The organism is Chthonobacter rhizosphaerae (assembly GCF_013839525.1).
Classification (GTDB): Bacteria; Pseudomonadota; Alphaproteobacteria; order Rhizobiales; family Pleomorphomonadaceae; genus Chthonobacter; species Chthonobacter rhizosphaerae.
This window is the reverse complement of the sequence record NZ_JACDIS010000018.1, coordinates 1-56,693: the sequence shown is the minus strand read 5'-3', so window position 1 is coordinate 56,693 and position 56,693 is coordinate 1. Positions and strand designations below refer to the sequence as shown.

At 68.0% G+C, this 56,693-nt stretch carries 49 protein-coding genes, 2 tRNA genes, 1 pseudogene and 1 riboswitch (1 of these 53 running past the window's edge); of the genes and pseudogenes, 25 read left to right on the top strand and 27 right to left on the bottom strand.

The window, feature by feature from the left end:
• Positions 1-466, bottom strand: partial view of an ArnT family glycosyltransferase gene (locus HND91_RS21140; RefSeq protein WP_181708593.1) — the 5' end (the start) only. 992 nt of this gene lie to the left of the window's left edge; 466 of the gene's 1,458 nt are visible here — the first part of the coding sequence; its start codon is at positions 464-466; its stop codon lies beyond the left edge, outside the window.
• 159 nt (positions 467-625) lie between these two features.
• On the opposite strand from HND91_RS21140, the gene HND91_RS21135 reads away from it, so the two are divergent.
• Together HND91_RS21135 and HND91_RS21130 are read left to right on the top strand one after the other, a co-directional pair.
• Positions 626-702, top strand: a tRNA-Met gene (locus HND91_RS21135).
• A 237-nt stretch (positions 703-939) separates the two neighbouring features.
• Entirely contained in the window at positions 940-1,233 is a 294-nt protein-coding gene (locus HND91_RS21130) for a Dabb family protein (protein ID WP_181708592.1), read from the top strand.
• A 10-nt stretch (positions 1,234-1,243) separates the two neighbouring features.
• On the opposite strand, the gene HND91_RS21125 is transcribed toward HND91_RS21130, so the two are convergent.
• The gene (locus HND91_RS21125; RefSeq protein ID WP_181708591.1) at positions 1,244-2,089 is read right to left on the bottom strand and encodes a ChaN family lipoprotein; all 846 of its coding nucleotides are present in this window, start codon (positions 2,087-2,089) and stop codon (positions 1,244-1,246) included.
• A gap of 213 nt (positions 2,090-2,302) precedes the next feature.
• Here HND91_RS21125 and HND91_RS21120 point away from each other — a divergent pair, with 213 nt between their 5' ends.
• Positions 2,303-4,555 (top strand): putative bifunctional diguanylate cyclase/phosphodiesterase, encoded by a 2,253-nt coding sequence (locus HND91_RS21120; RefSeq protein ID WP_181708590.1) that lies wholly within the window; start codon positions 2,303-2,305, stop codon positions 4,553-4,555.
• A gap of 246 nt (positions 4,556-4,801) precedes the next feature.
• Here HND91_RS21120 and eda read toward each other — a convergent pair whose 3' ends face one another.
• The 7 genes from eda to HND91_RS21085 all read right to left on the bottom strand — a co-directional run bounded on the left by eda (position 4,802) and on the right by HND91_RS21085 (position 11,897).
• Entirely contained in the window at positions 4,802-5,434 is a 633-nt protein-coding gene (gene eda / locus HND91_RS21115) for a bifunctional 4-hydroxy-2-oxoglutarate aldolase/2-dehydro-3-deoxy-phosphogluconate aldolase (protein ID WP_181708589.1), read from the bottom strand.
• Between the two features lie 260 nt (positions 5,435-5,694).
• On the bottom strand, positions 5,695-7,062 hold the full coding sequence (locus tag HND91_RS21110) for an alpha,alpha-trehalose-phosphate synthase (UDP-forming) (protein WP_181708588.1): 1,368 nt from the start codon (positions 7,060-7,062) through the stop codon (positions 5,695-5,697).
• A gap of 19 nt (positions 7,063-7,081) precedes the next feature.
• Entirely contained in the window at positions 7,082-7,813 is a 732-nt protein-coding gene (gene otsB / locus HND91_RS21105) for a trehalose-phosphatase (protein ID WP_181708587.1), read from the bottom strand.
• Between the two features lie 82 nt (positions 7,814-7,895).
• Positions 7,896-8,867: a 2-hydroxyacid dehydrogenase gene (locus tag HND91_RS21100; protein WP_181708586.1), complete on the bottom strand. Its 972-nt coding sequence runs from the start codon at positions 8,865-8,867 to the stop codon at positions 7,896-7,898.
• A gap of 172 nt (positions 8,868-9,039) precedes the next feature.
• Positions 9,040-10,026, bottom strand: coding sequence for a LacI family DNA-binding transcriptional regulator (locus HND91_RS21095; protein ID WP_210272824.1), 987 nt, complete (start codon positions 10,024-10,026; stop codon positions 9,040-9,042).
• Positions 10,027-10,206: 180 nt separating this feature from the next.
• Complete coding sequence (locus HND91_RS21090; RefSeq protein WP_181708584.1) at positions 10,207-11,172, bottom strand: DMT family transporter; 966 nt, start codon at positions 11,170-11,172, stop codon at positions 10,207-10,209.
• A gap of 197 nt (positions 11,173-11,369) precedes the next feature.
• Positions 11,370-11,897: a MarR family winged helix-turn-helix transcriptional regulator gene (locus tag HND91_RS21085; RefSeq protein ID WP_181708583.1), complete on the bottom strand. Its 528-nt coding sequence runs from the start codon at positions 11,895-11,897 to the stop codon at positions 11,370-11,372.
• Between the two features lie 248 nt (positions 11,898-12,145).
• Here HND91_RS21085 and HND91_RS21080 point away from each other — a divergent pair, with 248 nt between their 5' ends.
• The 3 genes from HND91_RS21080 to HND91_RS21070 are packed head-to-tail and all read left to right on the top strand — an operon-like array spanning position 12,146 to position 15,429.
• Complete coding sequence (locus HND91_RS21080) at positions 12,146-13,225, top strand: CobW family GTP-binding protein (RefSeq protein ID WP_181708582.1); 1,080 nt, start codon at positions 12,146-12,148, stop codon at positions 13,223-13,225.
• Between the two features lie 57 nt (positions 13,226-13,282).
• Positions 13,283-14,251, top strand: coding sequence for a WD40 repeat domain-containing protein (locus tag HND91_RS21075; protein ID WP_181708581.1), 969 nt, complete (start codon positions 13,283-13,285; stop codon positions 14,249-14,251).
• A 29-nt stretch (positions 14,252-14,280) separates the two neighbouring features.
• A complete protein-coding gene (locus tag HND91_RS21070; RefSeq protein ID WP_181708580.1) occupies positions 14,281-15,429 on the top strand; it encodes a radical SAM protein in 1,149 nt (382 codons plus the stop codon).
• Here HND91_RS21070 and HND91_RS21065 read toward each other — a convergent pair.
• Positions 15,392-15,805, bottom strand: a complete 414-nt coding sequence (locus HND91_RS21065; protein ID WP_181708579.1) for a hypothetical protein — start codon at positions 15,803-15,805, stop codon at positions 15,392-15,394. The two genes, HND91_RS21070 and HND91_RS21065, sit on opposite strands and share 38 nt — an antisense overlap.
• Before the next feature lie 212 nt (positions 15,806-16,017).
• Complete coding sequence (locus tag HND91_RS21060) at positions 16,018-17,448, bottom strand: homospermidine synthase (RefSeq protein WP_181708578.1); 1,431 nt, start codon at positions 17,446-17,448, stop codon at positions 16,018-16,020.
• A 375-nt stretch (positions 17,449-17,823) separates the two neighbouring features.
• Here HND91_RS21060 and HND91_RS21055 point away from each other — a divergent pair, with 375 nt between their 5' ends.
• Complete coding sequence (locus tag HND91_RS21055) at positions 17,824-18,999, top strand: phosphoserine transaminase (protein ID WP_181708577.1); 1,176 nt, start codon at positions 17,824-17,826, stop codon at positions 18,997-18,999.
• 479 nt (positions 19,000-19,478) lie between these two features.
• Positions 19,479-21,065: a phosphoglycerate dehydrogenase gene (gene serA / locus HND91_RS21050; protein ID WP_181708576.1), complete on the top strand. Its 1,587-nt coding sequence runs from the start codon at positions 19,479-19,481 to the stop codon at positions 21,063-21,065.
• A gap of 671 nt (positions 21,066-21,736) precedes the next feature.
• Here serA and HND91_RS21045 read toward each other — a convergent pair.
• Both HND91_RS21045 and HND91_RS21040 read right to left on the bottom strand, forming a co-directional pair.
• Positions 21,737-22,636, bottom strand: a complete 900-nt coding sequence (locus HND91_RS21045; protein ID WP_343057447.1) for a DMT family transporter — start codon at positions 22,634-22,636, stop codon at positions 21,737-21,739.
• A 173-nt stretch (positions 22,637-22,809) separates the two neighbouring features.
• Positions 22,810-23,745 (bottom strand): DMT family transporter, encoded by a 936-nt coding sequence (locus HND91_RS21040; RefSeq protein ID WP_181708574.1) that lies wholly within the window; start codon positions 23,743-23,745, stop codon positions 22,810-22,812.
• A 154-nt stretch (positions 23,746-23,899) separates the two neighbouring features.
• Between HND91_RS21040 and HND91_RS21035 the strand changes: the two genes are divergently transcribed.
• The 3 genes from HND91_RS21035 to HND91_RS21025 all read left to right on the top strand — a co-directional run bounded on the left by HND91_RS21035 (position 23,900) and on the right by HND91_RS21025 (position 27,564).
• Positions 23,900-24,349: a hypothetical protein gene (locus tag HND91_RS21035; protein ID WP_181708573.1), complete on the top strand. Its 450-nt coding sequence runs from the start codon at positions 23,900-23,902 to the stop codon at positions 24,347-24,349.
• Between the two features lie 192 nt (positions 24,350-24,541).
• Positions 24,542-25,831: an adenylosuccinate synthase gene (locus HND91_RS21030; RefSeq protein WP_181708572.1), complete on the top strand. Its 1,290-nt coding sequence runs from the start codon at positions 24,542-24,544 to the stop codon at positions 25,829-25,831.
• A gap of 35 nt (positions 25,832-25,866) precedes the next feature.
• Positions 25,867-27,564 carry a hypothetical protein gene (locus HND91_RS21025; RefSeq protein ID WP_181708571.1) on the top strand — a complete coding sequence of 566 codons (1,698 nt, stop codon included), beginning with the start codon at positions 25,867-25,869 and terminating at the stop codon, positions 27,562-27,564.
• A 121-nt stretch (positions 27,565-27,685) separates the two neighbouring features.
• Here HND91_RS21025 and HND91_RS21020 read toward each other — a convergent pair whose 3' ends face one another.
• Positions 27,686-28,039, bottom strand: a complete 354-nt coding sequence (locus HND91_RS21020) for a hypothetical protein (RefSeq protein WP_181708570.1) — start codon at positions 28,037-28,039, stop codon at positions 27,686-27,688.
• A 132-nt stretch (positions 28,040-28,171) separates the two neighbouring features.
• Here HND91_RS21020 and HND91_RS21015 point away from each other — a divergent pair, with 132 nt between their 5' ends.
• The 3 genes from HND91_RS21015 to HND91_RS21005 all read left to right on the top strand — a co-directional run bounded on the left by HND91_RS21015 (position 28,172) and on the right by HND91_RS21005 (position 31,091).
• On the top strand, positions 28,172-29,224 hold the full coding sequence (locus tag HND91_RS21015; RefSeq protein ID WP_181708603.1) for an RluA family pseudouridine synthase: 1,053 nt from the start codon (positions 28,172-28,174) through the stop codon (positions 29,222-29,224).
• A gap of 186 nt (positions 29,225-29,410) precedes the next feature.
• Positions 29,411-30,322, top strand: coding sequence for an RNA polymerase sigma factor RpoH (gene rpoH, locus HND91_RS21010; RefSeq protein WP_181708569.1), 912 nt, complete (start codon positions 29,411-29,413; stop codon positions 30,320-30,322).
• A 202-nt stretch (positions 30,323-30,524) separates the two neighbouring features.
• Positions 30,525-31,091: a redoxin domain-containing protein gene (locus tag HND91_RS21005; RefSeq protein WP_181708568.1), complete on the top strand. Its 567-nt coding sequence runs from the start codon at positions 30,525-30,527 to the stop codon at positions 31,089-31,091.
• A 19-nt stretch (positions 31,092-31,110) separates the two neighbouring features.
• Here HND91_RS21005 and HND91_RS21000 read toward each other — a convergent pair whose 3' ends face one another.
• Together HND91_RS21000 and HND91_RS20995 are read right to left on the bottom strand one after the other, a co-directional pair.
• The gene (locus HND91_RS21000) at positions 31,111-32,055 is read right to left on the bottom strand and encodes an ABC transporter substrate-binding protein (protein WP_181708567.1); all 945 of its coding nucleotides are present in this window, start codon (positions 32,053-32,055) and stop codon (positions 31,111-31,113) included.
• A gap of 51 nt (positions 32,056-32,106) precedes the next feature.
• Positions 32,107-32,856 (bottom strand): ABC transporter permease, encoded by a 750-nt coding sequence (locus HND91_RS20995; RefSeq protein ID WP_181708566.1) that lies wholly within the window; start codon positions 32,854-32,856, stop codon positions 32,107-32,109.
• Positions 32,857-33,272: 416 nt separating this feature from the next.
• A riboswitch (TPP riboswitch) is annotated at positions 33,273-33,380 on the bottom strand.
• 117 nt (positions 33,381-33,497) lie between these two features.
• Between HND91_RS20995 and HND91_RS20990 the strand changes: the two genes are divergently transcribed.
• A tRNA-Glu gene (locus HND91_RS20990) sits at positions 33,498-33,573 on the top strand.
• A gap of 1,071 nt (positions 33,574-34,644) precedes the next feature.
• On the opposite strand, the gene HND91_RS23380 is transcribed toward HND91_RS20990, so the two are convergent.
• The 7 genes from HND91_RS23380 to HND91_RS20955 form a co-directional block, all read right to left on the bottom strand.
• Positions 34,645-35,217, bottom strand: a complete 573-nt coding sequence (locus tag HND91_RS23380; RefSeq protein ID WP_425485515.1) for a tyrosine-type recombinase/integrase — start codon at positions 35,215-35,217, stop codon at positions 34,645-34,647.
• A gap of 486 nt (positions 35,218-35,703) precedes the next feature.
• Positions 35,704-37,089 (bottom strand): tyrosine-type recombinase/integrase, encoded by a 1,386-nt coding sequence (locus tag HND91_RS20980; RefSeq protein WP_181708564.1) that lies wholly within the window; start codon positions 37,087-37,089, stop codon positions 35,704-35,706.
• A 592-nt stretch (positions 37,090-37,681) separates the two neighbouring features.
• Entirely contained in the window at positions 37,682-37,942 is a 261-nt protein-coding gene (locus tag HND91_RS23270) for a helix-turn-helix domain-containing protein (protein WP_181708602.1), read from the bottom strand.
• Positions 37,943-38,055: 113 nt separating this feature from the next.
• Entirely contained in the window at positions 38,056-38,247 is a 192-nt protein-coding gene (locus tag HND91_RS23375) for a helix-turn-helix domain-containing protein (protein ID WP_210272822.1), read from the bottom strand.
• Positions 38,248-38,293: 46 nt separating this feature from the next.
• A complete protein-coding gene (locus HND91_RS20965; RefSeq protein WP_181708562.1) occupies positions 38,294-38,833 on the bottom strand; it encodes a hypothetical protein in 540 nt (179 codons plus the stop codon).
• A gap of 134 nt (positions 38,834-38,967) precedes the next feature.
• Positions 38,968-40,158, bottom strand: a complete 1,191-nt coding sequence (locus tag HND91_RS20960; RefSeq protein ID WP_181708561.1) for a phage integrase central domain-containing protein — start codon at positions 40,156-40,158, stop codon at positions 38,968-38,970.
• Between the two features lie 292 nt (positions 40,159-40,450).
• Positions 40,451-40,696, bottom strand: a complete 246-nt coding sequence (locus HND91_RS20955) for a hypothetical protein (RefSeq protein WP_181708560.1) — start codon at positions 40,694-40,696, stop codon at positions 40,451-40,453.
• A 34-nt stretch (positions 40,697-40,730) separates the two neighbouring features.
• On the opposite strand from HND91_RS20955, the gene HND91_RS20950 reads away from it, so the two are divergent.
• Genes HND91_RS20950 through HND91_RS20940 form a run of 3 tightly spaced genes read left to right on the top strand, consistent with a single transcriptional unit; the run spans position 40,731 to position 45,041 of the window.
• The gene (locus tag HND91_RS20950; protein WP_181708559.1) at positions 40,731-41,936 is read left to right on the top strand and encodes an HlyD family secretion protein; all 1,206 of its coding nucleotides are present in this window, start codon (positions 40,731-40,733) and stop codon (positions 41,934-41,936) included.
• Positions 41,936-43,906 carry a glycosyltransferase family 2 protein gene (locus tag HND91_RS20945; protein WP_181708558.1) on the top strand — a complete coding sequence of 657 codons (1,971 nt, stop codon included), beginning with the start codon at positions 41,936-41,938 and terminating at the stop codon, positions 43,904-43,906. Before HND91_RS20950 ends, HND91_RS20945 begins: the two co-directional genes overlap by 1 nt.
• Positions 43,907-43,916: 10 nt before the next feature.
• Positions 43,917-45,041 carry a cache domain-containing protein gene (locus tag HND91_RS20940; protein ID WP_181708557.1) on the top strand — a complete coding sequence of 375 codons (1,125 nt, stop codon included), beginning with the start codon at positions 43,917-43,919 and terminating at the stop codon, positions 45,039-45,041.
• A 232-nt stretch (positions 45,042-45,273) separates the two neighbouring features.
• On the opposite strand, the gene HND91_RS20935 is transcribed toward HND91_RS20940, so the two are convergent.
• The 4 genes from HND91_RS20935 to HND91_RS20920 form a co-directional block, all read right to left on the bottom strand.
• Positions 45,274-46,095, bottom strand: coding sequence for an alpha/beta hydrolase fold domain-containing protein (locus HND91_RS20935; RefSeq protein ID WP_181708556.1), 822 nt, complete (start codon positions 46,093-46,095; stop codon positions 45,274-45,276).
• A 24-nt stretch (positions 46,096-46,119) separates the two neighbouring features.
• The gene (locus HND91_RS20930) at positions 46,120-47,586 is read right to left on the bottom strand and encodes an NAD-dependent succinate-semialdehyde dehydrogenase (protein ID WP_181708601.1); all 1,467 of its coding nucleotides are present in this window, start codon (positions 47,584-47,586) and stop codon (positions 46,120-46,122) included.
• A 68-nt stretch (positions 47,587-47,654) separates the two neighbouring features.
• Entirely contained in the window at positions 47,655-48,881 is a 1,227-nt protein-coding gene (locus HND91_RS20925) for an iron-containing alcohol dehydrogenase (RefSeq protein WP_181708555.1), read from the bottom strand.
• Positions 48,878-49,915 carry an Ldh family oxidoreductase gene (locus HND91_RS20920; protein WP_181708554.1) on the bottom strand — a complete coding sequence of 346 codons (1,038 nt, stop codon included), beginning with the start codon at positions 49,913-49,915 and terminating at the stop codon, positions 48,878-48,880. The genes HND91_RS20925 and HND91_RS20920 overlap by 4 nt, the downstream gene beginning before the upstream one ends.
• Before the next feature lie 86 nt (positions 49,916-50,001).
• Here HND91_RS20920 and HND91_RS20915 point away from each other — a divergent pair, with 86 nt between their 5' ends.
• The 7 genes and pseudogenes from HND91_RS20915 to HND91_RS22970 all read left to right on the top strand — a co-directional run.
• Positions 50,002-50,712, top strand: a complete 711-nt coding sequence (locus HND91_RS20915) for a GntR family transcriptional regulator (protein ID WP_181708553.1) — start codon at positions 50,002-50,004, stop codon at positions 50,710-50,712.
• Positions 50,713-51,023: 311 nt separating this feature from the next.
• Complete coding sequence (locus HND91_RS20910; RefSeq protein ID WP_425485514.1) at positions 51,024-51,926, top strand: substrate-binding domain-containing protein; 903 nt, start codon at positions 51,024-51,026, stop codon at positions 51,924-51,926.
• Between the two features lie 79 nt (positions 51,927-52,005).
• A complete protein-coding gene (locus tag HND91_RS20905) occupies positions 52,006-52,593 on the top strand; it encodes a DJ-1/PfpI family protein (protein ID WP_181708551.1) in 588 nt (195 codons plus the stop codon).
• Between the two features lie 95 nt (positions 52,594-52,688).
• Positions 52,689-54,197, top strand: coding sequence for a sugar ABC transporter ATP-binding protein (locus HND91_RS20900; RefSeq protein ID WP_181708550.1), 1,509 nt, complete (start codon positions 52,689-52,691; stop codon positions 54,195-54,197).
• Positions 54,198-54,207: 10 nt separating this feature from the next.
• Complete coding sequence (locus tag HND91_RS20895; RefSeq protein ID WP_181708549.1) at positions 54,208-55,215, top strand: ABC transporter permease; 1,008 nt, start codon at positions 54,208-54,210, stop codon at positions 55,213-55,215.
• Positions 55,216-55,319: 104 nt separating this feature from the next.
• On the top strand, positions 55,320-56,261 hold the full coding sequence (locus HND91_RS20890) for an ABC transporter substrate-binding protein (RefSeq protein ID WP_181708548.1): 942 nt from the start codon (positions 55,320-55,322) through the stop codon (positions 56,259-56,261).
• A 304-nt stretch (positions 56,262-56,565) separates the two neighbouring features.
• Positions 56,566-56,693 (top strand): annotated as a pseudogene (locus HND91_RS22970) (sugar phosphate isomerase/epimerase); the annotation flags it as partial.

Sequence of the window (56,693 nt, the reverse complement as noted above, 5' to 3'; positions counted from 1 at the left end):
CCCTGTCGATCAGCCGCACCGCCGCCACCAGCCCCGTCGCCCAGAAGAGGAGCAGCGGCACGTCGGTGGACACCAGCGTCGCCGACAGGGACACCGCCGGCAGGGTCGCGAAGGTGAGGGCGCTCCAGGCGCCCACCAGGGGCCCGTGGAGCCGGCTGCCCAGGTGATGGAGCGTCAGCGCCGTCAGGGTGTGCAGGATCGGGCTCGACAGCCGCACCGCCCATTCGGCGTCGCCGAAGAGGTTGGTGGTGATCCGGATCAGGAGCGCGATCAGGGGCGGCTTGGAATAATAGCCCCAGTCCAGCGCCTGCGACCACGTCCAGTACTGCGCCTCGTCGAAGTAGAGGTCGGTCCGGTTGACGAGCAGCGCCGCCACCCGGAGCGCGCCGATCGCCACCACGGCGAGGAGCAGCGCCCGCGCCAGATCGGGGCGGTCGGTCGGGGCGGCGGGGCGGGCAAGGTCCATGGTGTCTCCGCGGGCGGACGGTGAAGCCGCCCACCGGCGTCCCACGGTCCGGACATCCCATGCAAGTGCGTCATGACAAAAAAATGTCGCCGGGGGGTTTCCATGTCGATCAGCAGAAGCTATATGAGCCTCGTCGCCGCGAAACACCGGCGACTGTGACGCGGGGTGGAGCAGCCCGGTAGCTCGTCAGGCTCATAACCTGAAGGTCGTAGGTTCAAATCCTGCCCCCGCAACCATCGCTTCTTTGAAGCCGAAGATCCCGGGAAACCGGGATCTTTTCGTTTCTGGCGATCACTTCTCCTTTACAGTCGCGGATCCCCGGCTCGTCTCGGCCCCTGCGCCGAGGCGCGGCCGTTGCTGGCCGCTCGTCTTCCCGACCGGCGAACCGAGCCCGACGGCTTGACCGAGGGCGCCGCCTTGCCGTACCTGCGGCGGGACCTGCGCTCCCTCGTGTCCCCGTCCGGAGGCCGCCGTTGATCCGTCACATCGTCTTCTTCACAGCCCGCGACCCGGCGGACGTGGGACGGATCGTCGACGGCCTGTCGATCCTCTGCGCCATCCCCCACGCCCGCCTGCTGGAGGTGGTGGAGAACGGCCGCAAGGACCAGATCGCCAACGAGGTGGACGTGGTGGTCTACGGCGAGTTCGACGACGAGGCCGCGCTCGCCGCCTACAAGGCCCATCCGCTCTACGACGAGGCGATCCGCCGGGTCCGGCCGCTGCGCGACCTGCGCTTCGCCGCCGACTACGAGGCTCCCGCCGGCTGACCGGGCAGCCTCACCGGAAGGCGAGGCACGGGTCCTCCCGCGCCGGCTCCGGCCCGGTCGGCACCACCGCGTCGAACGGTTCGCCGCCACCGCTCCCACCGTCTCCGCCCCGCAAGGCGACCGCGTGCACCGCCAGCCCCGGCGCGGAGCGGGCCAGCACGGCCGGCACGCCCCAGTCCCGCCGGGCGTGGCCCTGGCCGGCGATCAGCACCACCGGTCCCCGGCTCGCCGCTTCCCGGATCACCGCCGCCATGGAGCCGTCGCGGGCCCGCTGCACCAGGATCATGGGCTCGATCGCCGTCTCCGGCAGCATGCCGCAGTGGGAGGCGCGCAGGGTCTCGGCAAGGTCGGCCCGCGCGTCCGGGGCAAGGTCCGCGTCGAGGCCGAGCACGGCCAGGCGCTCCGGGTCCAGGGGGTCCGCCCCGGCGCTCAGCCGGCGCTTCTCGGCCGCGGGCAGGTCGCCGCCCCGGATCGGCAGGCCGTTCGCCACCGCCGCGGCGAACACCGGCTCGTAGATTGCGAAGTCGCCCCAGCCCCGGTCCGACCACGAGACGGCCGGGCCGATTCCCGCCACGTCGCCGGGCTTCTCCGCCAGGTGCCGGTCGAGCGCGTCTTGGAGGTCGGTCGGGATCATCTCGAACACCACCGTCGGCCGCCGGCCGAGGTCCACCATCCGGCGAATGGCCTTCGCCTGGATCTCGTGATGGCGGGGGTCGTCGTGCACCTCCCCGAGGATGACGAGGTCCGCCGACCGGAGCGCGTCGTCCATGGCGTCCAGCGCCCCCGGCGCGCTGCGGACGGGCGAAAGGCCGAGCGTCAGCAGCGCGGCGGTCAGCAGCAGGGGGCGCACAGGCATGGGAGTTCACTCTCCGTCGAACCTCGTGTGGCCGATATGCGCCCCTTCGGCCGGCCGTCAAGGCGTCGTCGGCCCCGGTGCTTCCGGACGGAGCGTCTCGTCCGCCCCGCGTGCATAATGAATATGTGCTATTTTATGTTGCAAATCCGGCGCGTCTGAACCGATTTTTTACAAGGGTCCGCTTATAAGTAGTCCGAAAGAGGACCGACCGTCATGCGCTTCGACCCGGCCGACGAACACCAGCGCCTGAAGGAACTGCACCGCTACCGGATTCTGGACACCCGCCGGGACGCGGCATTCGACGACCTGTGCGAACTCGCCCGCGCGGCGCTCGACATGCCGATGGCCGGCATCGGCTTCGTGGACAAGGACCGGATCTGGTTCAAATCGGCGATCGGCCTGACCGCTCCGTCCTTCTCCCGGCAGGGCACGCTCGTCGGCGCGGCGGTGGACCATGGCGGCCACCTGGAGGTCGCGGACGCCTGCGCCGATCCGCGCTTCGTCGACCATCCGCTCGTGGTGGGGCCGCCCCATCTGCGCTTCTTCGCCAGCGTGCCCATCACGGTCCGGGACGGGCTGGTGATCGGGGTCCTCTGCGTCGGCGGCACTGAGCCGCGCCGGCTCGCCGACAACCAGCGCTTCGTCATGGAGCGCATTGCCCATTCGGTGGTCGACAGGCTTCGCCTCCATCGTCTCGGCCTGGAACGGGCCCGGGACAACATGCGCACGCGCGCCCGCAACGCCAAGATCGCAGCCCAGCAGTCGGAGATCGGCAAGCAGCGCCTGCTTCTGGAGCAGACGACCCGGATCGCCCGGATCGGCGGTTGGGAATATGACGTCAAGGCGCGGCGGCTGGTCTGGTCCGACCAGATCTTCCGCATCCTGGACATGCCGGTGGGTTCGCCGCCCCCGTTCGAGACCGTCACCCGCTTCTATGCGGACGGCGACCGCGACATGGTGCACGCCCACATGAAGGCGGCCCTCACCCAGGGCATCCCGTTCGAGGCGGAGTTCAAGGTGATCACCGAGCAGGGCCGACGGCGCTGGGTGCGCTGCGTCTGCGAGGCGGAGCGCACCAAGACGGGCGTCTCGCGCCTGATCGGCACCATCCAGGACGTGACGGACCAGCGGGCCGCCGAGGAGGAGGTCCAGTATGTCGCCACCCACGACGTGCTCACGGGCCTCCCCAACCGGCGGGTGTTCCAGGACAGGCTCGAGGCCGGCCTCGCGGTCGGCGGCAGGGACGCGCGCCACGGCCTGCTCATGATCGACATCGACCACTTCAAGGAGGTGAACGACGGCCTCGGCCATCACGCCGGCGACGCGCTCCTCGCCGAAGTCGCGCTCCGCCTGCGGCGGTCGGCCGGCGAAGGGGCGATCGTGGCGCGGCTCGGGGGCGACGAGTTCGCCGTGCTGATCCTCAACCTGCCGAACCTTGCCAACCTGGACCGGGTGGCCGGCCTGGTGGCCGACAGCCTGAGCGAGAGCGTCCGCTACGGGGACGAGTCGATCCCGGTGACGGCCAGCATCGGCGTGGTGATCGGCCGCACCGGCGACGGCGCCGACCAGCTTCTCAAGGACGCCGACATCGCCCTCTACGAGGCCAAGACCGCCGGCCGGAACCGGGTGGTGCGGTTCCACCGCGCCATGCGCGAGGAGATGGAGCTCAAGCAGTCGATCCTGCGGTCCATGCGGCAGGCGGTCGCCAACCCGGGCAATCTCCTCCTCTACTATCAGCCGAAGACCTGCCTGCGCACCGGCGGCCTGCTCGGCTTCGAGGCGCTCGTTCGCTGGCGCCGGCCGGACGGCGCGGTGGTCGGGCCGAGCCTCTTCATGCCCGCCCTGGAGGATCCGCAGCTCAGCCAGATCATCGGCGACCTGGTGCTCGATCAGGCGCTCAGGCAGGCCCAGGACTGGCGGACCCGGGGGCTGGCCTTCGGGACGATCGCGATCAACGTCGCCACCAGCCAGTTCCGCCGCGGCGATCTGGCCGGCCTGATCCTGACCGGTCTCAAGTCGCACGGGCTGCCGCCGGAGGCGCTCACGGTCGAGGTCACCGAGAACGTCCTCCTCGCCAAGGACATCCGCAACGTGGCGGAGACCCTGAACGCCCTCTCGCGCGCCGGCGTGCGGATCTCCCTCGACGACTTCGGAACGGGTTATGCGTCGCTCACGCACCTGAAGGACTTTCCGGTCGACATGCTGAAGATCGACCGCTCGTTCGTCAGCAACCTGGTCACCAGCCCGGAGAGCCACGCCATCGTACGGGCGATGATCGGGCTCGCCCACGACCTCGGGGTCCAGGTGGTCTGCGAGGGGGTCGAGACGGAGCAGCAGCGCGACATCCTGGTCGCGCTCGGGTCCGACTTCGCTCAGGGATATCTGTTCGCCCGCCCCATGCCGGCCGACCTGGTCGAGCAGTCCTGCTTCACCGCCACCGGGGACAAGCGCATCCAGGTCGCCTGATCGCGGGCGGCCGAAGGGGCGCTTGTCCGCCATCCGGCCCTCTCGGGCGACATCGGCCGACAGCAGGGCGGATGTGGCCCGACGTGGCCGCCGGATGCCGACGACACCCCGGCATCGATGCGCCGGTCGCCCGGCGAGGGCGACCGCGGCATTCAGGCTTCAAGAGCAACGGTCCGCCGCCGGCGGAGCCGCCTCCGGTGTGGGTCCGAGACGCCACGGGCCGGCCACGACACCGCCGACGTCGGATCAGGCCTTCAGGGCCGCCGCGTCCCGGGCCAGCGCCTCGATCCGGCCCCAGTCGCCGGCCTTCACGGCGTCCGCCGGGGCCACCCAGGAGCCGCCGACGCAGACCACGTTCGGCAACTTCAGGTAGTCGCGGGCGTTCTCGGCGGTCACGCCGCCGGTCGGGCAGAAGAGCACGTCGGCGATCGGAGACGCCAACGACTTCAGGTAGTTGGGGCCGCCGGCCGGGCCGGCGGGGAAGAATTTCAGGATCTTGAAGCCGCGCTCGCGGGCCATCAGGGCCTCCGACGCGGTTGCGACGCCGGGCAGGATCGGCACGCCGAGGTCCAGGGCGGCGTCCAGGATCGCCGGGGTCGTGCCCGGGCTCACCAGGAACTTGGCGCCGGCCGCCACCGCCTCCCGGGCCTGGGCGGGGTCCAGGATGGTCCCGGCCCCGACGACGCCCCCCTCGATGGCGCTCATGGCCTCGATCGCCTGGAGCGCGCAATCGGTCCGGAGCGTCACCTCCAGTGCCGGCAAGCCCCCGGAAACCAAGGCTTTTCCGAGCGGCTCGGCGTCCTCCAGGCGGTCCACGATGAGCACCGGCACCACGGGGGCGCGGCGGAGAACGGCGAGAAGGGCCTGCGTGTCGATCATGACGGTCGCCTCGTCGGGCTGTTGCCATGCGCCAGATGCATCGATCGGCGCGGCATGCGGAGGGACAAGGCACGCCTAGAGCGCTTTCCGACCTGACGGAATCGTCAGGTCGACAAGAAAACGCTCCAGATTCAATAAGCTGGAGCATTCTCCCGGCGATCAAGTCGTGCAACTTGATCGGAGAATGCTCTAGCGCCCTCAGACTTTCGGCGCAAGGCCGTTTCGTCGCACCGCCGCGAGATCTCCTCGTCGACAAGCGGTCATCGATCGAGCATGCTGAGGAAGGAGTTGGCCCAGTGCTTGGCGTCGCCTTCCACGAGGCGCGTGTAGAGGGCATGGTGTCTGGCCCGGCGCTCGTCGAGTGGCATGTCGAGGGCCGCCTTGATGGCGCTCGCCACCTCGTCGGCGGCGTAGGGATTGACGATCAGGGCCTCGCCCATGCTCTCCGCCGCGCCGGCGAAGCGCGACAGGAGAAGGACGCCCGGGTCCTGGTGGTCCTGCGCGGCCACATATTCCTTGGCGACGAGGTTCATGCCGTCGCGCAGCGGCGTCACCAGCGCCATCCGGCTCGCCCGGTAGACGCCGGACAGCGCCCGGCGGGGAAATCCCCGCGTGATGAAGCGGATGGGCGTCCAGTCCACGTCCGCGAAACGGCCGTTGATATGCCCGGCCAGGTGTTCCAGCTCCCGCCGGATCTCCGCGTAGGCATCCACTTCCGAGCGCGACGGCGGCGCCACCTGAAGCAGGCTGACCTTGCCCCGGTGCTCCGGATAATCGTCGAAGAAGCGCTCCACCGCCCGGAAGCGGTGGGGGATTCCTTTCGAATAATCAATGCGGTCCACCCCCACGATCTGCCGGCGGCCGTTGAGGTGGCGCTCCAGGCGGAGGCGCTCGCGCCGGCCTTCCGGGCCGTCGGCGAACTCGTGGAAGCCCTCGGTGTCGATGCCGATCGGGAAGGCCGCCACCCGGGCGATCCGGCCCCAGGCCTCCACCCGGCCGTCGCCGAGGTCCACGCCGCCGGCCTCCTCCCGGAGGTAGTCGACGAAATGGCGCCGGTCCCGGTCGGTCTGGAGCCCGATCAGGTCGTAGGCGAGCAGCGAGCGGACGAGGTCCCGGTGGCGCGGCAGGGCGCTCAGCATGTCCGGCGGCGGGAAGGGGATGTGCAGGAAGAAGCCGATCCGGTTCTCCACGCCCATCCGGCGGAGCTCGGCGCCGAGATGGAAGAAGTGGTAGTCGTGCACCCAGATCTGGTCGTCCGAGCGCAGGAGCGGCAGGAGGCGGGCGGCGAACCGCTCGTTCACCCGGCGGTAGCCGGCTTCGAAGACGGGCGAGAACTCCGCGATGTCGAGGCGGTAGTGGAGGACCGGCCAGAGCGTCCGGTTGGCGTAGCCGGCGTAGAACTCCGCGTTGTCGGTGGCGTCGATGTCGATGGTGCAGAGCTCCACCGTTTTGCTGCGCTCGCGCCGGAGCTCGGAGAACGTGCCGACGTCGCTGATCTCGCCGGACCAGCCGAACCAGACGCCGCCGCGCTCGCGCAGCATGTCCACCAGCGCAACCGCGAGGCCGCCGGCCTTGCCCGTGTCCTTCAGCGGTCCAACCCGGTTGGACACCACCACGAGCCGCTTCATCGACGCCGATCCCCCTCGGTCATGCCGACCCCGCGAGGCGGTCCAGCCAGGCATGGACGTCCGCCGGGCTGCCGAGCCGGTGCGGCGCCACGCTCGGCCCCTCGCCGATCTTCACCGCCGTGCCGCCGCGCTCCAGAGCGGCCTTCATGCCGTCCTCGTCGGTGATGTCGTCGCCCACGAACACGGGCCGGCGTCCCTTGAAACCCGGCAGGACGAGCGCTCGCTCCACAGCGGTCGCCTTGGAGGTGCCGAACGGCTTGACCTCCACCACCATCTTGCCGGCGAGCACGCTGAGATCCGCGTGAGGCGCCGCAAGGTCGTGGAGGAGGGTGCAGATGGCGTCGTGCTGGTCCGGCGCGTTGCGATAGTGGACGGCGATCGTGAGGCCCTTGTCCTCGACGAGAACGCCGGGCGTCTCGCCGATCCCGCTCTCCGAGAGCCCGCTGCGGATCCAGTCCAGCGCGGCGGGCGGCTTCACCCGGATCACCGGCGCATAGGGGGCGTCGCGACCCTCGAGGCCATGGAGACCATGGGCGACCGACGAAAAGGGAGTGAGGAAGCTGTCCAGATCGGCGATCGGCCGGCCGCTGACAAGCGACACCGCGCCCCCGAACCGGGTCTGGAGCCGCGACAGCAGGGCCGGCAGGCGCGGCGCGACGACCACGTCCTCCGGCCGGGGCGCCAGGTCCACCAGCGTCCCGTCGAAGTCCAGGAACAGCGCAGTCTCGTCAGGCTCGAGGTCAAGCAGCATCCCACCCGGAACGCCGCACGAGCGCCGCGGTTCCGCCGGAATCGACGAAAAGTTTCAGAAAAGGACCCTGCTGTCCGCCCTGTCAGCCGCGACCCGCGGGCACGGGCGTCTCGGGCACCGGCGTCAGCGGGGGCTTGCCGTCGAACCAGGCCGCGAGATTGTCCACCTGCACCTGGCCCATGGCCTGCCGGGTCGGGATGGAGGCGGAGCCCACGTGCGGCAGCAGCACCACGTCGTCGCGGGTCATCAGGCCGGGGTGCACACGCGGCTCCGCCTCGAAGACGTCGAGCCCGGCGCCGAGGAGGGCGCCCCGCTCCAGGGCCGCCACCAGCGCGGCCTCGTCCACCACGCTGCCGCGGCCGACGTTGACGAGCACGCCGTCCGGCCCGAGGGCCTCGAGCACCGCGGCGTTCACGGCGTGGCGGGTGCCCGGACCGCCCGGCGCGACCACCATCAGCGTGTCCACCGCCGCCGCCAGGCCGACGAGCGTGTCGTGATACGGATAGGCGACGTCGGCCACCGGACGGCGGTTGTGATAGGCGATCGACAGGCCGAACGCCTCGGCCCGGCGGGCGATGGCCTTGCCGATCCGGCCGAGGCCGAAGATGCCAAGGCGGCGGCCCGTGAGCGAGCCGCGCGTCAACCGGTAGGCGCCCTTGGTCTCCCAGTTCCCCGCCCGGACCCAGCGCTCCGCCGCCGAGAGCTCCCGCACCGTCATCAGGAGAAGCCCCATGGCGGTGTCCGCCACCTCGTCGGTGAGGACGTCCGGCGTGTTGGTGACGACGACGCCCGCGGAGGCCGCATGGCCCACGTCCACCGGGTCGTAGCCGACGCCGAAGTGGGCGACGATCTCCAGGTTCGGCAGGCGGCGCATCAGGTCCGCGCCGACGCCGGCGCTCCCCGCCGTGGCGACGGCCCGGATCGTCGGGCCGACCGCATCCAGCAGGGCGTCCTTGTCCTCGGCGGCATGCAGGTCGTGGATCTCGAACCGGGCGTCCAGCTGGTCGCGCACGAACGCCATGGACGGCCCGGTGAGGAGCAGGGGAACAGCCATCGGTCATGCCTTTCGAGAACAGGAGCCCGGGTCATGCCTCGGACGATGACGCCAGGCCTTCGAGGGGGAGTGGACGCCGCGCGGCTTTCGCCGGGTGTGGAGAGACGGTCGTCGGCGGCGAAGCGGCTGCGCCCGCCCGGAGGGCCGGCCGCCGGCAAAGGCGGCCGGGCGGTCAGCCGCCGGTGCTGGACGCGCGCACTTCCAGGCGCGGCGGGATGAGGAGGCGCTGGAACGGCGGCTCCTCGCCCTCGATCAGGGCCTTGATCGCCCGCGCGGCCTGGATGCCGATCTCGTCCGAGCCGTTCTTCACGGTGGTCAGAGAGGGCGCCCAGCTGGCCGATCCGTCCACGTCGTCATAGCCCGTGACGGCCACGTCGACGCCCGGCCGGAGACCCGCCTTGGTGAGGCCGGACATGACCCCGAAGGCGATCAGGTCGTTGAAGCACACGATGGCGGTCGGCCGCGTCTCCAGGGCGAGCAGCCGGTCCACCACGTTGCGCCCGTCTGTGAGCGTCATGAGTTCCGGAATGTCGGCCACCGGCGTCAGCCCGGCTTCCCGCATGGCGGCGAGGAAGCCGCCGTGCCGGTCGCGCCCGGCGGAGGTCATCCGTCGTCCGCCCACGATCGCGAGCGAGCGATGGCCCTGGCCGATCAGGTGCGTGGTGATCTCGTACATGCCGAGGAAGTCGTCGCCGCGCACGCTCGGCGCGGTGGCGCCGTCCACGTCGCGGCAGATCACCGTGACCGGCGTGCCGGACCGGACGATGGCGTCGATGTCGGCCGAGGTGGTGCCGAGAGACGGGCAGATCACCAGACCGTCCGCGTTCTGCTGCTGCAGGACCTGGACGAAATTGCGCTGCCGGTGGATCTCGTCGCGGTGATTGCAGATGAGGATGGTGAAGCCCTGGGCTTCAAGCTCCGCCTCCACGGCGCGGAACACCTCGGCGAAATAAGGATTGAGCACGTCGTGAACCACCACGCCCACGATATCCGTGCGCGAGGTTCTGAGGCTTGCCGCCTGCCGGTTGTAGATATAGCCGAGTTCCTGCGCGAGCGCCTGAACCTTCTTCCTCGTCTCGAGCGACACGGCAGGGTTGTCGCGCAACGCGAGCGACACCGTCGCGGTGGACACGTCGAGCTGAGCGGCGAGTTGGCTCAACGTGATGCGCCGGCGGCGTGATCTCCGGACGTCGTCCGGACTGGGGGCCACCATGGTCCGTCCCTTGTTGGGATTGTTTGGACCGTGATGGCAGGGAACGCAGGTCCGCGTCAAGATAAACGGGGCCGAGGCCGGTGGAAGACGCCGCGCCGCGCCGTTCCGCGCGGCGCCGACGGGCGGTCAGGCCGCCCGGCCGGTTTCGGACGCCGGGGACCGGCGCACACGTTCCCGGTGCAGAAGGTAGAGGCCGGAGGCCACCACGATGCCGGCGCCGATGAGCGTGGGGGCGGTGGGCACGTCGCCGAAGACCAGATAGCCGGACAGGACCATGTAGACGATCTGGATGTAGTTGAAGGGCGCGAGCACCGACGCGGTGGCGTAGCGGTGGGCGAGGATCACGAAGAAGTGGCCGAGGCCGCCGGTGACGCCCATGACCAGCATCAGGACCAGGAGGAGCGGGTCTTCGGGCCAGACCCAGACCGCGGGCATGAGCGGCGCGAGGATCAGCGTCGGCACGCCGGCGAGCACCAGGATCATGCTGCCGGGAGACTCCGTGCCCGCCAGCGAGCGGGTCATCAGCGCATAGACGGAGTAGCTCATCACGGAGAGAAGCGCGATCAGCATGGCGGGGTGGAAGCCGGCGAGCCCCGGCTGGGTGACGACCAGGATGCCGCCGAACCCGACCAGGATGGCGGCGAGACGCCGGGGACCCACCTTCTCGCCGAACAGGATGAAGGAGAGGCCCGCGATGAAGAGCGGCCCGAGGAAGGAGATGGTCACCGTCTGGGCGAGCTGCAGATATTGCAGGGCGATGAAGTTGAATGCCGTGCAGGCGGTGAGCGCGAGGGCGCGGACCACCTGGAGGATCGGCTTGCGGGTGCGCCAGGACGCCGGCGACGTGACCGGGTTGAGGATGAGGGCGGCCAGGACGAAGTGGACGCCGTAGCGGACGAACACCACCTCCAGCACCGGTATGCCCATGGTGGACACCACCTTGGCGGACGTGTCGAGGACCGTGAACAGAAGCGACGACAGCAGGATGAGGCCGATGCCCTTCATGCGGGCGCCCGCGTCGGCATCGCGAAGAAGCGTCTGCCGCCGCCCGCCGGCCGCCCCGCCCGCCGAAGCCGATCCGTCATCGTCCATGGAAGTCTTCACGTCGTCGGCCCTCGCGGCACGCCCCGTCCGGCATTCGTTCGGTTCCCTTATGAACCAGGACGGCGCGAGCCTGTAGGCCGTGGGGTCCGATGACGGCGCGGATCTGCCATGCAGCTCGCGCATGGCCGCTTGCCGGACGGCGCTGCGGGGGCGCGATGCCGGGTCGGACCAGGCCTTCTCCGACGTCAGGCCTCGACCGGCTCGGGCGCTGTCGCGGCGGCCGGGGCGGGGACCGGCTCGGCGTCGAGATCCTCGTCGTCGGCCACTTCGACGTCGTCGGCGGCTCCCGGCGAGAGGTTGCGCTCGATGGCCCGCAGGAGCTTGCGCAGACGCTTCTTGTCCTTGTCCTCGAACCCGGCGAGCGCCTCCTTCTCCACGCGCTTCCAGGCGGCATCCACGGCGGCGAGCCGTTCGCGGCCGAGGTCGGTGAGGAAGACGCGGGCGAGGCGGCCATCGGAGGCCGAAACCTGGCGGGTCACAAGCCCCTGGGCGCCGAGGCGGGCGATCATCTTGGTGACGGTGGGCGGCTGCACGCCGAGGGCCCCGGCGAGTTCGGACATGGACTGGCCGTCCTGCTGCTCCAGGGCCTTCAGCACGGATTCCTGCCCGGGGTGCAGGCCGATCCGGCCGAGATGGACACCGGACCGGGTGCGATGAGCTCGAGCGGCCTGGGCCAGTCGGAAGGTCACGCTCTTGCGATGGTTGAAGCTCATCGATTCCCCTCGTGCGCCATGAATGACGGCACTCTTCTCGCACGTCTCCATGTCACTTATTTAGGTGGTGAACCGCATCGCTGTCGAGGCGACGACGCGCGACCGCGACTGCCGTGGCGAGCGCCGGTCCGTCGTGCTAAGTCGATCCGAACGATCGGCGGCGGCCAGATGCGCATGAACCCGCACGTCCGCTGCACGCTCCATCCGCCCACGCGCCCGCCGCGCGAGCCATCCGAAGGTGTTCAGACATGACCGTTCAGACCTCCGCCGGCGCCCAGGTGCCGGTCACCGTCCTCACCGGCTATCTCGGCGCCGGCAAGACCACGCTCCTCAACCGGATCCTCACCGAGGACCACGGCAAGCGCTATGCCGTCATCGTCAACGAGTTCGGCGAGATCGGCATCGACAACGACCTCATCGTGGACACCGACGAGGAGGTGTTCGAGATGAACAACGGGTGCATCTGCTGCACCGTGCGCGGCGACCTGATCCGCGTGGTGGAAAACCTCGCCAAGCGCAAGGGCAGCTTCGACGCCATCATCGTGGAGACCACCGGCCTTGCCGATCCGGCGCCGGTGGCCCAGACCTTCTTCATGGACGAGGAGGTGCGCAAGATGTCGCGCCTCGACGCGGTGGTGACCGTGGTGGACGCCAAGCACCTGATGGCCCGGCTCGCCGACGCGCCGGAGGCGGAGGACCAGGTGGCCTTCGCCGACGTGATCCTCCTCAACAAGACCGACCTCGTCTCGCCGGAGGAACTGGCCGAGGTGGAGGCCACGCTGCGCCAGCTCAACCCCTATGCGCGGATCCACAAGACGCAGCGCTCGGCGGTGCCGCTCGACGCGATCCTGGACAAGGGCGCCTTCGACCTCGACCGCATCCTCAGCCTCGACCCGCATTTCCTGGACGGCGAGGCGCACGACCACGACCACGACCATGTGTGCGGGCCGGACTGCGACCACGACCATCATCACCACGACCATGCCCACCACGACCATGACCATGGCCATCACGGGCACCATCACCACCACGACACCGAGGTGGCCTCCATCTCGCTGAAGGGCGGCGAGGTGGATCCGGATCGCTTCATCCGGTGGGTCGGCGAGGTGACCCAGGCGGAAGGGCCGAACATCCTGCGCCTGAAGGGCATCATGGCGTTCAAGGACGAGCCGAAGCGCTACGTGGTCCAGGGCGTCCACATGCTGGTCGAGGGCGACCTGCAGCGCGATTGGCGCGACGACGAACCGCGCGAGAGCCGACTGGTGTTCATCGGCCGCAAGCTCGACCGGGCCGCGCTGGAGAAGAGCTTCCGCGAGTGCCTCGTCTGAGCGTGCCCGCCGGCTCCTCGCCTTCACCCTGACAGCATCATCGATCCGGACCGCGCCTTGCCCACCGTCACGCCCGTCACCGCTCCCGGCTATGTGGTTTTCGCCGGTTTCCTTGGCGATACGCCGGTCTTCGCCAGCGGCGAAGGCACCGTCACGTTCGGCACCGCCGGCCGGACCGAGAAGCCGCACGGGGGCATCCTGGCCGCCGTGCGGGACCTCGACGGCCGGACGCTGGTGACGGGCGGCGACGACGGCCGGGTGCTGCGCATCACCGAGGACGGCACAGTGACGCCGCTCGCCGAGAAGGGCCGGAAGTGGATCGACCAGCTGGCCACCGGCCCGGGCGGCGCGGTGGCCTTCGCGTCCGGCCGAACCGTCTGGGTGCGGGAAGCGTCCGGCAAGGAGCACGAACTCACCCGGCCGCGCGCCGTCGGCGGGCTGGCCTTCTTCCCGAAGGGGCTCCGGGTCGCGATCGCCGGCTACAACGGCGTCGGCCTCTGGTTTCCGGGCACGACCGCGGCGCCCCAGGAGCTGGAGTGGAAGGGCTCGCACATCGCGGTGACGCTGTCGCCCGACGGCGCCAACGTGGTGACGTCCATGCAGGAGAACGCGCTGCACGGCTGGCGCCTGAAGGATGGCCAGCACATGCGCATGTCCGGCTATCCGGTGAAGGTGAAGTCGCTGTCCTGGTCGGCGAAGGGCCGCTTCCTCGCCAGTTCCGGCGCCGGCGCCTCGGTCTGCTGGCCCTTCCACTTCAAGGACGGCCCCATGGGCAAGCGCCCGCTGGAGCTCGGCCCGCGCCAGGAACTGGTGACGCAGGTGGCCTGCCACCCGTCGGAGGAGATCGCCGCCATCGGCTATGACGACGGCATGATCCTGCTCGTCCGCTTCGGCGACGGCGAGGAGGTTCTGCTGCGCCGGCCCGGAGACGGGCCGATCTCGGCGCTGGGCTGGAACCGCACCGGGCTGGAGCTCGCGTTCGGCACCGAGACGGGCGCCGCCGGCGTCGTGGACCTCGCCGGCTGAGGCCGGCGCACGCCCGATCGGAACACGCGATGTCCGCACTTCCCCATGGTCCGGCCGACGTTTCGCGGACGACGCCCGCCGAGCAGGCGGCGCTCGACGCCCGCTACGACGCGCTCGCCCGGGCGGAGCGGCTGCTGCCGATCAAGATCACCGGCTTCTACCGGCGCAAGCTCGACGAGGAGATCGCGGCGCTCGGCCATACGGACGGACCGCTGAACCGGGCCGCGCGCCCGCCCCGGGAGCGGTTCGGCGTCTCGGCGGGCCACGAGGTGGCCGACTGGGTGGACGACCGCACCAACATGCCGGTGCCGGGATCGACGGCGATCATCCACAAGTACGCCGACCGGGTGCTCTTCATGCCCACGTCGGTCTGCGCCGGCCACTGCCAGTACTGCTTCCGGCAGGACGTGCTGACGGACCAGCACGAGGCGGGTCGGACCCGCGTGGCGGCCGAGCTCGAGGCCCTGGTGGCCTATCTGGCGAGGACGCCGCTGGTGCGCGAGGTCATCCTGTCGGGCGGCGATCCGATGACGCTGCCGACGCGGGAGCTGGCGCTGATCCTGAGGACGCTGAAGGGGCTGCCGCGGCCCCCGGCGATCCGCATGCACACGCGTACGCTCGCCTTCGCCCCGAAGGTGTTCGCCGATCCGGAGCGCGTGGCGCTTCTGGCCGAGGCGGACGCGCGGATCGTCTTCCACTTCATCCACCCGTACGAGGTCTGCGAGGAGGTGGAGGCGGCGCTGGCCGGGCTGCGCCGGGCCGACATCCGCCTCTACAACCACTTCCCGCTCCTGCGCGGCGTCAACGACGACCCGGATCTCCTGATCGATCTCGTCACGCGTCTGGACGATCTCCGGGTGCGGACGCTGTCGGTCTACGTGCCGGAGCCGATCCGCTTTTCGGCGCCCTACAGGATCGGGCTGAAACGCCTGTTCGCCCTGCAGGACGCCTTCGTGACTCGCTCGCCGAGCTGGGTGAACGCGGTGCGGTTCACGCTCGACAGCCCGCTCGGCAAGGTGCGGCGCGAGCATGTCGCGAGCTGGGACGAGGCGAACGGCCTCGTCACCTTCCGGCGCGACGGGCGGAGCTTCGTCTATCCGGATTTCCCCGCCCATCTGGATGTGCCCGGCGACCCCGCCGTCATGCTGTGGAGGCGACCCGGCCGACCGGCTGCGTGACGGTGGCGCGGGCCGGCCTGAACACCACGAAGGCGAACAGGAGCGCCGCCACGAAGGCGACGATGGACGACACGGCCACCACGGGCTCGAGGGCGGCATTGCCGAGGAGCATGAGGCTGAGCGTCGGGAACATCACCACCACCGCCAGGGTGTGCAGGCCCCAGATCGCGCGCGGCAGCAGGCCGTTCGCCTTGGCGGGCGACAGCGCGAAATAGGTGCCGTAGGCCACCGAGAGCACGAAGCCCAGAAGGTTCAGGTGCGCGTGCGCCGGCGCGATGGTGTGGTCGTGGCTGGCCGCCATGCCGATGCCGGCCCCCAGGCCGACAAGCAGAAACAGCACTCCCGACTTGAAGAACAAGCTGGCTGTCGAATTCATGATCGTAATCCCCGAAGTCGGCCCCGTCGCCGACGGCGGAATTCTACCACGTACTTGAACCGGCAGTGATGTCGTCAGTTCGAGCCGCTGCACCGTCATGTCGGGCAGCTTTCGGCAGCAGTTATCGCCGGGAAAACCGGACATATGATACACAATAAAAAGGGCCGACCCGGTCGGGTCGGCCCTGACGATAAAGTGCCTTTGCGCTGCCCTCAGCGGACGAGGATGTTGCGGAAGCTCCAAGGCTCGTCGAGGTCCAGATCCTCCGGGAAGAAGCCCGGCCGGTCGGCGAGCGGCGTCCAGTCGGTGTAGATGCCCTCCACGGAGCCGAGGTAGGGCTTCTGCACCTCCAGGCACCGCGCGTGGTCCATCTCGTCGGCTTCGACGATCCCGGCGTTCGGGTTCTCCAGCGCCCACACGATGCCGGCGAGGACGGCCGAGGACACCTGCAGGCCGGTGGCGTTCTGGTAGGGGGCGAGGGCGCGCGCCTCCTCGATGGTCAGGCGCGAGCCGTACCAGAAGGCGTTGCGGGAGTGACCGAACAGGAGCACGCCGAGTTCGTCGCGCCCGTCCACGATCTCGTGCTCGTCGAGCACGTGTTGCACGGGCTGCGCCTTGCCGGCCTTGCCGAACATCTCGTGCAGCGACAGCACCGCGTCGTTGGACGGATGGTAGGCGTAGTGGCAGGTGGGGCGGTAGGCCGGATCGGCGCCCTGGCCGACCGTGTAGTAGTCGGAAATCGAGATCGCCTCGTTGTGGGTGACGAGGAAGCCGAATTGCGGGCCGGGCGTCGGGCACCAGGTGCGCACGCGCGTGTCGGCGCCGGGGCGCATCAGGTAGATGGCGGCCTGGCAGCCCTTCTCATGGCGGCGGCCGATCTCCGGCATCCAGGTCTCGTGGCTGCCCCAGCCGAGCTCGGCCGGCTGCAGGCCCTCCGAAATGAAGCCTTCCACCGACCAGGTGTTCCAGAAGGTGTCGAGCGGCTTCGGCGCGCGGGTGCGCTGGGTGTCGCGCTCGGCGATGTGGATGCCCTTCACGCCGACGGTCTGCATGAGCGAGGCCCAACCGTCGCGGGTGGTGGGCGTCTCCACCGTCAGGCCGGTGTCGCGGGCGACCGTCAGCAGCGCCTCCTTGACGAACCAGGACACCATGCCCGGGTTGGCGCCGCAGCAGGACACGGCCGTCGTGCCGCCCGGATTGGCGCGCTTCTCCGCCAGCACGGTTTCGCGCAGGGCGTAGTTGGAGCGCGCCTCGGGACCGGCTGACTTGTCGAAGTAGAAGCCGGCCCACGGCTCGGTCACGGTGTCGATGTAGAGGACGCCGAGGTCCCGGCAGAGCTTCATGATGTCGAGGGACGAGGTGTCCACCGACAGGTTGATGCAGAAGCCCTGGCCGTCGCCTTCGGTGAGCAGGCCGGACAGGAGTGTGCGGTAGTTCTCCCGCGTGACCGCCTCCTTCAGGAAGGCGATGCCGCGCTCGTCGAGCAGCGACCGGTCGGTGTCGACCGGGTCGATCACCGTCATTCGAGATTTGTCGAATTCGATATGTCGCTCCAGGAGCGGCAGGATGCCGCGGCCGATGGACCCGAAACCAATGAGCACCACAGGGCCGGAAATCGTGCCATGCACGAGCGATGAATTCATTCAAACCTCTCCTATCGTTCGGATCTCTCCGGTCGGTATTGGGGATTGGCGCAAGCTCTTAGGGCGGAACCGTATCGTCAGGCTCCAGCGCGCCGCAGCGGACGGCCTCGATCAACAAGGCCTAAGCGGCGGGCACCATAGACGAAACGGGGTGCGAAGGAAACGGAAGTTTTGTGACAGTTCCGCCGGGGTGCGGACCGAACCGACGGTCGCGACCGCCGGCCGGATCTGGTACGAGCGCCGGCTTCGGCGGTGCCGTGGTCGCAGGACTGCGTAGAGGCTCGATCCGAGATTGACGGCGCGAAGGACTTGGCCTAATCCCGACGGCGGGACACCCCTCCCCACCGAGGGGCGCCTATCTGAAAGGATAGCATCATGACAGCGACCGCCCGCCCGGCTGAAAAGCCGGCCATGCCGCATTTTTCCTCCGGCCCCTGCGCCAAGCGCCCAGGCTGGTCCGTCGAGGCCCTGAAGGGAGCGGCTGTCGGCCGGTCCCACCGCGCCAAGGTCGGCAAGACCAAGCTCGCCCAGGCGATCGACCTCACCCGCGACGTCCTCCAGGTTCCCGCCGACTGGCGCATCGGCATCGTGCCGGCCTCCGACACCGGCGCGGTGGAAATGGCCATGTGGTCGCTGCTCGGCGAACGTCCGCTGGACCTCCTCGCCTGGGAATCGTTCGGCTCCGGCTGGGTGACCGACGCCCTGAAGCAGCTGAAGCTGAAGGACGCCCGCGAGATCAAGGCGGGCTACGGCAAGCTGCCGGACCTTTCCGCCGTGAACTTCGACCATGACGTGGTGTTCACCTGGAACGGCACCACATCCGGCGTCCGCGTGCCGAACGGCGACTTCATTCCGGCGGACCGCGAGGGCCTGACGATCTGCGACGCCACCTCGGCGGCCTTCGCCCAGCGGCTCCCCTTCGACAAGCTCGACGTGGTGACCTTCTCCTGGCAGAAGGTGCTCGGCGGCGAAGCGGCCCACGGCATGCTGATCCTCTCCCCGCGCGCGGTGGAGCGGCTGGAGACCTACAAGCCCGCCTGGCCGCTGCCGAAGATCTTCCGCCTCACCTCCGGCGGCAAGCTGATCGAGGGCATCTTCAAGGGCGAGACGATCAACACGCCGTCCATGCTGGCGGTGGAGGACTACATCGACGCGCTCCAGTGGGCGAAGTCGGTCGGCGGTCTCGACGGCCTCGTGGCCCGCGCCGACGCCAACACCAAGGCAATCGCCGACTTCGTGGCCAAGGTCGACTTCCTGGATTTCCTGGCCGAGGTGCCGGAAACCCGCTCCAACACCTCCGTCTGCCTCACCTTCAAGGACCCGGCCGTCGCCAGCCTGGACGACGCCGGCCAGCAGGCGTTCGTGAAGGCCTTCACCGGCTTCCTGGAAAAGGAAGGCGTCGCCTACGACATCGCCGGCTATCGCGATGCACCTCCGGGTCTGCGGATCTGGTGCGGCGCGACGGTGGAGACCGCCGACGTGGAGGCCCTGATGCCCTGGCTGGCCTTCGCGTTCGAGAAGACCAAGACGGAGATGGCCCAGGCGGCGTGAGGGAGCGCGGGGGCGGGAGGTTCGTGGGGTCGGCGGCTGTTTCCTGCCTGACGGCCACGCGGTTTCCCGGTTCCTGATCCCGCGGAGGTTTCCCCTTACCGGCTTCCGCGGAGGTTCACGGTTTCCGGCTTCCGCGGAGGTTCACGGTTTCCTGATCCCGCGGAGGTTCACGCCTTCCTGATTCCGCGGAGGTTCCCCCCTCTCCCCAACCCTCCCCCTCAAGGGGGGAGGGGGCCCGTCGCGGATGAAGGATAGGGCGCTCCCCTCTCCCCGCACCACCGCACCCCCTCTCCCCTTGAGGGAGAGGGTTGGGGAGAGGGGGTGAACCACCACCCGTAGCCGATAACTCGCCTCCGCCGCCCCCGACGCCTCGCCTTCTTCGCTGCCAGCCGACACGCGACCTGTCCGCCCTCACAAGCCCGATACCACCCCCCGTTCACCCCCGGCGCCCGCGCGCCCCTCGCAAGGACACCACCGCCATGGCCCCTCGCGTCCTCATCTCCGACAAGCTTTCCCCGACCGCCGTCCAGATCTTCAAGGACCGCGGCGTCGAGGTCGACTATCAGCCGGATCTCGGCAAGGACAAGGACAAGCTCCTGGAGATCATCGGCAACTACGACGGTCTCGCCATCCGCTCCGCCACCAAGGTCACCGAGAAGGTGATCGCCGCGGCGCCCCGCCTGAAGGTGATCGGCCGGGCCGGCATCGGCGTCGACAACGTCGACGTGCCGGCCGCGACCGCCAAGGGCGTGATCGTCATGAACACGCCGTTCGGCAACTCCATCACCACCGCCGAGCACGCGATCGCCATGATGTTCGCCCTCGCCCGCCAGATCCCGGAGGCGAACGCGTCCACTCATGCGGGCAAGTGGGAGAAGAACCGCTTCATGGGCGTGGAGCTGACCTCCAAGACCCTCGGCGTGATCGGCTGCGGCAACATCGGCTCCATCGTGGCCGAGCGGGCCATCGGGCTCCGGATGCACGTGGTGGCCTACGATCCCTTCCTCAGCCAGGAGCGGGCGATCGACCTCGGCGTGGAGAAGGTGGAACTGGACGAGTTGTTCCGGCGCGCCGACTTCATCACGCTGCACACGCCGCTGACCGAGAAGACGCGCAACATCATCGACATCTCGGCGCTCCTGAAGATGAAGAAGGGCGTGCGCATCATCAACTGCGCGCGCGGCGGCCTGATCGTGGAGGCGGACCTCAAGGCCGCGCTCGATTCCGGTCACGTGGCGGGCGTCGCCCTCGACGTGTTCGAGGTGGAGCCGGCGACCGAGCACCCGCTGTTCGGCCACCCGAACGTGGTGGCGACGCCCCATCTCGGCGCCTCCACCACGGAGGCGCAGGAGAACGTGGCGCTGCAGGTGGCCGAGCAGATGTCGGACTACCTGATGAAGGGCGCGGTGCAGAACGCCCTCAACATGCCGTCCATCACCGCCGAGGAGGCGCCGCGCCTGACACCCTTCGTCAAGCTCGCCGAACTGCTCGGCTCCTTCGCCGGCCAACTCACCGAGACCGGCATCAAGGCGATCCGGATCGAGTACGAGGGCGACGTGGCCGGCATGAACACCCGCGCGCTCACGTCGGCGGGCCTCACGGGCGTGCTCCGGCCGCTCCTCCAGACCGTCAACATGGTGTCCGCGCCGGTGATGGCGAAGGAGCGCGGCATCCAGGTGGCGGAGGTCCGGCGCGAGATGGCCGAGAACTACGAGAGCCTCATCCGCCTCGTGGTGGTGACCGACCGGCAGGAGCGCTCCGTCTCCGGTACCGTGTTCGCCGACGGCCGGCCGCGCATCGTGGAAATCAAGGGCATCAAGATGGAGGCGGAGTTCGCCCCCTCGATGATCTACGTGACCAACGAGGACAAGCCGGGCTTCATCGGCCGCTTCGCGAGCCTTCTCGGCGACGCCGGCGTCAACATCGCCACCTTCGCCCTCGGCCGTCACCGCCAGGGCGAGGACGCCATCTGCCTCGTGGAGGTTGACGGCGCGGTCCCGGCCGAGATCCTGCAGAAGATCCAGCAGATCCCGGCCGTGCGCCAGGCGAAGGCGCTGACGTTCTGACGCTTCGGCCGGCCTGTCGACGACGGGCCGGCCAGCTATCGTTCGGGACGGCGTCGGCGGCCGGCGCCGGAACCCGGCTCGCCTCCCGGTCCACGACCGCCAGATAGGCGGCCAGATAGCTGGCCGGGATAACGAGCACCACGCGGTCGCCGCCTCTGGCATCGAGACGCACGGCGAGATCCTTCCCAGTGGCGAGATCGGCCCGGGCGAGGTTCACGCCCAGAACCTCCTCGCGAATGCAGGATCCCTCGAAGCACGATCGGCGTTCGCGGTAGATCGACTTGATCGGCCGTGGCTCGCCTTCGGTGAAGTTCGCGGTCTTGTAGTCCTGATATCCGTAGTCGTCGTATTCGACCTCGGCATAGAACTGGTGCCATTCCGCGCCGTCGTCCTTGGCGATGCCGCTGCGGACGAAATAGGTCACCGCCGCTGGCAGAAGAGGTCCGGCGATCGGCGGTCCGACCACAAGGATCTGGCGGTCGAATGGCGTCTCCCGGACTTTGACCTGCGCGGCGATGTCGCCTGCGCTCAGCCTGGCATAGTCCGGGGCCGTCATGCAGCCGGTCAGTATGCCGAGAAGGATGCCGAGTGCTCCGAGGAATCCGATACGGCGCTGCACTGGCGACCTCCCCGCCTCGACGTGGGTTTCGGACGGGATCTTGTCATTTTTATCATGCGCCCGCAAACCGGCGCGAGACTTGCCGCCACAGCCGCCCGTCGATCGCCACGAGCCCGGCCATGATGAGGCCCATGCCGACCCAGTGGCGGAGCTGCAGGGTCTCGCCCAGCACCAGGACGCCGAGCAGGATGGCGCTGACCGGGACCAGGAAGGTCACCAGCATCACGTTCGAGCCGGCGAGGGTGAGGATGCGGAAGAACAGGATATAGGCGAGGGCCGTCGCCCCGAAGGCGAGGAACAGGACGGCGGCGGCGACGTCGCCGGGCGGCATCGGCAGGGTCCAGGGCGCTTCCGCGGCGAGCATCAGCGGCAGCACGATGAGGCTCGACAGGCTCAGCTGGCCGGCGGCGGTGGCCATGGGCGGCTGGCCGCGAAACCGCCGGCCCCAGAGGGTGGAGACGGCGTAGGAGACGGCCGCGGCGAGGCAGGCGAGTTCCGCCTCCAGATGGCCGCCGAGGTCGGCGAGCGCGCCGAGGCCCAGCATCTCGGCGACCCCGACGAAGCCGAGGATCACACCGACGGTCTTGTTCGCCGTCAGCTTCTCGTCGCTCGTGAACGCGTGGGCGACGAGCGCGGTGAAGATGGGCGTGGTGGCGTTCAGGATGGAGGCGAGGCCGGCGCCGATCTGGGACGTGCCGTAGAAGATGAGCGCGAACGGGATGACGTTGTTGAGAAGGCCCATGCCGGCGTAGTCGATCACCTGGCGTCGGGTCCAGCCGAGCCGGGCGCCGCTTGCCTTCAGGATGACGAGGAGGGCGACGGCCGCGAGCGCGCAGCGCAGGAAGACGAGCGTGAAGGGCGGCAGCACGGGCGCCGCCACCCGGGCGGAGAGATAGGACCCGCCCCAAAGGAGGGAGAGGGTCAGCAGCAGGATCCAGGCGGTACGGGACACGGGATCAGACCCCTCGGGATGATCGGGCGGTGGCGGCCCGGAGCGGCGGTGGCGAGCGGCGGTGGCGAGCGGCGGTGGAGAGCGGCGGTTAGGCTCGATGACGGACGGGACGGGTCGGCGCCACCCGATTCCCGCTCCGTTCGGCATTCTTCCCATACGAAGTGGTGCGGCGGTCAGCGGGCCGAGGCGGCCGCGCGGGCCTTGCCGGACCGTTCGGCGAACAGGATGCCGCCGAGCACCAGGGCGAGCGCGGCGGCGTGGTAGAGGTGGAAGGTCTCGCCGAGGACGAGGACCGCGAGGACCGCGGCGAACACCGGGATCAGGTTCACGAACACGCCGGCCCGGCCGGGGCCGATCAGCTCCACGCCGCGCACGAAGAAGATCTGGCTGAGCACGGACGGGAAGACGGCGCAATAGGCGATGGTGGCGAGACCGACCGGCGTCGGCGCCTGATAGTGGCCGCTCGCGATCTCGATCGCCAGGAGCGGCAGGGACGACAGGAAGGCCGCGACGGCGAGCCCGGCGAAGAAGGTGAGCGCGCCGACCTTGGGGCGGTCCGGAAGCCAGACCGTGTAGACCGCATAGGCGAGGCAGGCGCCCACCATCAGGAGGTCGCCGAAGTTGAAGCCGAGGGTCGTGACGGCGGCGAGGTCGCCCCGGGTCGCCACCACCGCTACGCCGACGAGGGTGGCGGCCATGCCGAGGATCTGGGCGCGGCCGGCCGTCGTGCCCTTGGCCATGTAGGCGATGATGAAGACGAGGCCCGGGATGCCGCCCTGGATGATGCCCATGTTCACCGCGGTCGTGAAATGGGCGGCCACGTAGTAGAGCGCGTTGAAGGCCGTGAAGCCGAGCGTCCCCATCACGGCCACATAGGCGAGACGCGTCTTGAGGACCGGCCAGTCCCGCCGGACGGCCTTCCGGGCGAGCACCAGAAGGAGGAGAAGCACGGCCGCCCAGCGATAGGTGGTCAACGCCATGGGCGACACGTCGCCGACCGCGATGCGACTGGCGATCACGTTGCCGGCCCAGAAGAGGCTGGCGCCCGCGAGGACCAAGTAGGCGTTGTCGAACAGGCGGGAGGCGATTCGGGCGCGGCCGGCGGGCATCGGCGGGTTCTCTCGTGGGCGGTCTTCATAACCGGGACGCTCGGCGTGATCCATGGGGGAAAAATCGGCGAGGTCGCGCCGCGCGGGCGCGGCCGGCGGTCCGGAACCCGGCCCGACAGCGGACGTTCTGTTCCGGAAGAAGAGGACGATCATCATGGCCAAGAAGAAGAAATCCGGTTCGGCCAAGGTCGCCGGCCTGAAGCTCTCCAAGCCCGCCGGCAAGGCCTTGCGCCGGTTCATCTCGACCCCGATCGGGCGCGAGATCGCGGCCGCCGCCCTGACCGCGGCGGCGACCACGCTGATCACCAAATTCCCCAAGGCGGCCGCGGTCAGCACCGGTTCGGGCGTCGTCGGGGCGGCGAAGTCGGTGGCCGGCCACACGGTGGAATCGGTCGTCCACGTGCTCCACTCGGCGTCCGATCGGCTGCGCCACGGCGTCGCCGCGGACCATGACGGGTCCGGCGACGGATCCAACGTCCATGCGGGGCAGTTCGGCGACGACACCGGCCGTCGGAAGGGCAAGGCCGGCCCCGAGGACGACCTCCTCGCGGGCCTCTCGGCCAAGCAGTTGCGCAAGCTCGCCAAGGCCCTTCGCCACGCCTGACCCGCATTCGCCTTCATGTCGGCATAACCCGATATTTCCCACACCCATGCGGTTGGAATGCGCAGGCGGGCGGTCTATAGTCCGCCCGCCTCGGTGCCGCGCCGGCATCGGGGCTTTCCGTGCGCGCGAGGGTGTCGAGAAGCGTCTGCCCGACGCGCCTCAGAGGCGTTTGAGAACAGGACCGGTCGGCCGATGGCGAACGTGGTAGTGGTTGGCTCCCAGTGGGGCGACGAGGGCAAGGGCAAGATCGTCGACTGGCTCTCCGAACGGGCGGACGTGGTGGTCCGGTTTCAGGGTGGACACAACGCCGGCCACACGCTGGTGATCGACGGCGTCTCCTACAAGCTCTCGCTGCTTCCCTCCGGCGTCGTCCGCGGCAAGCTATCGGTCATCGGCAACGGCGTCGTGCTCGATCCGCACGCCTTCGTGAAGGAGGTGGAGAAGCTATCCGGCCAGGGCGTGACCGTGACGCCGGAAAACCTGCGCATCGCCGAGAACGCCAGCCTCATCCTGTCGCTCCACCGGGAGCTCGACGAACTGCGCGAGACGTCCAACACCGGCACCCGCATCGGCACCACGAAGCGCGGCATCGGCCCCGCCTACGAGGACAAGGTCGGACGCCGGGCGATCCGGGTGATGGACCTTGCCGACAAGGACGTGCTGACCGCGCGGATCGAGCGCCTGCTCGCCCACCACAATCCGCTTCGCCGCGGCCTCGGCCAGCCGGAGATCGCGGTCGAGACGATCCACGCCGAGCTGATGGAAGTGGCCGACAAGGTGCTGCCCTATGTGGACCTGGTGTGGCGGCTTCTCGACGAGAAGCGCCGCTCCGGCGCCCGCATCCTGTTCGAGGGCGCGCAGGGCGCGCTCCTCGACAACGACCACGGCACCTATCCGTTCGTGACCTCGTCGAACACCACGGCCGGCCAGGCGGCCACCGGCTCGGGCCTCGGCCCGGGCGCGCTCTCCTACGTGCTCGGCATCACCAAGGCCTACACGACCCGCGTCGGCGAGGGGCCGTTCCCGACCGAACTCACCGACGAGGTGGGCGAGTTCCTCGGCACCCGCGGCCACGAGTTCGGCACGGTCACCGGGCGCAAGCGGCGGTGCGGCTGGTTCGACGCGGTGCTCGTCCGGCAGACCGTCCGCGTCTCGGGGATCAACGGGATCGCGTTGACCAAGCTCGACGTGCTGGACGGGCTGGAGGAGATCAAGGTCTGCGTGGGCTACAAGCTTGACGGGAAGACGATCGACTACCTGCCGGCCAGCCAGGAGGCGCAGGCCAAGGTGGAACCGGTCTACGAGACGCTCGAAGGCTGGTCCGGAACCACGCGCGGCGCCCGCTCGTGGGCCGATCTGCCGGCCCAGGCGGTCAAGTACGTGCGCTATGTTGAAGAGTTGATCGGAGCGCCCGTCGCGATGCTGTCGACGAGCCCCGATCGCCTCGACACGATCCTTGTCCAGGATCCTTTTCAGGATTAACCCTTGAACCAGCAACGCTGGCGAGATTCCCATCGATGGCTGATTACTATCCGGTTCTCAAGCGCGCGATCGGTTCGTTGCAGACGAACAGCGGCGAGGCCCGCCGCGCGGTTTACGAGAAAGCGAGAGCCGCCCTCGTCAGCCAGCTGAAATCCTACGAGCCTCCGCTCACCCAGGCCGAGATCACCGACCAACGGTTGCAGCTGGAGGAGTCAATACGGCGGATCGAAAGCGAGATGGCCGGGGCCGCGTTCGGCCTGCCGACGGTCGCCGAGGCGGTGGCCGCGACGCCCGTCGCGGTGCCGGCCGTTCGGGTCGACACCCGGCCCGCCGAAGCGCCGGAACCGGCGCCCGCCGCGCCGCCGAGGGCCGAGACGCCGAAACCCGACGTTCGCGCTCCATCGCCCGCCGCGGCGCGGGTCGACCCGCCGCCGGTCCGCCAGACGCCGCCCGCGACGCCCCCCAAGCCGTCCGGGATCGCCGGCGGCGAGCCCGCGTCGGCCCGTCCCGCGGCGGCGGATCCGAAGATCAACGCGGGCCTCTCATCCCTGTCGAAGACCGTGCACGAGGCCGAAGCTCTCGGCAGCGCCAGTGCGCAGGCCGTGCAGTCGGCCCGTGGCGCCATGGACGACGGGAACGAGCGGCTTCCGGAGACCAAGGTCGAGCCGGGCTTCATGGATGCGCCGCTCGGCGCCGATCTGCCACCCCGGGGCGAGGCTCCCGCCGCCGCAGCCGGACGCAACGCGCCGCGTCCGGCCCGGATCATCCGGCCCCAGAGCCCGAAGGTGAACCTGAAACTGGTGGCGGCGCTGATACTCGGCGTCGTCCTTCTGGCGGGCGGTGTTTTCGCCTGGGTCAACCGGGACAGTTTCCTCGGCGGCGATCCGGTCGTGGAGACCGCCGCGCCGGGCGACGAGCCGCCGGTTGCGGAGACGCGCACCACCGGGCAGGACGGCCTGGAGGCGAAGATCCCCGACCGTCTGCCGCAGGACGGCGAGCCCGCCGAACCGGTCGCCCCGGATGCGCGGGCCGTCCAGACCGAGCGGGTCACGCCGCCATCCGACGCCCCGCCGGAAGAACCCGCGCCGGCCCCGGAGCCGCTCGCCGAGGCGGCTCCGGAGCCGGCTCCCGCAGTTCCGCCGCCAGCGGCGGCCGCTCCGGCTCCGGCCGGCCAGTCGGGCCAGACGGTGCTGGTGGCGCAGCGCGCCATCCTCTACGAGGAGCCGATTCCCGGGGCCGACGGCGCGCGCGCCGAGGGACAGGTGCTCTGGCAGTTCGTCAACGAGCCGAGCTTCACGGGCGATGCGCCGGTGCCGCAGATCCGCGCCACCATCGACATTCCCGACCGGGGCATCAAGCTGACCATGCAGATGCGCCGCAACACCGACCAGGCGCTGCCCGCCAGCCACATCATCGAGATGCAGTTCGCCCTGCCGGACGATTTCGCCGGTCGGTCGATCGACACGACGCCGGGACTGATACTGAAGCAGACGGAAGACGCCCGCGGCGACCCGCTGATCGGCGCCGTCGCGAAGGTGCAGGACAACTTCTTCTGGCTCGCGCTGTCGGGCACGGAGCAGGACACGGCGCGGAACGTGGCGCTTCTGCGCGAGCGCCAATGGTTCGACGTGCCGATCCGCTACGGCAACCGCCGCCGCGCCATCCTGACGTTCGTGAAGGGCACCCCCGGGGACCAGGCCTTCACGCAGGCCCTGGCGGCTTGGGGACAGTGACCGCCCGTCGGGCGGTTTGGGGACAGTGACCGCCTGACCGGCGGATTGGGGGCGGTGACCGCCTGACCGGCGCATTGGACGGCCGGTGGCGGAAAGGCCCGCGCTCCGGCCGCCCGGCCTGTCAACGGGCGAGGAGCGTGGTCGACCCGATCAGCCGGCCGCTCGGCATGTGGAAGAGGTGCACGGACCGCCCGCCGGGGCCGTCCACCGTCACCGCCAGACGGTCGCCGTCGACAGCGGTGTCGACGAGGGTGGAGCCGGCCGGCACCTCCACGGTGGACCGGAAGGCCTCACCCCGGGGCGCGTCGTCGTCGAGGCGGTTCACCCGCCAGATCACCGCGAACAGCACGGCCAGGAAGCCGACGCCGAGCGTGATGCCGGAAACGAGCATCAGCTTGCGCAGTTTCTGCTGGACGCGCTCCATGGCCGGGTCGAGCGGCGCTTCGTCTTCCTTGTCGTCCCGGGCGTCGGCCATGGTCGGCTTTTCCTTCAGCGCTAAATGGGCTAGTCCCGCGCCGTGTATCGCAACAGGGCGTCGCTTGTCGACGCCGTCACGCGTCGAGCCGAAGGCGCCCCACGCCCGGCCGCGCGTCAGGGCAGGGCCATGATGAACAGCGACGACCTCGACGACCTGGACCTTGCGGCGGACCCGGACGACGCGGCGGCGGACGAGGCGCTCCACGGCGTGATCGGCGCGGAGGCGGCCGGGCAGCGCCTCGACAAGGCGCTCGCGGGCCTTTTCCCGTCGGTCAGCCGGTCGCGGCTGAAGGCGCTGGTGGAGGAGGGGCACCTGATGCTCGACGGCGTCCCGGTGTCGGACCCGTCCCGCAAGGCGAAGGCCGGTGCGGTGGTGGACCTGCGGCTTCCGCCGGCCGAGCCGGCCGAGCCCGTCGCCGAAGACATTCCGCTCGACGTGGTCTACGAGGACGAGCACCTGATCGTGATCGACAAGCCGGCCGGACTCGTGGTCCATCCGGCGGCCGGCAACTGGACGGGCACCCTGGTCAACGCGCTGATCCACCACTGCGGCGAGAGCCTGTCCGGGATCGGCGGCGTGCGTCGGCCCGGGATCGTGCACCGTCTCGACAAGGACACGACCGGCCTGATGGTGGTGGCCAAGACGGACCGGGCCCACAAGGGCCTCGCCGCCCAGTTCGCCGACCATGGCCGGACCGGGCCGTTGGAGCGGGCCTATCTGGCGCTGGTCTGGGGCAGTCCGGAGCCGTTCCGCGGCACCATCGACGCGCCGCTCGGCCGGTCGAACACGGACCGGACCAAGATCGCCGTGCTGCGCACCGGCGGCCGAGAGGCGATCACGCACTACGAGGTGGCGGAACGCTTTCCGGCGGAGGCCGGCCGCAATGCCGTCGCGTCGCTGGTCGAATGCCACCTGGAGACCGGCCGCACCCACCAGATCCGTGTCCACATGACGGCGGCCGGCCACCCGCTCGTGGGCGACCAGGATTACGGCCGCGGCTTCCTGACCAAGATCAACACGCTGCCGGAGGCGGTGGCGCCGGTGGTCCGGGCCTTCCCCCGCCAGGCGCTTCACGCCTTCTTGATCGCGTTCGAACATCCGGTCAGCGGCGAGATCCTGCGGTTCGAGAGCGATTTGCCCGCCGACATGGAAACTCTCGTCGAGGCGTTCAGGAGTTTGTGAAACTTCCGCCGTCCCCTCGTGTTTTGGCCATGATCGTCCCTATATTTCAACGCTGGTACGCCGCGTCAGGCGGGTGCCACCCGGTTTGCCGTGCGTCTCATTCGGGAACCGGGACAAGGGAGCGGACCTGGACTGCCGTGGGGGCTGTTCCATCGCGTACCGCTTCCGCAAGGAGGGGTGCACACCATGGCCCAGACATCACTGCCGGTCCTTGCGGCCGGGGAAGGCGGCCTCAGCCGCTATCTCGACGAGATCCGCCGGTTCCCCATGCTGGAGCCGCAGGAAGAGTACATGCTCGCCAAGCGGTATCTCGACTATGACGACCGCGAGGCCGCCCACAAGCTCGTGACCTCGCACCTGCGTCTCGTGGCGAAGATCGCCATGGGCTACCGCGGCTACGGACTGCCGATCGGGGAGGTGATCTCCGAGGGCAACGTCGGCCTGATGCAGGCGGTGAAGCGCTACGATCCCGAGAAGGGCTTCCGGCTCGCCACCTACGCCATGTGGTGGATCAAGGCGTCGATCCAGGAATACATCCTTCGGTCCTGGTCGCTCGTGAAGATGGGCACCACGGCCAACCAGAAGCGGCTGTTCTTCAACCTGCGCAAGGTGAAGGGCCAGATCCAGGCGCTCGACGAAGGCGACCTGAAGCCCGACCAGGTGACGGCGATCGCCGAAAAGCTCGGCGTCACCGAGGAGGACGTCGTGTCGATGAACCGGCGCCTGTCCGGCGACACGTCGCTCAACGCGCCGCTTCGGGCGGACAGCGAGGGCGGCGAGTGGCAGGACTGGCTCGTGGACGACCGCGACAACCAGGAGACCGTGCTGGCCGAAAGCGAGGAGCTCGACCAGCGGCGCACCATGCTGAAGAACGCCATGGGCGTGCTCAACGATCGGGAGCGGCGCATTTTCGAGGCGCGCCGCCTCGCCGAGGAGCCGATGACCCTGGAGGATCTGTCGACCGAGTTCGGCGTCAGCCGGGAGCGGGTTCGACAGATCGAGGTCCGCGCCTTCGAGAAGGTCCAGGACTCCGTCCGCAAGATGGCGGCGGAGACGGCGTCCCGCGCGCTGGACGCCGACAGGCGCGTTCCGGCCTGACCCCCGGCCGGATTGTCCCACGATGCCGCCGCCCGCTCCGGGCGGCGGATCGTCCGGCTGCCAGAGCCTCTCCGGTGCAGGGCCCCGGCCGTTCGCCCACGGCCTTTTGATCTCCCCTAAACGTGAAGTCGTTTCTCCTTAATCCGTGATCGACTAAGGTCCACCTCAAGGGTCGAACGTTCTCGTTGGGAGTTTCGACACGATGGCCGATTTCGCGCGCCTCATGCCCCGGGCGCCCGTTCCCCCGCTCCGGGTTGGAACGGTCGGTGGGCCGTGCTGGCGCCTTTGCGACCAGAAGCCGAAGAATTTCACCCTGGTGCTGTTCTACCGGGGGCTTCACTGCGCGTCGTGCAAGGTGCAGCTCCAGGAATGGGAGGCGCACGCCGCCGCCTTCCGGGAGCGGGGCGTGCGCGTGATCGCCGTCTCCGCCGACAGCCGCGAGCGCGCCGAGCGGGCGGCCGAGACCTGGGGCATCGACGAGATCACCCTCTGCTGGGGACTGACCCTCGATCAGGCGCGGGCCTGGGGCCTCTACGTGTCCGAGGGTCGCGCCGTGGGCGATGGCGGCGTCGAGGAGCCGGCCTTCTTCGTGGAGCCCGCGCTCTTCCTGGTTCGGCCGGACAACACCCTCTTCGCCGGCATCCTTCAGACCCTGCCGTTCGCGCGGCCGCGCCTGGAGGACGTGCTCGCCGGCCTCGACGCCATCATCGCCACCGGGGCTCAGCCGCGGGGCGACTATACCGGCGAGACGCGCCAGGCGGCCGAGTGACCGCCCGGCCGCTTGCGCGTCAGCGCACCGTGCGGGCGTAGCTCTCCACACGCGGCATCGCCTTGACGAGGCCGCTCTCCACCATGAAGGCCGCGAACCGTTCGTAGCGCCCCACGTCCAGCGCGGCCGGACGCTTGGCGAACCGGGGCAGCGTGTCCGCCCAGGCGGTCCGGTTCAGTTCGTCGTCGAGATCCGGGTGGGCCTTGATGAAGAGGCTCCAAGCCTCGTCCGGGTGATTGGTGAGGAAGAGCGTCGCCTCCTCGATGGCCGCTAGGAAGCGGGGCAGCCGGCCGTCGCCGGCAAGATCGGCGTGGGTGACCAGCACCAGTTCGTCGTAGGGCGGCACGCCGTGCTCCTCCGGGAAGAAGGCGACGCCTTCCTTGCCCTCCAGGCGCAACTGGGTGAGCTCGAAGTTGCGGTAGCCTCCGATCACCGCGTCCACCTGGCCGGCGATGAGCGACGCCGAGAGGGCGAAGTTGACGTTGATGAGATCGACGTCGTCGAGGCCGAGGCCGACCGACTTGAGCATCTGGCCCAGCATGGCGTCCTCGAAGCCGGACACCGAATAGCCGATCCGCTTGCCTCTCAGATCCTCCAGCGACGTGACGGGCCCGTCCTTCAGCACCGTGAGCGTGTTGAGCGGGGTTTCCACGAGCGTGCCGAAGCGCACCAGCGGCAGGCCGGCCGCCGCGTCCTGCTGCAGGCTCGGCTGGTAGTGCACGGCCACCTCCGCCTGGCCGGCCGCGACCAGCCGCGGCGGCTGGGACGGGTCCGCGGGCGGCACCAGCGTCACGTCGAGACCGTGGCGGGCGAAGTAGCCGCCCTCGCGCGCCACCACCAGGGGCGCGTGGTCTGGGTTGACGAACCAGTCGAGCAGAACGGTGAGGCTGTCGGCCGCGCGCGCGGGGAGGGGAGTGTTGGCGAGCGCCGCGACCAGGGCGGCCGCCAAAATGGGCAGTTTCATGGGGAAAGGCATCCTCTTCTTGTCAGGACGGGGCGGGGCAGGTGCGGGCCGTCAGCGCGGCGGCTCGACCCACGGAATAAGGCGCGCCGTGGCGGCCTCCACCGCCGCGCGGAGCAGCAGGGTGGCGAGCGCCAGAAGCGCGAGGGCGGCGAACAGAAGGTCGGTCTGCATGCGGGCGTTCGCCTGGATCATCAGCAGCCCGAGCCCCCGGGACGCGCCCACCCATTCGCCGATGACCGCCCCGATGGGGGCGAACACGGCCGCCACCCGGATCCCGGTGACGAGCGCCGGAAGCGCGTCCGGAAAGCGGATGAGCGCCAGGGTGCGCCAGCGGCCGGCGCCGGACAGCCGGGCGATGTCCAGGAGGCCGGGGTCCGTCCGGGACAGGCCGTCCGCGAGCGCGGACGCCACCGGGAAATAGATCACCAACGTCGCCATCACGATCTTGGAGGCGAGCCCGAAGCCGAACCACAGGACGAGGAGCGGGGCGAGGGCGAACACCGGCAGGGCCTGGCTGACCACCAGGAGCGGCGTGAGCAGGCGCGACACGGCGGCGGACGACGCGACGGCGAGGCCGGTGAGCACGCCGAAAGCGATGCCGGCCGCAAGTCCGATCAGGATTTCGCCGAAGGTCACGGCCGCTTCGGCGAGGAGGCGCCGATGCTGGGCGAGGGCGGTCTCGGCCACGCGCGCCGGGCTCGGCAGCAGGAAGCTTGGCACGTCGAGGACCACGACCGCCGCCTGCCAAGCGCCGAGCGCCACGACGGCCATCACCCCCGCCCGCGCCAGCGCCCCTGCCATGGTGGCGATCCGCGACCGACCTCGGCCGCCGCCGGTCGTTCCCGGTTCGAACCGATCCGTGGCGATGAGGTGGTGGCGAGCAAACGGGCGTTTTGGCTGAGCGCCCACCCGGACGTCATGGCATGCGGCCGCTCGGCCCGATCCGTCCGCCGCGTGCCTGTCGGGGACACGGCCTGACAGTGGCTCGGCCGCCGGCCGCCCGTTGAACGCAGGGCCCGGCGCCGCCTCGGTTGCGGGCCGCCCTTCGGCAGCCTGGCCTATCGCCGCCTCGGCCGCTCGGCGCCCGCCGTCTCGTGTCCCGTCGCCGTCCGCCATCGGACACTCCGCCTGTCGGCGGCTCGGATCGAGCCGCGGGAGGGGCCATGCAGGACGACGGAAGGAGAGGGGGCTTGCGGCGCGCGCTGACGTTCAGCCCGGTCCGCACGCTGTTCCGTCCCTTCGCCGGCATGACCCGGATCAGGTTCGAAGGGTTCGGTCCGCTGCCGGACCATCTCAGCTCAAGAAGAGCACCCCTCGGAACGGCTTCTGTTATGGCGCGGACGATCCCGCCCCGCAAGATGACCCGGCGCACAAATTGCCTCTTGCGCAGCCCCGCCCGGCCCGCTATATCCCGCCCACCGCACGGCACCCAAGTGCCCGACGCTCCCTTCGTCTAGCGGTCTAGGACGTCGCCCTCTCACGGCGAAAACAGGGGTTCGAGTCCCCTAGGGAGCGCCAATATTTTCAGGCACTTAGCCCTAAGCGAGCCGGAAACACCAAAAATCCGTCAAATAAACGGCTGCAGACGGCAATCAACATCGGTAGCTTGCCGATCCGGATGCAAGAAAAACGACACAGGAGTACGTCCTGTTGTCGCTCTCTCCCGCATTCGCAAGCCGGCTAGTATCGCCCGCCAGCGCTCGCAAGGTTGTGTTCTGCATCTGCGGTATGCCGGCCCGGTGGGAGGACCGCTTTTCAGGGGGCAGGCCGCTTCGCGGTGACTGAGCCGCGCGGGCCGGGCGCTGCGGTACGACGGATTTCGCGACGACCACTGAGACTGCCTGTTTATCGCGGCCACGTCCCGAATTCGGCGGGCAACCTCGCCACCATGTCGGCAAGGACTCGGACGGATGCGCTTTTCCGTCGGATTTCGAATGCGACGGATGGGTGAGGAAACTCCAGAAGTTCGGCGAGGATCAAACTTGCTCCGATTGTGTCGCCAGCATCGAGTGCCGCGATGTAGCGCGAAGCATAAGCGACAATGCTTCGGACCGCGCTCTTTCTGGCTTTGTTCAGTGCGTCCGAATAAAGGTTGAATAACCGGATGGTATACTCCGCGCGTCGGCGGAGTCGCCCTTGGGGGTGAATCGGCACCATAATTCCGGTCTCAAGGTCGATCTGCAAGTAATCGGTCGGATTCTCATGGCGTACGTCGATCAGAACGTGGTCGCCCGCCGGCACAGGAGTCTCAATCGGCCAAGTTCGATCGAACTCACTTATCGCGTCGCCCGTGGGAGCAGCGAAGACGGCGAACTTGTCCTTCTTGAGATCCTGATTGCAGATCGTGCACGCATAACGTGGCGCGAACTTATGCGGAGTAGCTCTGCCAGAATTTCTTCGCTAGCCCTGGAGGTTTTCCGGGCAGACATGCTGTCTACCCTTAACAGATTCCCTATTGTCGGCCCTTTCAGTATTCTGTTTACACGACGTCTGGAGTTGCAAAGTTGCGGGTGATGATGTCGGCGAATAAAGCAGGGCGCCGGAATGATAGCATATCGAAACCAACTCTAGTTTTATGAGGTTGGTAAGCTAGCAGATTTCTTCGCCGGATCTTATCTTATTGATTATATCTGCGACCTTTCGGCTGGCAGCAAATTGCCGCGAGCGAATGTAATAGCGTTCAGTAGTGCTAAAGTGCGCATGCCCAAGTAGCGGCGCAGCTAATCGAGCTATATCCGGCGAGTGACCCGCCATCGCAGTCGCCGCAATAGCGCGGAATAGGTGCGGGTGGATCGGCCGGCCAACAAGCTGCCGTGTTCTGGCAATTACCCGCTGGTAGATAGAATTTGTCGCAAGTCGTCCGCCATCGTGACGGAGCCAAAGTACGGCGGAACCGCATGTGGGGAAGCACGGCCGAACGCGTTCGATGTAGTAGCTTATGAGTGGTGTTAATTCCGGAGTGATGTGCAGCCTGAGAGGCCGGCTGTTCTTCGTCTCGTCCGCAGCGAACCGAAGCTCGTAGGCTTGATCCCGCTGGATCAAGTGAACGCCAACATCGATCATGGCCATGTTGCGGATTCTGATCGGGGCCACCGTAAATAGCGCTACCATAAGCGTGTCGCGGTAGTTAAGACGAGCTCTGACGCTCGTCAGAGCCCGCATCCTGAGCCGATAAAGCTCGGAGAGACATGCGGCGTAAACGTTTTCTATCGAGACAAAGCAGGCGTCTGGATCGCGAGATGGACGTGCCCACTGCTTTACGCGAGCAGTGATCGCGTCGAACCAGCGCCAGTCCTTGCCAGGTGCGAGCGCCTTCGCCACTACCTTCAGGCCAACGAGCGAGCTTTCAACGGTTTTGGGCGCGAGCTCAGACAATATGCTTCGCGCGTACGCGTCCAACGATTCTGGTGATATGCGCTCCGCCGGGTCGGCTGTTTCGTCTAAGCGGCCGTTACGTTCAAGCCATTTGAGAAAGCAGCCATAGTGGCGCCGGTTCGTCTGTCGAGTGGCCGCCGCCCAGTGCGACCCAGACCCGGCATCTGTCAGGAGATCTCCCTCGCGAAACAAGTGCTGCCAAGCTCGCCGGTCAGCGGCGGGCCAAGCGCTGAATGGTAGTTGACGGGTAGCGATGTATTCCCGCGGCACAGGCTATACCTCCGTCGGCAGCCCATTCCGGGCTTCATCGATGATCTTGTGAAGGTGCCGGCTTGCGACTTTTGTCTCTGTGCCGAGATAGGAGCCGAGGGTCGTGTTCAGGGACGTATGGCCGAGGTGACGTGAAACGATGGCATATGCACTGGGATCGCGTTCGACCACAATTTTTCCGATAACATGACGAAAGGCGTGAGGGTTGAGCCTGATCCCGGTGTGCCGGTGAAGCGGCTCAGATATGCAGTTCCTCATTGCGCTCTCGGACTTCGGGTCGCCCGTTCTTCCCGGAAACAGGTATGGTCCATCCGAGCCTGACAAGATCTGGCGGTGGTCGCGCAGATATTCGTCAAGGAGGGCGACGGTTGCCGTGGGGAGAATGTAATCGAGCGGTCGGTCTGTCTTGCTCTGATCGCGGTGAACGTGGAGGAAGACGACACCATTGGCTCGCCGAAAGCTTGTATCGGTCCTAAGGGTCCGCAGACTGTGTAAGCGGAGACCCGTATCGACTAGGATGGCCGTTGCCAGCGACCGCTCGATGCCGCGGGCCCGGCGCTCAGTGTTTTTTTGCTGGAGAGCGCGAGCCGCTTCCTCAGCCGGGAAGCGCAGAAGCCGGCGCACATTCTCCGGATCGTCGAACTGCTCGACACGCTCTCGGTGCCGCTTTCCCATGCCCGGGGGGAGACGCTGTTGCAGGCGCCTCGATACGGCTTTCAGTTGAGCAAGTACCGCTTCTTCGACAGCAACATGGCTCTTCGCGATTCCGACCAGTGTCCGCGCGATCCTCGCCGCATCGGTCGGAGGTGAACTTGAATCGGCTGGTAAGAAGGCCCGGAGCGCATTCACAAAATTCGCAGGTTGGACAAGAACAGCAAGGCTCGTGATCTCCTCTATCCTGAGATGCCCTTCACGGAAGAGCGCTGATGCTGCTCGGCGAATGTGATAGACGGCGCTCTTGATCGTTGCCGGGCGCGCAGGCTTTATTCGAGCGCGCAGGTTAAGCGGGTCCGCAGTGGTTGCAGAGGTTACCCAACACTCCACGTCCTCACCGAAGCTCGCCGGGAAGGCCGATAACGGCATCATGAACGGCTGAGTCTTGAACGGAGATGAGAGTCGTGGGACCGGCCACTCACCAGAAAGGCGCTTGCCGGCCATGTTGGCCAGCGCGATCGTATGCTTCAGTATTTTCCGGGGACACTTGACGAAGGATTCTGCAACCAAAGCGTTGTAGAAACCAAGGAGCGTTTCCTTGTCGACTTTACCGGGGGCAATGCCGATAGCCGTGCAATAGCGTGCCAAGCGCGAGAGGGCGTGACGCTCCTCACTTTGGAGGAGGTTGAAAAGATCGTCCCAAGCCGGCGACAACGGCAAGTGCTTCGTGAGCATACGCCGCCTCATACCATAGCGCTTTGTGGTGGTGACTATAAGGGAGCGCAGGTTGCGCCACCGTGGCTCGGTAACGCCCAGCGCCGTGGGCCCGCTTTCGGCAAACAGGCGGCGGACGGCCTCCGCAGTTGCAGGCAGCGCGTCGGTTCCTTTTACCCGAGAGAAGACAACTCGCTATGCGGACAGTGTATCACGCCGCCGGATCGTTGGAGGCTCAACGCGCACGCGGGTTTCGACGTCCGCGAGAGTTACAGCCCCCCCAGGGCGAAAGAGCTCCGCGTGCTCTGGCTGTTCCGAAAGCGCAGGCCCAACGCTAACAGTCCGAAGCTTTTCCGCGTTCTGTCCGGAGACAATGGGCTCGTCCGAGCTTGCGCTGGCAGTTGCATCGTCACTGAACATGTCGGGAAAACAACGACGGAAGTGCTCTTCGTGATGATTATAGGTGGACATAGGTGCCCTCGTGTAGACTCGGGGTATCAGATTAGCAGATTCGTGAAATAGGTCCATTTTGTCTTCCCCTCACGCAAGGCGATACTGTTTCACTACTGTCCTGTTTACAGGATTTTAGGGGGACATAACTGGACAGAGCTACTCAGTGCCGTCGACGGTCACCGATGAATCGATTGAGATCTGAAGGCGACACCCGGATCTGCCGACCAACACGTACGACGGGGAGCTCACCGGCTTCGTACAGCCGGCGGATCGTCCTTATCGAGACGCCGAGGACGTCGGCTGCATCGGCAAGCTTTAGGAGACTAGAGGGCTGAAGCGCAACTGCTGGCGCACAACCACATGGCCCCAGATCGGCGGTATCGCGCGAGCTGCAAGGTTGAGTGTCTGCCCGACCAATCATCGGCCCGGTTTCGCAATCGCCGTTCTGGTGATGTTTGACGTGCGGCGGCAATCCTGGGCCCCTCTTGGAATCGGGCCTAGTTTTCGGCCTTGCCGGTTGTCGCCGGCCAGCCATTAGGATTTCTCCGACTGTAATCGACGCAGCAGCGCTTCTAATTCGGTGCGCGGGACAAGTACACGGCGGCCGATCTTTATTGTCTGAATTTCGCCGTTGCAGATAAGGCTGTAGAGCTTCGTTCGCCCAATGCCGAGAACTTGGCAGGCAGTTGCGATGCGATAGGCTAATGGCTCATTTGTTGACAGCATAGACGCCTCCATTCATGGAGGACCTTTGTTAGCCACGCGTGACCGTTCATGTCCTCGCTTTTAATACGATGGAAGCGACATCCACTTTCTTGCGAGCTTTGTTTCGTCGGTTTACCCGGCTGCGGGCTTCTTTAGTATGACTGTACGCGCTGTTTGCCAATCTCTTGTTTGTAAGATAACCCCACTTTTTTAAGCAGTTCAGAACGGCAGTGAGTGATCCTCCTTCTGAAATTTCGGGATTATTGACAGAAGCTTTTCCGCCATATCTCTCGATAGCTGAAATTAAATAAGATAATTGACTGACAATAACCTCTTTATCTCTGGATATAGGTCTTCCAATTTTTACTCGTGATTCGATGTGTTCTCTCGTTACTGAGCAGGCTTTCTGTAACGCGACTAGATTATTTGCCTCTACACTGCAGTCGAACTTACCAACCATTTCGATATAGTCACTTATCGAAAAAACCAAACCACCAGATGATCTGTGCAGCATTTTCTGCAGTAGAAGCCCAGAAAGATTCTCTATCTCAGTAATTTGTAGTTTTAAATCACTGAAATTAGAGTATATTTTCGGTCTGAAGGACATGTCGTTTCCGCTGTTAACCTCGTTGATTCAATAAGTTATGTCTTTGATTAGTGAAGTTCGATACGCGGGACCAGGATTGCATATTCGGATCAGTTCTTCAGCATGTATTTGCTTTATAAGAATGTACCGTCGCTTCAACATTCTTCAGTACTCGCTGCTTCCAGAAAATCCGACCAAGCCGACATCAGATCACGTCTTCTCCGAAGAGCATCGCCCCGGCGGTACGCTCTTTCGGTCTGGTCCCCAACGACGTGTGCCAGCGCGGCTTCGGCAATCTCGCGAGGATAGGACGTTTCTTCGCCACACCAGTCGCGAAACGCCGAGCGAAACCCATGCACGGTAACGTCGACCTGCATTCGTCGCAGCAACATATCTAGAGCCATGACCGATAGTGGGCGACCGATCTTGTTGCCTGGAAACACGAATTGGCTAGACTCTGACCCGAATTCTGCCAGCCGATTGAGTATGGCCAAAGCACCCGCTGACAACGGCACCCTATGCTCGCGGCCGGCTTTCATCCGGTGAGCTGGGATTGTCCATACCTTTAAGATAAGATCTATTTCCTGCCAGGTCGCTCCGCGAGTTTCGCCTGATCTAGCAGCAGTCAGGATCGTAAACTCGAGCGCTAGTGCCGCGACACCGTCCCTCGCTCGCAGCTTTGCTAAAAAGGCCGGGGCATCAGCATAGGGCATTGCCGCATGATGGCCGCGGGTCAGCTTGTGGCGCTTCGGCAAAAGGTTCGCTAAGTGCCCGCGCCACGCGGCCGGGTTCTCGCCGGACCGATAACCTTTGGCCTTGGCGGCATTCAAAACTCGCTCAATGCGGCCGCGGAGACGATAAGCCGTTTCGGCCTTTGTTGACCAGATCGGCTTTAAAACGGATAAGACGTCCTCCGTCGTGACTAGATCCACGCGCTTCGAACGTATCGGCCCAGCATACTCGCGAAGCGTCATGCGCCATTGGTCAACGTGCTTGGCATTTCGAAACTGCGGCGCCATGGCTTCAATGTAGGTATCTGCCATTTCTCCGAAAGTCGGAACTTTGGCGAGTTCGGAGTTACGGGTCGCGATAGGGTCGATGCCGTCACGGACCTTCTGACGGGCTGCCGCTGCCAACTCACGAGCATTCGCAAGTGATACCTCGCGAGCTGAGCCAAGCCCCATCTCGCGACGTTTGCCCTCCCACATAAAATAAAGCAGCCATCGCCGACGTTCGCCTGTGCCTTCCTTTGTGACAGACAGGTACAGCCCATCTCCGTCCGCATGCTTGCCAACAGCAGCAGTTGCCACTGTTCTCGCGCTAAGTCTCTTTGTCACTCGCGCCACATCGGCCCCACTTCCGGCCCCACACGAAGAGCTGGATTGTAGCGAATGAGTACGGGCGCTGGTAGCCTTTTGGGGGCAGGAGATTGCTGAAACTTTAGGACTTTTCGGACGATAGCGAATGAATGCGGACACTAGTTAGGCGGACTCTCTCTCCGCCAGCTTTGGACGCAAGCCGCCGAACTCTGCGGCTTCTTCGCGCTCAGGCGCGTGTCGCCCGCGATTTGGTTCGCAGAAGTACGTGCTTCGCGGTTTCGGCTCTCAGTGAGCGCGGTAGGTCCGAGCACGTCTGCTGTCAGGCCGACCGGTCAATCTCTTCCTCGCAGGATTCAGCCCGGGTCGCGGCCTGGGCGTGAGAGATCAATCGGCCGAGGATCAGATTTCCTCCGCCAGGATAGGCCGGCGGAAACAACGCCGCAGTCGGAACGCCAATCAGCCGAATGCGGCGCTGAGGCCCTGGCGCGAGCAGGCCGATCTGCGAAGTCGTTGAATCGCTTCCTTCGTGGCTTTTAAAAGATTCCTTAAACCGGATGAGGGACATACGCCTGGGGGGCTCCTTGACTCATGAGGGGCTCATGCGTCTGTTGCGGGTTGTGTTCGGACTGCTCCTGCTGGTTGGAGGGCTCTACATACTCGTCGGGGAGTATTTCGCCGGAACGTCGGCGGACGCGACCCTGAATTCGCGGGTTACCTCGGTCCGGGCGCCGATCCAGGGAGAGGTGTCTCTGGCGGTCCGGGCGATCGGCGCCAGGATCAAGCGGGGCGAACTGGTTGCCGACATCGCGGACAGCCGGTTCGACACCGCCCGGCTGATCGATCTGGAGCACCAGCGCGACGAGACCCGGATCGAGAGGGAGCGGGTCGCCTCTCAGACGGCCACGATCACGACTGCGCGCGACGGTTTCCTGTCTCAGCTCGCCGCCTACAAGGAAGGCCGCATCACTCAGATCGAGGCTCGGGCGGCGGAAGCCCGGGCGGCGGAGGATGCCGCCGAGGCGCGCCTGCGCGAGGCCGAAGGCATTCTCGGCCGCTCCTCCGACCTCAGTGGCCGCGGCGTCCAGACGGAAGCCAGCCTGGAGCGCAGCCAGGCGGCCTTCGACGTCGCCCGACAGGAGCGCGAAAGCGCCCGGCACCGCAGCAACTACATAGCGGTCGAGCTCGCCTCGGCGCGCAAAGGCGTCTTCCTCAGCGATTCCAGCAACGATGCCCCCGTCTCGGCCCAGCGGGCGCGGGAACTCGACCTTCGTCTCGCCGAGCTGGACGCGGAGCGCGTCCGGATCGACGCCCGGCTCGCCGAATTCGAGCGGCAGATCCAGGCCGAACGCGTGCGGATCAACCGCCTGACATCGGCAAGCCTCGCCTCCAGCGTGGACGGACTGGTCTGGACGTTCGGAGTGGACGACGGCGAATACGCCAATCGGGGGCAGGAACTGGTCCGAGTCGCGGACTGCAGCACCCTGATGGTGACGGCGAGCGTCAGCGAGGCCCTGTACGACCGGCTCTCCATCGGCGACCCGGTCCAGTTCAGGCTGTTCGGCGATCATCGCATCTTCGGCGGCACGGTCATCCGGCTCGGTGGTTCGGGCGCGGCGAGCCTCTACGACAATCTGGCGGTCGCGCCGAGCCAAGAACACCTGGAGCGGTTCGACGTGACGGTCAGCGTGCCCGACCTGGCCGGGCAGTCGGACCTCGTCTGCGCGATCGGCCGCACCGGCCGGGTTATCTTCACCGCGGGGCCCATCGCCAAGATGCGCCGCTTCCTGGCACGGTACGGCATCTGATGCTGGTTCTACCGTCGCTTGTCGCGGCCTTCGGCGCAGCGGCCGTGGTGCTCGGCATCCAGTTCGCGGTCCTGCCCTTCCTCAACCCGGCCCGGACGGTCTGGCGCGTCCTCCTCCTGTTCGGCGCGGCGGTGCTGTCGTGGCGGTATGTCGTCTGGCGCCTCGCCGAGACCACCGCCCCGCTTGCCTGGACGGCCGACGCGGTGGCGAGCTGGAGCTTCGCCATCCTGGAAGCGCTGACGGTCCTGTCCTCGTCGCTCGCCTTTCTGATCCTCTGCCGCGTCCGCTCGCGCAGCGCCGAAGCGGACGCCAACCTCGCCTGGTGGGGGTCCGGCACCCCGCCCCGGGTGGATATCTTCATCGCCACCTACAACGAGGAACTCGAGGTTCTGGAGCGCACCATCGTGGGCGCCCGGGCGTCGGACTATCTGCACGTGCGCATCTTCGTTCTCGATGACGGGCGGCGAGACTGGCTGCGCGACGCTTGCGACCGACTGAAGGTCGGCTACATCGTGCGGCCGGACAACGCCCACGCCAAGGCGGGCAACATCAATCACGCACTGACGCTGCGGGCCGCCGCGCCGGACCGGCCGGACTTCGTCGCCGTCCTCGACGCGGACTTCGTGCCCCATACGGACTTCGTCGGCCGGACGCTGGCGCTGTTCCACGATCCCGCGGTGGGTCTCGTCCAGACGCCCCAGCACTTCTTCAATCCGGACCCGATCCAGCACAACCTCGGCATCAGCACCGCCTACCCGGACGAACAGCGGCACTTCTTCGACAATGTGGAGCCCGCCCGTGACGCCTGGGGCATCGCGGTCTGCTGCGGAACCTCATCCATGGTCCGGGTGTCGGCCGTGAAGGCGATCGGCGGGCTGCCGACCGAGAGCGTGACGGAAGACTTCCTGCTCACCCTGCGCCTCGCCGAGGCCGGGTGGTCCACCGTCTACCTGAACGAGCCTTTGACCGAGGGCCTCGCACCGGAGGGCCTCCAGGAATATGTGGTCCAGCGCGGCCGCTGGTGTCTCGGGATGATGCAGATCATCCGCGACGTCTACCCGCCCTGGGGCGGCCATCGCCTGCCGCTGCGGCATCGGATGAGCGTGCTGGATTCCCTGCTCTACTGGTCGACAACCTTCTTGTTCCGGCTCGCGAGCCTCCTCTGTCCGCTCCTCTACTGGTGGGGCGGCGTGAAGGTCGTGGATGCCAGCCTGGCGGAGGTCATCCAGTACTACGTCCCCTACTACATTGCCGTGCTGGCCGTCCTGAACTGGATCTCCAAGGGATTGTTCATCCCGATCGTGAACGACGTGGCGCAACTCCTGGCGGCTTGGCCGATCACCAGGGCGGTGGCGATGGGGCTTGCGACCCCCGGGCCCCACAAGTTCCGCGTCACCGCCAAAGGAGGGGACCGGAGCCGCACGGTGGTGCAGTGGCCGCTGATGATGCCGTTCCTGGTGGTGTTCGGACTCACGGTCGGGGGACTGGCCGTGAACCTCACGTCGGACTTCCTGTTCAATCACGCCTCGGCGGCGGGGGACGGCATAGCCATTGTCCTGTTCTGGACACTCTACAACCTGTTCGTGCTTCTCGTCGCCATCGCGGCCTGCGTGGAGCGGCCGCGCTACGACCGTCCCCAGCGCCAGGTGGTGGAGCCTGTGACCTTCACGGTCGACGGGATCGACCACGCGGCCTGGATGGTCAACCTCGGCGTCGAGGGCGCCCGGATCAGCGGTCCTGCCGGGTTCCGGACGGGAACCGCCGGTACGCTCCACGTCGGCGGCGTCGGGGCGCTGCCCGCCACGGTAGCGGCGCCGACCCGCGACGGCTGGCGCCTGCGCACATCGCCCGACCCCGACCAGCGGGCGAGCCTAATCGCCAAGCTGCACACCGCCCGGGCCACTCCGGGCACCGACTTCGGCGACGTCGCGGGAATGCTCCGCGAGCTCGCCCGCACCCTGACCCGCTGAGGAGACCGCCATGGCCGGACGACGCCTGAGCCTGTCCACGCTGATCTTTCTGGGAGGAGCCGCGCTTCTCCTGGTGCCGGCCGTCATCGCCGGCACCATCTACACCGGCGCCCTCCAGCGACGGGCGGAGGCCATGACGGTGGAGACGCTGAAAGTGCGCGGCGATCTCAGCGCCAACCTCCTCGCCAGGCGGCTGCACCAACTCTGGCAGGAGGTGGAGGCGCTGTCGCGGGTGGTGTCGACCGGGGACATTCCGGACGCGCGTCGGCAGATCGACATGGTGAGCCGGCTCGACCGGCGTTATTCCTGGATCGGCTTCGCCGACACGGAGGGGCGCGTCACCGCCGCGACCGCCGGCATGCTGGAAGGCGCCACGGTGGCCGAGCGGCCCTGGTTCCGCCGCGGCCTGACAGGGCCGACCGCGATCGACGTGCATGAGGCGCTGCTGCTCGCCAAGCTGCTGCCGGCCACGAACGAGCCCTGGCGCTTCATCGATTTCGCCGCTCCGGTCACCGGCCCGGATGGCGCGGTGAGCGGCGTGATCGGTGCTCACCTGGATTGGCGCTGGGTGGCCGACAACGTGGCGTCCCTGCAGGCGCCCGGGATCGACGTGATCCTCGTCTCCAGGGACGGCACGGTCCTGCTCGGCCCGCCGGATCTCGTCGACAAGACGCTGACGATCGGCTCCGTGGCCGCCGCCAGCCGGGCGACCATGAGCGTGTTGGACGAGCGCTGGCCGGACGGCAAGGATTATGTGACCGTGACGGCGCCGACGATCGGTCACGAGGACCTGCCGAGCTTCGGGTGGTCGCTCCTGATCCGCCAGGACGTGCAGGCCGCGCTGCAGCCGACGCGGGAACTGGTCAGGTCGTTCTGGATCACGCTGGGCGCCGGGGCGATCGCGGCCCTTGGCTTGCTCGCCCTCGGGGCACGGCTCGTGACGACGCCGCTTCGCCGGCTGGTGACCGCCGCCGAGGCGACGCTCGGCGACGGACTGCTGAAACCACCGCACGAGGAGACCCGCTATGAGGAGGCCGCGCGCCTCAGCGACGCGCTGACCCGTCTCCAGTCGACCGTGATGCGAGCGGAGACGTCCCGGGCGCGCAAGGCCGATGCGCTCCCGATCCAGCGGTAGCCGCACGGGTGCTTTTCGCCCCGTCTCGCGGCGCCAGCCACCTCTCGTCCGACCCTGCCGAGGCAGAGGGCGAGGACGGCGGGGTTCGCCGTCCGTGTCGCACCCGAGCAGGCTTGGCACAAAGGGCGCGCCGATCTCCATCAAGACGCCCGCGAACCCGGACAGTGGACGAGGCGGAGCGCGAACGCCATGGCCGGTCGGCATCCGGATCGCCGGATCGCGCCGATACGCGCTACGCCGATCCGGTGATCAGACCGCTGAGTGACCGTCCGGCATCCGTGTCCGGATCGGAGAGGTTCAGGACGGCGCTCATGTGGTTGGTCCGGGCAAGCAGGGTCCTCGTCACGTGGAGGCCGTCCCGCGCGAGCCGCTCGTCCAGCGCAGCGGCCTGATCGTGAAAGGGCGCCGTCTCCTCGTCGCCGACCAGGATGTGGACCGCCGCGCCCGTGGCGTGGCTCTGCGTGAGCGGCGTGAAGCTTCGAACTTCCTCGTCCGTGAGTGCGATCAGCGGCGCCAGGAAGGACGCTTGCAGCGGCGCGAGGTCGTAGACGCCGCTCAGGAGGAAGGCGCCCCGAACCGGCGGCGCCGCCTTGCCGGCCCGGAGGAGGAAGGTGCAGAGGTGGGCGCCCGCGGAATGGCCGCCGACGGTCAGCCGGTCCGGATCGCCGCCGTAGAGGCCGGTGTTCGCGTGCAGCCAAGTCGCCGCCCGGCGAACCTGATCGACGATCGTCGCCATCCTGACGTTCGGCATCAGCGCATAGTCCATCACGGCGGCGATCGCGCCGGCCGCCGTGACGGTGCGGGCCACGAACGAGAAGTCCTCCTTGGAGAACATCCGCCAGTAGCCGCCATGGACGAAAAGGTGTACGGGGCGCGCGCCGTCGCTGGAATCGGGCAGGAAGAGATCGAGCTTCTCCTCGGGACCGTCGCCGTATGCGACGTCCGCCACCATGGGCAGGCTGGCGCGCGTCTCGCGGCTGAGGGCGGCGTAGGCAGCCAGGTAGTCGTCGAAGCCGGCGACGTGGTCGCGGGTCCGGAACGGATCTGTCTGCACCGCCGCCTCCCTCCAGGCCCGCCGTCAGAACGTGACGGCGACGTATTTCGGCTCCAGGAATTCCAGGACGCCGTGATGCCCGCCCTCGCGGCCGAGGCCGCTCTGCTTCACGCCGCCGAACGGAGCCGCCGGGTCGGAGACGAGCCCGCGGTTGAGCCCGATCATCCCTGCTTCCAGGCGGCTCGACACGCGCAGTCCCCGGCCGATGTCGCGGGTGAACACATAGGCCGCCAATCCATACTCGGTGTCGTTGGCCCGGGCCACCACCTCGTCTTCGGTGTCGAAGCGGCTGACGGGCGCGACGGGGCCGAAGATCTCCTCGTGAGCCATGGCGGCGTCCGGCGCGACGTCGGTGATCACCGTGGGCGGATAGAAGTAGCCCGTGCCGCCGGCGACCGTTCCTCCGCACAGGACCGTGCCGCCCCGCTGCTTGGCGTCCTCCACCAGCCGGCCGATCTTGGCCACCGCGGCCGGCGTGATCATCGGGCCGCACTCCGTCGACGGATCGACGCCGGGGCCGACCTTCAATGCGGTCATGCGCTCCGTCAGCCGCGCCACGAAGGCGTCGTGGATGCCGGACTGCACGTAGATCCGGTTCGCCGCCGTGCAGGCTTCGCCGGCGTTGCGCATCTTCGCCAGCATCACGCCCTCGATCGCCACGTCGAGGTCCGCGTCGTCGAACACGATCACGGGGGCGTTGCCGCCGAGCTCCATGGAACAGCTGATCACGCTCTTGGCCGCCTCGGCGAGCAGGATGCGGCCGACGCCCGTCGAGCCGGTGAACGACAGCTTGCGCACGCGCGGATCGCCCAGCATGGCGGCCGTGACCGGGCCGGGCGTGGAGGTCGTGATCACGTTCACGACGCCGGCCGGAACGCCGGCTTCCGCGTAGAGATCAGCCAGCGCGTAGGCGGTGAGCGGCGTCTCGCTGGCGGGCTTCAGCACCACGGTGCATCCTGCCGCGAGCGCCGGGGCGATCTTCCGGGTCGCCATGGCGGCGGGGAAGTTCCAGGGCGTGATCAGCACGGCGATGCCGATCGGCTGGTAGTCGACCACGATGCGGTTGGTGCCGGCCGGCGCGACGGCGAAGTCGCCCGAGATCCGGACGGCCTCCTCGGCGTTCCACCGGAAGAACTCGGCCGCGTAGGCGACCTCGCCGCGCGCGTCGCGCAGCGCCTTGCCGTTCTCCAGCGAGATCAGCGTCGCCAGCGCGTCGGCCCGCTCCACCATCAGTTCGAAGCAGCGGCGGAGGATTTCCGACCGGCGCCGGGGCGGCGTCGCCGCCCAGGCGGGCGCCGCGGCGGCCGCGGCGTCCACGGCGGCGACCGCGTCGGCGACCGTCGCGTCCGGAACATGGGCGAGCACCGCCTCGGTGGACGGGTCGACGACTGCGATCCGGCCGCCGGTCTCACCGTCGCGCCAGGCGCCGCCGATGAAAAGGCCGCGCGCGTGCGCCGAAAGGTCGGGGCCGGAGCCGGAGCCGGCGTCCATGGTCGCGGCGGCGGACTGAAGCGAAGGAGTCATGTGAAGCATCCCGAACGAGGTGAGAAGCGGACAGATCAGACGGCGGCGGTCGGCAGGTCGCCGCGCCAGGCGGCGCCGACGAGGCGGGCCATGGCGTCGCCGTCGATGGGCCGCGGGTTGTTCTTGACGAGGCGGTCGATCCCGACCGCCTGCTCGGCGGTCCAGGCGATCTTGTCTTCCGGCAGGCCAAGGTCCCTCAGTGTCGGCGTGATGCCGATGGCGGCGAACAGGCGCGACACCTCCTGGATGGCCGCGTCCGCCTTGGCCTCCGCGGCCAGTCCGGCCGTGTCGAGCCCAAGCGCGTCGGCCACCTCGGCGAGTTCCGCCGCCGCGGCGAACCGGTTGTAGGCCATCACGTAGGGCATGAGCGTCGCGACACCGAGACCGTGCGGCGTATGGGTCAGCGCGCCCGCCGGATACTGGATCGCGTGGGCGGCGGCGGTCCCGGCCGTGCCGAAGGCGCAGCCCGCCGCCAGGGCGCCCATCATGACGTCGGCCCGCGCCGTCTCGTCCGAACCGTTCCGGCAGGCCGCCTCCAGGCTGCGCCCGAGGAGCCGGATCGCCAGGAGGGCGAAGTGGTCGGTGAGCGCGCTCTTGCCGATGAAGACGTGGCGCTGCGGCAGGGCCGCCGTCGCCTCCTTGCGGACGGCCGTGAACGCCTCGATGGCGTGGGTCAGCGCGTCGGCACCCGCGATGGCGGTCAGGCCGGGCGGGCAGGTGAGCGTCAGGTCGGGATCGCAAATGGCGGCGGCCGGGATCAGGTGCGGGCTGGAGATGCCCACCTTCAGCGTCCGGTCCGGGTCGGAGATGACCGCCACCGGCGTCGCTTCCGATCCCGTGCCGGCCGTGGTCGGCACCGCGATCACCGGGAGCGCCGGCCCGGGCACCTTGAACTCGCCGTAATAGTCCTGGATCCGGCCGCCGTGGCTGAGGAGCAGCGCCGCGCATTTGGCCATGTCGAGGCAGCTGCCGCCGCCGATGCCGATCACCATGTCGGGCCCGAAATCCCTCGCTTGGTCGGCGCAGATAGCGACGCTGTCGCGCGGCACGTCCGGCTCCACGTCGGCGAAGACGTGAACCTCGACGCCGTTCTCGCGAAGGTCGGCGACGAGCTCGCCGAACACGGCGGTCCCGGCGAACCGAGCGTCCGTGCAGATCAGGGCGCGCGATCCCAGCCGGGCGGCGACGGTGCCGAGGGCGGCCCGCTGACCCTTGCCGAACAGGATTTCCCGCGGAAGGCGGAGGGCTGCGAAGAGGCTCATGATGGCGTTTCCCGTCGGCTGTTGGTTTGATCGTGTTGAAGGTCCGTGAGCGTGGCCCAGAGCTGCGGGTCCACCTCGAATCCGTTCGCCAGGGACGCGCTCCGCCGCGCGCGCGCTCCGTCGCCCGGGACCCCGACCGGGCGGTCGGCGCGTTCCGGCGGCGACGCGCGGACGAGGTCGAGGTAATCGGCGATGCGCGCGGCGAGGTCCGGAGACTGGTCGGTGTCGAGCACCAGGAAGACATCGCCCTTGTTGCAGTCGGCATCCGCGTCCAGCGTGCCGCGGATCTGCGGCGCGAACGGCGTTCCGGCGAGCGCCGCGACGATCAGCTCGATGGCGAGCCCGAGGGCGTAGCCCTTCGCCTGCCCGAAGGGCGCGATCGCGCCGTCGCGCGCGCGGGCCGCATCCGTCGTCGGGCGGCCGTCCGCGTCCATGGCCCAGCCGGGCTGCAGCGGTTTTCCGACGGACGCGTGATGGTGGACCTTGCCCATCGACACTTCGCTCGTGGCGAGATCGACCACCAGCGGCGTGCCGCCAGCCGACGGCACCGCGATAGCGATCGGGTTCGTGCCCAGCATTCGCCGCGTGCCGCCGTGCGGATGCACCAGCGCCTCGCTGGACGACATGGCGATGCCGATCCGGCCTGTCGTGGCGATCGCCTCCACGTAGCGGGCGAGCATGCCGAGGTGCTGGGCGTTCCGGATGGCGGCGACGGCCACCCCTGTCCGCTCGACCCGCTCCAGCAGGCGATCGATGGCCGCGAACGCCACCACGGGGCCCAGTCCCTTGCACCCGTCCCCATCCAGGACCGCGTCGGACCGCCAGCTGAACGCGCCCTCGGCGACCGGATCGGCAAGGCCGCGCTCGATGCGCAGGAGAAGGCGCGGCAGACGCTGAAGGCCGTGCGACGGATGTCCCCTCAGCTCCGCCTCGACCAGGACGTCGGCCTGGATCGATGCCGCCCGGTCGGGCACGCCGCGCTGGCGAAGAAGCCGTACGGCCAGGTCGCGCGCTTCTGGTTCGGTCACCCTCACGACCCGCCTCCCGATATCCTATACGATATAGGATTGAACATATGCGAGCATCATGATACGGATGGTTGGTGTCAAGGGGCAAAGTCATGCGTAGCACGGGTTCGCATAGATCTCACGGGAAGATAGGAGCGGATGCCGCTGTTGGTCCGATTCAGAGGTCGAGTGGGCTCGCCGAGGAAGTCTACGATGCGATCTTCTCGCAGTTGATGGCCCTCAGGATTGCGCCGGGCTCACGGATCACGGTCGATAATCTTGTGCGGGAGTTGAACGTTTCACAAACCCCGATCCGGGAAGCGCTGGGGCGCCTCGAAGGCGAAGGTCTGGTCGTGAAGACCCATCTGGTCGGCTACAGCGCCGCCCCCCAGATCACCCGCCGCCGGTTCGACGAACTTTATGAGCTCCGGCTGCTGCTGGAGCCGGACGCGACCCGCCGGACCGCCCACCGGATCGACGCGGACGGCCTTGCCGCGCTCCGGGGCACGGCGGGCGTGATGATGCAGCCGGACGCTGCCGACGAGCGCGCCCGCTATTCCACTTTCGCCCGCCAGGACGCGGTCTTCCACGACACGATCCTGGCGATTGCCGGCAACGAGCTCATTCGGGAGACGCTCGCCCACCAGCACACCCACTTCCACATCTTCCGCCTGATGTTCCACACGCGGGTGACCGAGGAGGCGCTCGACGAGCACGACGCCATCCTGGCCGCCTTCGAGAACCGGGACGAGCAGGCGGCGGAGCAGGCCATGCGCCGGCACATCGAGCGGTCGAGGGACCGCCTGCTGCCGGCCTTCGACTAGCCCGGCGGCTCCGACCCCGGGCTCGCGGAGGAGCGCGGTCCGGCCAGGGTCCCGCCGCTTGGCGTCCGGGCAAGTCTCAAGATTTGGCGACGGAGCACCGGGAGGACCGTGGCTCCGAACGGTACGGCCGTGCCGATCCGGCGCCCGTCCGCCGCCTTGCCGAGCCCAACACGACCGCGAGGAGGCGGTCGCGTCCTGAACAGCCCCGCGGCCGGACCCCGCGGGACGCGAGAACCAAGGTCCGACATTTCGGGAGGACGTTCATGAAGTCATCAGCAACAGTATTGGCCGCCGTCGCGGGCTCGCTTCTCATGGGCGGCGTCGCCGTCGCGCAGGAGAAGAAGGTCATCGCCGTATCGATCCCGGCGGCCGACCATGGCTGGACCGCCGGCGTGGTCTACCATGCCAACGCCGCCGCGGAGGAAATCAAGGCGGCGTTCCCGAACATCGAGGTGATCGTCAAGACGTCGCCGTCGGCGAGCGCCCAGGTGAGCGCCATCGAGGACATCGCCGCGGGACGCGGCATGGATGCTCTCGTCATCCTGCCGCACAGCTCCGAGGAGCTGACCTCGCCGGTCAAGCAGATAAAGGACAACGGCACCTTCATCACCGTGGTGGACCGCGGCCTGACCGACCCCACCATCCAGGACCTCTATCTCGCCGGTGACAACATCGCGGTCGGCCACACCACCGCGAAGTTCCTGGTCGACAAGCTCGGCGGCAAGGGCAACCTGGTGGTCCTGCGCGGCATCCCGACGGTGATCGACGACGAGCGCATCAAGGGCTTCGAGGACGGCATCAAGGGCACGGACCTGAAGATCCTCGACATCCAGTACGCCAACTGGAACAGCGACGACGCCTTCAAGGTGATGCAGGACTTCCTCGCCAAGTATCCGCAGATCGACGCGGTCTGGGCGAACGACGACGACATGCTGCTCGGCGTCCTGGAGGCCATGAAGCAGTCCGGCCGGACCGAGATCAAATACGCGCTCGGCGGCAACGGCATGAAGGAGATCATCGAGAAGGTGATGGCCGGCGATCCGGTCACGCCGATCGAGACTCCCTACCCGCCGTCCATGATCAAGACCGCCATCTACATGACGGCCGCCCAGTTCAACGGACAGGCGCCGATCCGCGGCACGGTGAAGCTCGACGCGCCGCTGATCACCCAGGAGAACGCGAAGGAATACTACTTCCCGGAATCTCCGTTCTGATCCGTCGCATCCTGCCGCCGGGCGCAGGTCGCGCCCGGCGACATCCAGATCCCCCATACCAGAAGAAGGCTGCACGCCAATGCCGGGCAAGAAAATCCTGATGCTCACGGGCGAGTTCACCGAGGAATACGAGATCTTCGTCTTCCAGCAGGGCATGGAGGCCGTCGGCCACACCGTGCATGTGGTCTGTCCCGACAAGCGGGCCGGCGACATCATCGCGACGTCGCTGCACGACTTCGAGGGTCACCAGACCTACACGGAGAAGCTCGGGCACAACTTCGTCATCAACAAGACCTTCTCGGAAGTCGACCTCGACGCCTACGACGCCGTCTACTGCGCCGGCGGACGCGGCCCGGAATACATCCGGACCGACAAGCGCATCCAGGCCATGGTCCGCCACTTCGTCGACCGCCAGAAGCCGATCTTCACCATCTGCCACGGTGTCCAGATCCTGATCGCCGTCGAAGGCGCCGTCCGCGGCAAGAAGGTCGCCGCCCTGGCGGCCTGCGAGCCGGAAGTGACGCTCGCCGGCGGCACCTACGTCGACCTGTCGCCGACCGAGGCTTTCGTGGACGGCACCATGGTGTCCGCCAAGGGGTGGACGGCGCTCGCGGCCTTCATGCGCGAATGCCTGAAGGTGCTCGGCACCGAGATCCGCCACAGCTGACCGACCCGCGCGGCGAACGGAGGGGAGCGGTCCCGCGCGGGGCGCTCCCCGCCCGCCCAATCGGTCGCCCCTGTGCCGACCGCGGAGGAAGACCCATGACGTCCGGCAACATCGTTCTGGAGGGACGCGGCCTCCACCGCTCCTTCGGCCCCGTGGAGGTGCTGAGCGGCATCGACCTGGTGCTTCGGGCCGGGGAGGTCCACGCCGTCATCGGCGAGAACGGGGCCGGCAAGTCGACGCTAATGCGTCTCCTGTCGGGCCATCTGGAGCCAACCAAGGGAACCGTCGCCATCGACGGCGCGCCCTGCGTGTTCCGCGGCCCGGTCGACGCCGAGCACCGCGGCATCGTCCTCGTCCACCAGGAAATCCTGCTCGCCCCGCACCTCAGCGTCGCCGAGAACATCTTCCTCGGCCGTGAGAAGCGTCGCGGTTTCGTGGTCGACGACGCGGTCATGAACCGGGAGGCCGCGGCCGCCGTCCGCGAACTCGGCGCGGACATCGACCCGACCACCACCGTCGACCGCCTCTCCATCGCCCAGCGCCAGCTCGTCCAGATCGCCCGGGCGCTCGCCGTCGAGCACCGGGTCGTCATCTTCGACGAACCGACCGCGTCGCTGACGCCCGTCGAGGCGGATGCGCTGTTCGACGTGATCCGCGGCCTCAGGGCGCGCGGCGTGGCGGTGCTCTACATCTCGCACCGGCTGCCGGAGGTGAAGGCGATCGCCGACGTGGTCACCGTGCTGCGCGACGGCCGCCTGGTCGCCCATCACCGCTGCGACCAGCTGGAGCCGGTCGACATGGCCCGGCTGATGGTCGGCCGCGACATGGCCAATCTCTACCCGGTCTCGGCCCCGCCGCCGCCCGACGCGCCGATCGTCCTGGAGGTGCGCGACGTCAGCGTCCCGGGCTTCGTCCAGAACGCGTCCTTCCATCTGCGCAAGGGCGAGATCCTGGGCTTCGGTGGCCTGATCGGCGCCGGCCGGACCGAACTGCTGGAAGGCGTGCTCGGGCTTCGGCCCTCGTCCGGCGAGGTCAGGGTGAAGGGCGAGCCGGTCCGGTTCCGGACCGTGGCCGACAGCATGCGGGCCGGCATCGTCTACCTGTCCGAGGATCGGAAGGGCAAGGGCCTCCTGGTCGGGCAGGACCTGCGCACGAACCTGACCCTGTCGGCGCTCGATCGGTTCCGGCGCGGCTTCCTGCTCGACAAGGCGCGGGAATGGTCCGCGCTCGACCGGGCGATCGCCGCCTTCGACATCCGCACGCGCCGGCGGGACATCAACGCCGGACAGTTGTCCGGCGGCAACCAGCAGAAACTCCTCCTCGCCAAGTCCATGCTGATCGAGCCGGAGATCGTCGTCATCGACGAGCCGACCCGCGGCATCGACATCGGCACCAAGGCCGAGATCTACCGCTTCGTCGCCAAGCTCGCCGCCGACGGCAAGGCCGTCATCGTCATTTCCTCCGAACTCCAGGAACTGATCGGCGTGGCGCACCGGGTCGCCGTCATGCGCGCGGGCCGCATCGTCGGGGAAGTGGCGGGCGATCGCATGACCGAATCCGACATCGTGGTGCTGGCCACCGGCGTCGCCGCCGAAGCCGCCTGAAGGACATCAGATGACCAACGCATCAGAGACGACCCTCGCCCGTCCCGCTAGGCCGGGCTTCCGCATCGACCTCCGGACGGCCGCTCCCTTCATCGCGCTGGCCGTCCTCCTGGTGTTCGGCGCGCTGCTCAACCCCAACTTCGTGTCGGCCGCCAACCTGATCAACGTGCTGACGCGCTGCGCCTTCATCGCCATCATTGCGGTCGGGGCGACCTTCGTCATCGCGGCCGGCGGCCTCGACCTGTCGGTCGGCTCCATGGCGGCTTTCATCGCCGGCTCCATGATCCTGGTCATGAACAGCATGGGCAGCGAGGCGTCGGTCGGCGTGATCGCCCTCTCGATGGTGATCGCGCTCGGCATCGGCGCCGCCTGCGGCCTCGCCAACGGGCTTGTGACCACCGTCGGCCGAATAGAACCGTTCATCGTGACGCTCGGCACCATGGGCATCTTCCGCGCGCTCGTCATCTGGCTCGCCGAGGGCGGTTCGATCGCCATGAAGGACCAGGAGCTGCGCGCGGTCTACCGGCCGGTCTATTTCGGCACGGTCGCTGGCATTCCGATCCCGGTGCTCGTCTTCCTGGCCGTCGCGGCGGTCGCGGCCTTCATCCTCTACAAGACCCGCTTCGGCCGGCACGTGCTGGCGGTCGGCTCCAACGAGGACGTGGCGCGCTACTCGGGCATCCCGGTCGGCCGGGTCCGGACGCTGACCTACGTGGTCCAGGGCGTCTGCGTCGCCATCGCGGTTCTCGTCTACGTGCCGCGCCTCGGCGCCGCCACGCCCACCACCGGCCTCCTCTGGGAGCTTCAGGCCATCACGGCCGTGGTGATCGGCGGCACGGCGCTGCGCGGCGGAACCGGGCGGGTCTGGGGCACGCTCTGCGGCGCCCTAATCCTGGAGGTCGTCGGCAACATCATGGTGCTGTCGGATCTCGTCTCCGAATACCTGATCGGCGCGGTCCAGGGGGCGATCATCATCATCGCCATGCTGGTCCAGCGCTCGATGATGCGCCGGGCCTGAGCCTGGCGATGGGCCGGTCGCGAGCCGGCACCGTCAGAAACGCCGGCGGGAGGAAGCCACCCGCCGGCTGGGAGGAACAGGCTTCGCATCTGGAGGAGCAGTCAATGCGCATGCTTATGTTGGGCCTTGCGACCGCGGGCGCGCTCGTCGCCGGCGCCGCGGCGGCACAGGACAAGTCGGTCACCATGGCGGTGTCCATTCCGGCGGCCGACCACGGCTGGACCGGAGGCGTCGTCTACCACGCCGAACGCGAGAAGGCCTCGCTCGAGGCGCGCTATCCCGGCCTGAAGATCATCCTGAAGACCTCGCCGGACGGAGCCTCCCAGGCCAACGCGCTCGAGGACCTCACCGCCCAGGGCATCGACGCTCTCGTGACGCTGCCCCACAATTCGGACGAGCTGACCGATCCGGTCCGCCGGGTCAAGGAGAGCGGCGTGTTCGTCACCGTCGTCGACCGAGCCCTCTCCGATCCGGCCATCCAGGACCTCTACGTCGCCGGCAACAATCCGGAACTCGGGCGCGTCGCCGGCGAGTACATGAAGGAGAAGCTCGGCGAGGGGCAGATCGTCGTCATCCGCGGCCTGCCGATCGTGATTGACGAACAGCGTGTCGCGGCCTTCAACGCGGCGATCGAAGGGTCGGGCATCAAGGTGCTGGACAGCCAGTACGGCAACTGGTCCCGCGACGACGCCTTCAAGGTGATGCAGGACTTCCTGACCAAGCACCCGACCATCGACGCCGTCTGGTGCCAGGACGACGACATGGCCGTCGGCGTTCTGGAGGCCATCCAGCAGGCCGGCCGCAGCGACATCAAGTTCGTCGTCGGCGGCGCCGGCATGAAGGACATGATCAAGCGCGTGATGGACGGGGACACCATGATTCCGGTGGACGTGCTCTATCCGCCGTCCATGATCGCGACCGCCATGGACCTCACCGCCGCCGGTCTCTACGACCAGGTGCCGGTGCGCGGCAGCTACATCCTGGCGGCCCCGCTGGTCACCAAGGACAACGCGGCCGAATACTACTTCCCGGACAGCCCGTTCTGACGATCGGTCCGCGCCGCCGAGGCGGCGCGGCCGTCCCATTTTCGCATCGGACCTGGCGGGCGGCGGCCGCCTTGAGCGCCTCTGCGGCGGACCGGGCGCCGACAAGCTCGGTCCGTCACCGGACCCGACCGCTTCGGGTCGGACCGAGCCGCCCGGTTCCGAAAGCGCAGCCCGGTGCGGCAGCCGGCCCTCCGTCGCGCCTCCCTGGTCCCTGTCGCTTCGGGCAGGTCCTTGCAGGCTCGGTTTTGGCCGGAGATGCGGCCCGCCCCACGAATCCGGCACTCCCCGGGAGGAGTTCACGCTCATGAAGACGATCAAGGGACCGGCCATCTTCCTGGCCCAGTTCGCCGGCGACAACCCGCCGTTCAACTCGCTCGACGCGATCTGCGGCTGGGCGGCCGGCCTCGGCTTCAAGGGCGTCCAGATCCCCAC

Excerpts from the sequence above, each read along its gene's own strand:
- HND91_RS21125 (WP_181708591.1), bottom strand. The coding sequence starts at position 2,089 with ATGCCTGTGCGCCCCCTGCTGCTGACCGCCGCGCTGCTGACGCTCGGC.
- HND91_RS21120 (WP_181708590.1), top strand. The coding sequence starts at position 2,303 with ATGCGCTTCGACCCGGCCGACGAACACCAGCGCCTGAAGGAACTGCAC.
- eda (WP_181708589.1), bottom strand. The coding sequence starts at position 5,434 with ATGATCGACACGCAGGCCCTTCTCGCCGTTCTCCGCCGCGCCCCCGTG.
- HND91_RS21110 (WP_181708588.1), bottom strand. The coding sequence starts at position 7,062 with ATGAAGCGGCTCGTGGTGGTGTCCAACCGGGTTGGACCGCTGAAGGAC.
- otsB (WP_181708587.1), bottom strand. The coding sequence starts at position 7,813 with ATGCTGCTTGACCTCGAGCCTGACGAGACTGCGCTGTTCCTGGACTTC.
- HND91_RS21100 (WP_181708586.1), bottom strand. The coding sequence starts at position 8,867 with ATGGCTGTTCCCCTGCTCCTCACCGGGCCGTCCATGGCGTTCGTGCGC.
- HND91_RS21090 (WP_181708584.1), bottom strand. The coding sequence starts at position 11,172 with ATGGACGATGACGGATCGGCTTCGGCGGGCGGGGCGGCCGGCGGGCGG.
- HND91_RS21085 (WP_181708583.1), bottom strand. The coding sequence starts at position 11,897 with ATGAGCTTCAACCATCGCAAGAGCGTGACCTTCCGACTGGCCCAGGCC.
- HND91_RS21080 (WP_181708582.1), top strand. The coding sequence starts at position 12,146 with ATGACCGTTCAGACCTCCGCCGGCGCCCAGGTGCCGGTCACCGTCCTC.
- HND91_RS21070 (WP_181708580.1), top strand. The coding sequence starts at position 14,281 with ATGTCCGCACTTCCCCATGGTCCGGCCGACGTTTCGCGGACGACGCCC.
- HND91_RS21065 (WP_181708579.1), bottom strand. The coding sequence starts at position 15,805 with ATGAATTCGACAGCCAGCTTGTTCTTCAAGTCGGGAGTGCTGTTTCTG.
- HND91_RS21060 (WP_181708578.1), bottom strand. The coding sequence starts at position 17,448 with ATGAATTCATCGCTCGTGCATGGCACGATTTCCGGCCCTGTGGTGCTC.
- HND91_RS21055 (WP_181708577.1), top strand. The coding sequence starts at position 17,824 with ATGACAGCGACCGCCCGCCCGGCTGAAAAGCCGGCCATGCCGCATTTT.
- serA (WP_181708576.1), top strand. The coding sequence starts at position 19,479 with ATGGCCCCTCGCGTCCTCATCTCCGACAAGCTTTCCCCGACCGCCGTC.
- HND91_RS21040 (WP_181708574.1), bottom strand. The coding sequence starts at position 23,745 with ATGCCCGCCGGCCGCGCCCGAATCGCCTCCCGCCTGTTCGACAACGCC.
- HND91_RS21035 (WP_181708573.1), top strand. The coding sequence starts at position 23,900 with ATGGCCAAGAAGAAGAAATCCGGTTCGGCCAAGGTCGCCGGCCTGAAG.
- HND91_RS21030 (WP_181708572.1), top strand. The coding sequence starts at position 24,542 with ATGGCGAACGTGGTAGTGGTTGGCTCCCAGTGGGGCGACGAGGGCAAG.
- HND91_RS21025 (WP_181708571.1), top strand. The coding sequence starts at position 25,867 with ATGGCTGATTACTATCCGGTTCTCAAGCGCGCGATCGGTTCGTTGCAG.
- HND91_RS21020 (WP_181708570.1), bottom strand. The coding sequence starts at position 28,039 with ATGGCCGACGCCCGGGACGACAAGGAAGACGAAGCGCCGCTCGACCCG.
- HND91_RS21015 (WP_181708603.1), top strand. The coding sequence starts at position 28,172 with ATGAACAGCGACGACCTCGACGACCTGGACCTTGCGGCGGACCCGGAC.
- rpoH (WP_181708569.1), top strand. The coding sequence starts at position 29,411 with ATGGCCCAGACATCACTGCCGGTCCTTGCGGCCGGGGAAGGCGGCCTC.
- HND91_RS21005 (WP_181708568.1), top strand. The coding sequence starts at position 30,525 with ATGGCCGATTTCGCGCGCCTCATGCCCCGGGCGCCCGTTCCCCCGCTC.
- HND91_RS21000 (WP_181708567.1), bottom strand. The coding sequence starts at position 32,055 with ATGAAACTGCCCATTTTGGCGGCCGCCCTGGTCGCGGCGCTCGCCAAC.
- HND91_RS20995 (WP_181708566.1), bottom strand. The coding sequence starts at position 32,856 with ATGGCAGGGGCGCTGGCGCGGGCGGGGGTGATGGCCGTCGTGGCGCTC.
- HND91_RS23380 (WP_425485515.1), bottom strand. The coding sequence starts at position 35,217 with ATGCGGGCTCTGACGAGCGTCAGAGCTCGTCTTAACTACCGCGACACG.
- HND91_RS20980 (WP_181708564.1), bottom strand. The coding sequence starts at position 37,089 with ATGCTCACGAAGCACTTGCCGTTGTCGCCGGCTTGGGACGATCTTTTC.
- HND91_RS23270 (WP_181708602.1), bottom strand. The coding sequence starts at position 37,942 with ATGATTGGTCGGGCAGACACTCAACCTTGCAGCTCGCGCGATACCGCC.
- HND91_RS23375 (WP_210272822.1), bottom strand. The coding sequence starts at position 38,247 with ATGCTGTCAACAAATGAGCCATTAGCCTATCGCATCGCAACTGCCTGC.
- HND91_RS20965 (WP_181708562.1), bottom strand. The coding sequence starts at position 38,833 with ATGTCCTTCAGACCGAAAATATACTCTAATTTCAGTGATTTAAAACTA.
- HND91_RS20955 (WP_181708560.1), bottom strand. The coding sequence starts at position 40,696 with ATGTCCCTCATCCGGTTTAAGGAATCTTTTAAAAGCCACGAAGGAAGC.
- HND91_RS20950 (WP_181708559.1), top strand. The coding sequence starts at position 40,731 with ATGCGTCTGTTGCGGGTTGTGTTCGGACTGCTCCTGCTGGTTGGAGGG.
- HND91_RS20945 (WP_181708558.1), top strand. The coding sequence starts at position 41,936 with ATGCTGGTTCTACCGTCGCTTGTCGCGGCCTTCGGCGCAGCGGCCGTG.
- HND91_RS20940 (WP_181708557.1), top strand. The coding sequence starts at position 43,917 with ATGGCCGGACGACGCCTGAGCCTGTCCACGCTGATCTTTCTGGGAGGA.
- HND91_RS20930 (WP_181708601.1), bottom strand. The coding sequence starts at position 47,586 with ATGGACGCCGGCTCCGGCTCCGGCCCCGACCTTTCGGCGCACGCGCGC.
- HND91_RS20925 (WP_181708555.1), bottom strand. The coding sequence starts at position 48,881 with ATGAGCCTCTTCGCAGCCCTCCGCCTTCCGCGGGAAATCCTGTTCGGC.
- HND91_RS20915 (WP_181708553.1), top strand. The coding sequence starts at position 50,002 with ATGCGTAGCACGGGTTCGCATAGATCTCACGGGAAGATAGGAGCGGAT.
- HND91_RS20910 (WP_425485514.1), top strand. The coding sequence starts at position 51,024 with ATGGGCGGCGTCGCCGTCGCGCAGGAGAAGAAGGTCATCGCCGTATCG.
- HND91_RS20905 (WP_181708551.1), top strand. The coding sequence starts at position 52,006 with ATGCCGGGCAAGAAAATCCTGATGCTCACGGGCGAGTTCACCGAGGAA.
- HND91_RS20900 (WP_181708550.1), top strand. The coding sequence starts at position 52,689 with ATGACGTCCGGCAACATCGTTCTGGAGGGACGCGGCCTCCACCGCTCC.
- HND91_RS20895 (WP_181708549.1), top strand. The coding sequence starts at position 54,208 with ATGACCAACGCATCAGAGACGACCCTCGCCCGTCCCGCTAGGCCGGGC.
- HND91_RS20890 (WP_181708548.1), top strand. The coding sequence starts at position 55,320 with ATGCGCATGCTTATGTTGGGCCTTGCGACCGCGGGCGCGCTCGTCGCC.